The sequence below is a fragment of the Oceanispirochaeta sp. genome, from assembly GCF_027859075.1.
GTDB lineage: Bacteria > Spirochaetota > Spirochaetia > DSM-2461 > DSM-2461 > Oceanispirochaeta.
On record NZ_JAQIBL010000235.1, the window covers coordinates 1 to 42,472 of the forward strand.

Annotated in this window: 40 protein-coding genes; 27 read left to right on the top strand and 13 right to left on the bottom strand. The window is 47.5% G+C overall.

Annotated features, from left to right (window positions below; all coding sequences use genetic code 11):
• On the top strand, positions 1-499 hold a 499-nt coding region (locus PF479_RS12785), incomplete at its 5' end, for a hypothetical protein (protein ID WP_298007214.1).
• 53 nt (positions 500-552) lie between these two features.
• On the opposite strand, the gene PF479_RS12790 is transcribed toward PF479_RS12785, so the two are convergent.
• The 7 genes from PF479_RS12790 to pabB form a co-directional block, all read right to left on the bottom strand.
• A complete protein-coding gene (locus PF479_RS12790) occupies positions 553-1,293 on the bottom strand; it encodes a TrkA family potassium uptake protein (protein ID WP_298007217.1) in 741 nt (246 codons plus the stop codon).
• Entirely contained in the window at positions 1,290-2,606 is a 1,317-nt protein-coding gene (locus PF479_RS12795) for a TrkH family potassium uptake protein (RefSeq protein ID WP_298007219.1), read from the bottom strand. The genes PF479_RS12790 and PF479_RS12795 overlap by 4 nt, the downstream gene beginning before the upstream one ends.
• Positions 2,603-3,181 (bottom strand): hypothetical protein, encoded by a 579-nt coding sequence (locus PF479_RS12800; protein WP_298007221.1) that lies wholly within the window; start codon positions 3,179-3,181, stop codon positions 2,603-2,605. The genes PF479_RS12795 and PF479_RS12800 overlap by 4 nt, the downstream gene beginning before the upstream one ends.
• Before the next feature lie 169 nt (positions 3,182-3,350).
• A complete protein-coding gene (locus PF479_RS12805; protein WP_298007224.1) occupies positions 3,351-5,156 on the bottom strand; it encodes an ATP-binding protein in 1,806 nt (601 codons plus the stop codon).
• A 15-nt stretch (positions 5,157-5,171) separates the two neighbouring features.
• A complete protein-coding gene (locus PF479_RS12810) occupies positions 5,172-6,548 on the bottom strand; it encodes a sigma-54 dependent transcriptional regulator (RefSeq protein ID WP_298007228.1) in 1,377 nt (458 codons plus the stop codon).
• Between the two features lie 252 nt (positions 6,549-6,800).
• On the bottom strand, positions 6,801-7,295 hold the full coding sequence (locus PF479_RS12815) for an AbrB family transcriptional regulator (RefSeq protein WP_298007231.1): 495 nt from the start codon (positions 7,293-7,295) through the stop codon (positions 6,801-6,803).
• Positions 7,292-9,076, bottom strand: a complete 1,785-nt coding sequence (gene pabB / locus PF479_RS12820) for an aminodeoxychorismate synthase component I (protein WP_298007233.1) — start codon at positions 9,074-9,076, stop codon at positions 7,292-7,294. The genes PF479_RS12815 and pabB overlap by 4 nt, the downstream gene beginning before the upstream one ends.
• Positions 9,077-9,116: 40 nt before the next feature.
• On the opposite strand from pabB, the gene PF479_RS12825 reads away from it, so the two are divergent.
• From PF479_RS12825 to PF479_RS12860, 8 genes are all read left to right on the top strand, one after another.
• Positions 9,117-9,470, top strand: a complete 354-nt coding sequence (locus tag PF479_RS12825; RefSeq protein WP_298007236.1) for a hypothetical protein — start codon at positions 9,117-9,119, stop codon at positions 9,468-9,470.
• A 75-nt stretch (positions 9,471-9,545) separates the two neighbouring features.
• On the top strand, positions 9,546-9,710 hold the full coding sequence (locus PF479_RS12830) for a hypothetical protein (RefSeq protein WP_298007238.1): 165 nt from the start codon (positions 9,546-9,548) through the stop codon (positions 9,708-9,710).
• An 80-nt stretch (positions 9,711-9,790) separates the two neighbouring features.
• The gene (locus PF479_RS12835; protein WP_298007241.1) at positions 9,791-10,924 is read left to right on the top strand and encodes an NAD(P) transhydrogenase subunit alpha; all 1,134 of its coding nucleotides are present in this window, start codon (positions 9,791-9,793) and stop codon (positions 10,922-10,924) included.
• Between the two features lies 1 nt (position 10,925).
• Entirely contained in the window at positions 10,926-11,219 is a 294-nt protein-coding gene (locus PF479_RS12840; protein WP_298007244.1) for an NAD(P) transhydrogenase subunit alpha, read from the top strand.
• On the top strand, positions 11,216-12,601 hold the full coding sequence (locus PF479_RS12845; RefSeq protein WP_298007247.1) for an NAD(P)(+) transhydrogenase (Re/Si-specific) subunit beta: 1,386 nt from the start codon (positions 11,216-11,218) through the stop codon (positions 12,599-12,601). The genes PF479_RS12840 and PF479_RS12845 overlap by 4 nt, the downstream gene beginning before the upstream one ends.
• Before the next feature lie 73 nt (positions 12,602-12,674).
• Entirely contained in the window at positions 12,675-13,844 is a 1,170-nt protein-coding gene (locus tag PF479_RS12850) for an iron-containing alcohol dehydrogenase (RefSeq protein WP_298007251.1), read from the top strand.
• A 26-nt stretch (positions 13,845-13,870) separates the two neighbouring features.
• Entirely contained in the window at positions 13,871-14,818 is a 948-nt protein-coding gene (locus PF479_RS12855; RefSeq protein ID WP_298007254.1) for an LEA type 2 family protein, read from the top strand.
• A 189-nt stretch (positions 14,819-15,007) separates the two neighbouring features.
• Positions 15,008-16,885: a long-chain fatty acid--CoA ligase gene (locus PF479_RS12860; RefSeq protein ID WP_298007258.1), complete on the top strand. Its 1,878-nt coding sequence runs from the start codon at positions 15,008-15,010 to the stop codon at positions 16,883-16,885.
• Between the two features lie 53 nt (positions 16,886-16,938).
• Here the strand turns inward: PF479_RS12860 and PF479_RS12865 are convergent, their stop codons facing one another.
• Together PF479_RS12865 and PF479_RS12870 are read right to left on the bottom strand one after the other, a co-directional pair.
• On the bottom strand, positions 16,939-17,805 hold the full coding sequence (locus PF479_RS12865) for a S1-like domain-containing RNA-binding protein (RefSeq protein WP_298007261.1): 867 nt from the start codon (positions 17,803-17,805) through the stop codon (positions 16,939-16,941).
• A 42-nt stretch (positions 17,806-17,847) separates the two neighbouring features.
• Positions 17,848-19,458: a methyl-accepting chemotaxis protein gene (locus PF479_RS12870; protein ID WP_298007264.1), complete on the bottom strand. Its 1,611-nt coding sequence runs from the start codon at positions 19,456-19,458 to the stop codon at positions 17,848-17,850.
• 119 nt (positions 19,459-19,577) lie between these two features.
• Here PF479_RS12870 and PF479_RS12875 point away from each other — a divergent pair, with 119 nt between their 5' ends.
• Positions 19,578-19,994, top strand: coding sequence for a hypothetical protein (locus PF479_RS12875; RefSeq protein WP_298007266.1), 417 nt, complete (start codon positions 19,578-19,580; stop codon positions 19,992-19,994).
• Between the two features lie 10 nt (positions 19,995-20,004).
• Here PF479_RS12875 and PF479_RS12880 read toward each other — a convergent pair whose 3' ends face one another.
• Positions 20,005-21,588, bottom strand: a complete 1,584-nt coding sequence (locus PF479_RS12880; protein ID WP_298007268.1) for a glycoside hydrolase family 3 N-terminal domain-containing protein — start codon at positions 21,586-21,588, stop codon at positions 20,005-20,007.
• Between the two features lie 126 nt (positions 21,589-21,714).
• Here PF479_RS12880 and ptsP point away from each other — a divergent pair, with 126 nt between their 5' ends.
• Together ptsP and PF479_RS12890 are read left to right on the top strand one after the other, a co-directional pair.
• Positions 21,715-23,976: a phosphoenolpyruvate--protein phosphotransferase gene (gene ptsP, locus PF479_RS12885; protein WP_298007270.1), complete on the top strand. Its 2,262-nt coding sequence runs from the start codon at positions 21,715-21,717 to the stop codon at positions 23,974-23,976.
• Between the two features lie 99 nt (positions 23,977-24,075).
• Positions 24,076-25,020 (top strand): lipase family protein, encoded by a 945-nt coding sequence (locus PF479_RS12890; protein WP_298007272.1) that lies wholly within the window; start codon positions 24,076-24,078, stop codon positions 25,018-25,020.
• Positions 25,021-25,098: 78 nt separating this feature from the next.
• Here the strand turns inward: PF479_RS12890 and PF479_RS12895 are convergent, their stop codons facing one another.
• The gene (locus PF479_RS12895) at positions 25,099-26,466 is read right to left on the bottom strand and encodes an alpha-glucosidase (RefSeq protein ID WP_298007274.1); all 1,368 of its coding nucleotides are present in this window, start codon (positions 26,464-26,466) and stop codon (positions 25,099-25,101) included.
• 193 nt (positions 26,467-26,659) lie between these two features.
• Here PF479_RS12895 and PF479_RS12900 point away from each other — a divergent pair, with 193 nt between their 5' ends.
• Together PF479_RS12900 and PF479_RS12905 are read left to right on the top strand one after the other, a co-directional pair.
• Entirely contained in the window at positions 26,660-27,646 is a 987-nt protein-coding gene (locus tag PF479_RS12900; protein ID WP_298007276.1) for a LacI family DNA-binding transcriptional regulator, read from the top strand.
• A gap of 60 nt (positions 27,647-27,706) precedes the next feature.
• The gene (locus tag PF479_RS12905; protein WP_298007278.1) at positions 27,707-28,654 is read left to right on the top strand and encodes a radical SAM protein; all 948 of its coding nucleotides are present in this window, start codon (positions 27,707-27,709) and stop codon (positions 28,652-28,654) included.
• Positions 28,655-28,668: 14 nt separating this feature from the next.
• Here PF479_RS12905 and pyrH read toward each other — a convergent pair whose 3' ends face one another.
• Positions 28,669-29,364: a UMP kinase gene (gene pyrH, locus PF479_RS12910; RefSeq protein ID WP_298007279.1), complete on the bottom strand. Its 696-nt coding sequence runs from the start codon at positions 29,362-29,364 to the stop codon at positions 28,669-28,671.
• A 118-nt stretch (positions 29,365-29,482) separates the two neighbouring features.
• On the opposite strand from pyrH, the gene PF479_RS12915 reads away from it, so the two are divergent.
• The 11 genes from PF479_RS12915 (at position 29,483) to PF479_RS12965 (ending at position 38,119) form a co-directional block, all read left to right on the top strand.
• Complete coding sequence (locus tag PF479_RS12915; RefSeq protein ID WP_298007280.1) at positions 29,483-30,154, top strand: outer-membrane lipoprotein carrier protein LolA; 672 nt, start codon at positions 29,483-29,485, stop codon at positions 30,152-30,154.
• Between the two features lie 6 nt (positions 30,155-30,160).
• A complete protein-coding gene (locus PF479_RS12920) occupies positions 30,161-31,222 on the top strand; it encodes a helix-turn-helix domain-containing protein (RefSeq protein WP_298007281.1) in 1,062 nt (353 codons plus the stop codon).
• Positions 31,179-32,555 (top strand): 30S ribosomal protein S12 methylthiotransferase RimO, encoded by a 1,377-nt coding sequence (gene rimO / locus PF479_RS12925; RefSeq protein ID WP_298007282.1) that lies wholly within the window; start codon positions 31,179-31,181, stop codon positions 32,553-32,555. Before PF479_RS12920 ends, rimO begins: the two co-directional genes overlap by 44 nt.
• Positions 32,552-34,663, top strand: a complete 2,112-nt coding sequence (locus PF479_RS12930) for an ATP-dependent helicase (protein WP_298007283.1) — start codon at positions 32,552-32,554, stop codon at positions 34,661-34,663. Before rimO ends, PF479_RS12930 begins: the two co-directional genes overlap by 4 nt.
• Before the next feature lie 67 nt (positions 34,664-34,730).
• Positions 34,731-35,510: a hypothetical protein gene (locus PF479_RS12935; RefSeq protein ID WP_298007284.1), complete on the top strand. Its 780-nt coding sequence runs from the start codon at positions 34,731-34,733 to the stop codon at positions 35,508-35,510.
• Positions 35,510-35,800 (top strand): hypothetical protein, encoded by a 291-nt coding sequence (locus PF479_RS12940; protein WP_298007285.1) that lies wholly within the window; start codon positions 35,510-35,512, stop codon positions 35,798-35,800. The genes PF479_RS12935 and PF479_RS12940 overlap by 1 nt, the downstream gene beginning before the upstream one ends.
• Positions 35,801-35,999: 199 nt before the next feature.
• Positions 36,000-36,428, top strand: coding sequence for a 50S ribosomal protein L13 (rplM, locus tag PF479_RS12945; RefSeq protein WP_298007286.1), 429 nt, complete (start codon positions 36,000-36,002; stop codon positions 36,426-36,428).
• 12 nt (positions 36,429-36,440) lie between these two features.
• On the top strand, positions 36,441-36,833 hold the full coding sequence (gene rpsI, locus PF479_RS12950; protein ID WP_298007287.1) for a 30S ribosomal protein S9: 393 nt from the start codon (positions 36,441-36,443) through the stop codon (positions 36,831-36,833).
• Complete coding sequence (locus tag PF479_RS12955; protein WP_298007288.1) at positions 36,787-37,443, top strand: RecX family transcriptional regulator; 657 nt, start codon at positions 36,787-36,789, stop codon at positions 37,441-37,443. The genes rpsI and PF479_RS12955 overlap by 47 nt, the downstream gene beginning before the upstream one ends.
• A gap of 50 nt (positions 37,444-37,493) precedes the next feature.
• Positions 37,494-37,847, top strand: a complete 354-nt coding sequence (locus PF479_RS12960) for a response regulator (protein ID WP_298007290.1) — start codon at positions 37,494-37,496, stop codon at positions 37,845-37,847.
• Positions 37,844-38,119 (top strand): acylphosphatase, encoded by a 276-nt coding sequence (locus PF479_RS12965; RefSeq protein ID WP_298007292.1) that lies wholly within the window; start codon positions 37,844-37,846, stop codon positions 38,117-38,119. The genes PF479_RS12960 and PF479_RS12965 overlap by 4 nt, the downstream gene beginning before the upstream one ends.
• 94 nt (positions 38,120-38,213) lie before the next feature.
• Here PF479_RS12965 and eno read toward each other — a convergent pair whose 3' ends face one another.
• Positions 38,214-39,518, bottom strand: a complete 1,305-nt coding sequence (eno, locus tag PF479_RS12970; RefSeq protein ID WP_298007294.1) for a phosphopyruvate hydratase — start codon at positions 39,516-39,518, stop codon at positions 38,214-38,216.
• Between the two features lie 232 nt (positions 39,519-39,750).
• Here eno and proS point away from each other — a divergent pair, with 232 nt between their 5' ends.
• Together proS and PF479_RS12980 are read left to right on the top strand one after the other, a co-directional pair.
• On the top strand, positions 39,751-41,454 hold the full coding sequence (proS, locus tag PF479_RS12975) for a proline--tRNA ligase (RefSeq protein ID WP_298007295.1): 1,704 nt from the start codon (positions 39,751-39,753) through the stop codon (positions 41,452-41,454).
• On the top strand, positions 41,438-42,349 hold the full coding sequence (locus PF479_RS12980; protein WP_298007296.1) for an N-acetyltransferase: 912 nt from the start codon (positions 41,438-41,440) through the stop codon (positions 42,347-42,349). The genes proS and PF479_RS12980 overlap by 17 nt, the downstream gene beginning before the upstream one ends.
• Positions 42,350-42,472 lie beyond the last annotated feature (123 nt).

Consider the following 42,472-nt stretch of genomic DNA (forward strand, 5'->3'; position numbering starts at 1 on the left):
GGGTATGGGGAGGGCTCTGCTGAAATCCGCCGAAGAGGATATCCGGAATCGGGGAGCTGATGGAATCGCCGCCTGGGGGATTACCCTGCCCTTTTGGATGAAGGCCTCCTGGTATAAAAAACAGGGGTATCAGGTGGTACAGAAAGATGGAATGCGCCGTCTCTTATGGAAATCCCTCTCCCCGGATGCTCAGGCTCCCCAATGGTCTGTGCCGAAGAAAATCAGCAATTCTTCCAGAGAAACAGGAATGGTGCATGTGACATCCCTTGTCAACGGAATCTGTCCTGTTATGAACCTGGCGAATGAACGGGCGAAAGCCGTCTCTGAAGAATTCGGAGATGCCGTCGTGTTCCGTGAAATTGTGACAGAGGAACCGGATGTGCTGAAGGAATGGGGGAGCAGTGATGCTCTGTTTATCAACGATCGCGAAATCCCTCTGGGCCCCCCCTTAGCAAAAAAGAAAATCAGAACTCTTATTCAAAAGGAACTGAAGAGATAGAAACTCCTTCAGATGAATTTTCTATCTCTTCACTCTCGATTTAGAGATACATCTTAAAATCGAAATCTACTAAACAGTTTCTTTTTGGGCTGGAAGAATAGGCTCTTCCAAATAGTGTCTTTCTTATCAGGAGATCCTGAAGGAGTAAAACCTGAAAATCGTATGATATCCCGTTGATCTCCCACTGCCAATAGAACTGTATTATTAGTCATTCGAAAGTCTCCATCAACAAAGTGGAAGGGTTTTCCTGGAATGTCCCGGACAGCCATAATGTTCAATTGATAAGTTTTCCGGAAATCGACCTCAATAAGTGTTTTTCCATCCAAATCAGGGGGTATCTGAATTTCTGCTATCACTAATCCATCGCTGATCGGAAGAAAATTATAGAAATCTGGTGAGACCAGAAGGGGAGTAATCCTTTTCGCTGCTTCCCGGGTTGGAAAAACTACCCGAGAGGCCCCAAGAAGTGAAAGAATCTCTCCATGTTCATCACTTTCAGCTCGGGCCACAATATTTTTAACTCCCATTTTATTAAGATAGTTTGTTACTAATGCAGAGACTTCGACCTTCCCTCCTAGATCAATAACCACACCATCGATTCCCTGGGGTACTAATTTTCTGATGACTTCTTCGTGCAAAGCATTTGCAATGAAGGATTTACTTACCCTGTTTGAATACTGTTCAATAAGTGCTTCATCCTGGTCAATGACCATAACTTCCACATTTATTTGACTCAATTCCTCGAGGACCCTTTTTCCGAAGGCCCCCAGTCCAATAATTACAAATTGTTTCATCCTGTTATTACCTCACCAAATGGATATTCCACCATCTGTACTTTGCAATGTTTAATACGATCGGTTGCCATAAAAATCAGCCCGATTCGACCCGATAACATAGTGCCGATAATTATGATTTTACCCAGGAAACTGAGCTTTGCCGTGACACCTAAAGATAGACCTACGGTCCCAAAAGCAGAAATGGCTTCAAAAACAAGTTCGAAAATCCCTATATGCCCATTTTCAAGCAAAGATCTTTCAGTTAAGGACAGTAAGAAAATAACGCAAGAGAGAAGAAATAGAGCTTTGATGAAAAAGAGACCAGCATGACTAATGACTCGGGCAGGGATTCGGTAGTGACCGAAAAAACTGTCTCCATTTTTATCAATCCCTCGAAAAAGAGATAAAAGAACAAGAAAGAGGGTGGTCACCTTAATTCCTCCTGCCATGGAACCTGGCGCTGCACCAATAAACATGAGCACCATGGTGAACATGTTGGACTTTGGAGAAAAAGAGTTCATCGGCAACGCATTGAATCCTGCGGTTCGGGGTGTCACCACATGGAAAAAGGCGTTGAGTATTTTTTGTGGGGGTAGAAGATATTCAAATGCCCTATGCCGCTCACTGATGTAGAAAAAGATGGTGCCACCAAGAACCAGAATCAGGGTAGTGATCAGTACAACAGTTGAGTGAAGTGAAAGTTTGGGTTTCGCTCTTCGAACTCTTGCGGAAATATCATGAAGAACAACAAAGCTGATCCCACCACATATAACCAACAATGATACTGTTATCATAACGAGAGGATCTCTGTTCCATTCTTCCAAACTATTCGGAAAGGTTGAGAATCCGGCATTGCAGAAAGCGGAGATTGCATGAAATACAGCCGTAAATCCTCCTTGTGGGAGATCATGAAAACGCACAAATAAAATCAGAGCCCCTATCATTTCGGTAAAGAATGTTAGAAGAAGAATTGACTTGATAATTTTTTTTGGTTCATATTCGATTCCTTCAACATAGAAATTCTTGATAAGACTTCGATTATTAAAAGAGATTCGTCTGCCGGGAATTAATAAGAGAAGAGTGGCAAAGGTGATAATCCCTAACCCACCAGCCTGGATGAGTATCATTATTACTGATTTTCCTAATAGTGTGTATTGAGACGTATCTACGGTTATTAATCCCGTCACACAGACAGCTGAAGCGGATGTAAAAAGACTATCTATAAAATGGAGTCTATCTGGCCCATTCCAGGCCGCAGGAAGATAAAGAAGTAAGGCTCCAATCAAGGTTGTGGAAAAAAAGTAGCTTAAGAGAATGTAACTGCTTTTCATGGTAGTTCCAACTGAGTAAAGCGTTTTATGGTTTTAGGATTGAGATAGAAGGGACAGGACAGATGATTTCGATTACTGCAGAAATGATTCATTCTCCTCTTATTAATAACCAATCTATTGTAGTCGGCACCGCATAAGCTGATCTCTTCATTAGCATTATAAACTTCATAATTAAGAAAAGGGCAGACACTGGCAGCAGTTGTAAAAGGCTCAAGCTGACTATCACTTGATCTATAATAATGAGTTAATTTCTGTTTGTTTATTATGGGGTCAGTAAGATAGGCAATAAATGTTACGCCCGTTTCTATTAACTTTTCAACCAGAACTCTTTGTGGATAATCCAGCAAAGCAATAACAGGGATGGACGTAATTCGTCTATCCCGTTTCAAACAAGTACACAATTCAATAAGTTTTGAATTCAGTTCTATTGACCCATAAGAAAAACGAATGAAAACAAAATCGGGATTCTGAATTTCGGTCAGGGATAAGCAGCTGATGGGGCTGCTGGTAAATAAAATTTCTCCATCAGATCCATTCCATTCATTTACTGAGATGTCACATAAAATTCCACGCATACTGTCTCCTTAATGTATCCATTAAGGAGACAGTATGCAAAAAGTGTGCCTAAAAAACATTTATATATCTTGAATGAAATTAAGGTCCTGGACATACCTTTCATGTGTTGCAATATGCAATGATTCAACAATGAACTTTGCAATATTCAAGAACTGAAAGAAGAGTTCCTCAATTAGACAGTGGGAGAGTGAAGGTAAAAATACTGCCTTGTCCTTGTTGTGATTCCACCCATATGGTCCCACCGTGGGCTCTAATTATCTCTTTACAGATGGCCAATCCCAATCCGGAGCCACCGGATTTCCGGCCCCGAATCTGAGAGAATTTTTGAAAAATTCGAGATTGGTATTCTGGAGGAATACCTTGTCCATCATCTTCTACAGAAATATGGATGTTAAAACCAATTTTTGCTGCAGAGATTTTAATCATTCCTTTATCGGAAATATAGCGTAAAGCATTGGATACAAGATTAGACAGAACCCAGGTTACTTTATTCATATCTCCGTCGAGGAATTCAGCGCCTTGATGGACTGTCCTGGACAGCTTGATTTGTTTCTCCTCAGCTTGCTTTCGGAATATTGATTCGATATATTCAAACAGAGAGTTGACTTCTACTCTCTCCTGATCTATTTCAATTCTTCCTGATTCAAGACGGGATAACTCCAGTAAGTCCTCTGTAAGAGATTTCATATAAAATATCTCTTCCCTCGCAGTACTAATCAGATCTCTTTCCATCTCATCCTCAGAGTTCATTAATCGCTCGTAAAGCAGGTCTATACTCATTCCAAGGCTTGTCAGAGGTGTTTTGAGTTCATGAGAAGCGGCCATGACGAATTCACTTTTCAGGTCTTCCAGCTCTTTCATTCGGGTAATATTGCGAAGCAGAAGAAGTATCCCCGAAGCGATTTTCCTTTTTCCGCGGATGGGAGATAATGTGTATTGATAATGCCGTGGCTCACCATTCGGATTCTGAATAACGAGAATTCTCTCTTCCTCGGGCAGACCATTTAAGGGGTCCTGATGAACACTCTCTCGAATAATAGAACAGAGGGGAACACTGCCGCAGAGATCTTCACAATCAGAGCCTAATGTATTCAGCGGATCGGCATTAAAAATTTTCAATGCCGCAGGATTGATACTGATAACAACCAGTTCTTTATCAAACACAACCAATCCGTCCTCAATTCCAGAAATAATTGTATCCGCTTTATTCTTTTCTGAGACTATCTGCTCGATATTTAATTCATGGTAATTCCCAAGTTGTAAGGCCATTGCATTGAATTCTTCTGCTAAAGTGCCTAGTTCATCCTTACTGCCAACATCGACTTTTGCGGAATAATCCCCCTGTGAGAGTCGTCGGGAAGCTTCGCTTATCTTATATATGGGCTTAACAATCCGCTCTGCCAGGAGAAGGCTGAAAAAGAAAACAAACAAAAGTGAAATAGCGGTAATGACTAGTGTAGAAATAAAAGCTCTATTCGAGAGGACTCTAGCTTGATTGCTAGCTTCGTACATAATGGACTCGTTAAGTTCTAATAAATCGGTACAAAGGCTCCTTATTTCTCCTTGTCGCGGCAATGGTGATGTGTCCTTGTCCACACTTAACCAAAGAGCAACCTCTTCCCGATAAGCAGAATAGCGGTCACTTATCTTCTCAACAATCTCCGCTTCCCCTGAGATGGTAATATTATCTTTAGCCCGAGCCAGCCACTCAATAAAAAGTGCATCCAACTTTCGTAGGTTTTCATGCAATGGCTGATCGGGTTCTTCATATCTGACTTGTAATAATATGGTCTTTTGTTGATCCATAGACTGCCTCATCCCAATTGCAGCAGATATACTACGATAATTTTCCCTTAATATGGCATCAGAAGCTTGTCCCAGAGAGATTATATTTACCAAGGCCCAAACAATAACCATACCTGATAAAACCAGAACCAGTCCGTTGGATGTCAGTATCTTATTTTTTAACCTCATCTCTCGGCCTCCTTTCTAAAGGTTATATTGTTTACGTTTTCGCCACAGGGTCGCCTGATCGATCCCCAGAATTAATGAGGCTTTTTTCAAAGATGACGTTTGTTTCAGGATGCGGTTGATGTACATCTCTTCAAGTTCGGCTAAAGTGAGGAGCTCTTGATCAATAGAATCAGTTATTCCTGGTTGTTGCATTTTTTGGGGCAGATCATCGGGTTTGATTACACATGGTTTGTTCAAAATGATAGTCCGTTCTACTACGTTTTTCAGTTCTCTGATGTTTCCCGGCCAAGAAAAGCTTTGCATGATATTTAGAGTTTCGGAAGAGAATGTAAAGCCCTGCTTATGATTGACTCTACTGAAGTGGTTTAAAAAGGTTTGAGCCAAAGTGGGTATGTCCTCTCGTCGATCTCTCAGAGGAGGAAGAGTGACACTTATAACCTCTAAACGATAGAACAGATCTTTCCGGAAAAGATTTTGCTCAACAAGAGCAGCCAAGTCTCCATTAGTTGCTGCGATGATACGGACATCTGCTCGACAGGTTCTTGAGTCTCCAATACGTTCATACTCTCGGTCTTGAAGGAACCTGAGGATTTTAGCTTGCAGTGGAAGGGGCATTTCTGCTATTTCATCCAGAAAGAGGGTTCCCCCTTCACAATTTCTTATTCTTCCTGGATTATCCTTAACCGCTCCAGTAAAGGCTCCCCGAACGTGGCCAAAAAGTTCACTTTCCAGCAGTTCTGCAGGAACAGATGGACAAGAAATGGTACCGCATACTCCAGCAGAGCGGCTGCTCCATTTATGAATTTCTCGGGCTATGAGAGATTTACCAGTTCCACTCTCTCCCTGAAGGAGGATTGTCGCCTCTGATTCAGCCGCTGTTTTTAAGAGCTCTAAAGTTTTTTGATATTGAGGATTATTTGATTCCCAATGGGATTCAGGTTGAACCTCACTGATGTCAGCTTTTAAAGTGGCATTTTCCAGCTCCAGAAAGCAAATTTGAGTATATTGCCTGGCCAGGACTTTGATTCGATCAGCTGAAAAAGGTTTAGCTACATAATCAACTGCACCGACTCGCATTGCTTCAACGGCTGTATCGATACTGGCATGAGCAGTGATCACAACTATTTTAATCCCTGGTGACTCCCGAAGAATCTCTGGGATCAACTCCAGTCCATTGGTTTCTTCGAGCCTTAAATCGACAAAGGCAAGATGTATCCTTTGCTTTTTTACGACCTCAAGTGCGTCTTTGCCATTAGAAACAGCAATTACTTCATGCCCCAAGGACGATAAACAATAGGAGACGGTTTTTCGAATGTTCGCTTCATCATCGACGACTAGGATATTGAGAAAAAATAGGTCAGAATTGAGCGAAACCTTTTCAGTTGATTTCATGAGATGATAATAACACAACAAGATTGTGTCTTTACATCTGAATTGAGTATTTTATATGGAAAAGACAGAGAGATTCCCAGTAGTGGAAAATAAGAATTAGAGTTAGTCGCTTCTATGCCATTTATTTAATACCGACATCGGTTCTCTATTTTTACTGTTCATTGAGGTTTTATATTTTTGAGTTCGGGTTGAATACAGCAATCCATAATTAATAGGACGTAATGTGGATGAGTTTTACTACACTATAGTGCTTCAAAGAAATTTTGAAATAAACTTCACAATAATGGGCATAAAAACCACCACAGTCACCAGTCTCAGCGTATGAAGGAGGGCTACAACATGGGCCTGGGCGCCATAGGCATCGGATATCAGGACAATATTCGCCAAGCCTCCGGGAGACGCGCTGAAAAGGGCTGTGATCAGGTCAATACCGGTGACTTTAGAGATGACCAGACCCAGCAGAAGGCTGAATACCATCAGGCCCACCACCATGATGACCGCTGCGCCGAATATGGAACCCAGACCCTTGATGGTCTCCGTATTGAAATTCAATCCTATTGAGGCTCCGATCACAATCTGCAGGACCGTATTGGCCTGTGGTGGAACATATCCTTTATTGGTCAGCAGATTATACACAGCCGTGGCGACCATGGCACCAAAGAGGGCGCCTGCCGGGAGTTTCAGTTTGATCCCGATCATTCCTCCCACAGCGGCCACAAGTAAAGTAGTAATAAATCGTGATATCATACATGGTCTCCCTTGTCCCAACGGGCCTTGATTCTGCCCCGGACCGAATTGATCAGATAAATCTCATCCGCCGTCACCAGCTCGTCCAGGGTGATGACCCTCTCTTTGATTTCTCCAGACTCCAGCATCTCCCGGCGGAGGGTTCCTCCCAGGAGTCCCGAAGTTCGGGGAGGGGTGAAGGAATCCCCTCCCCAGACAGCTATTATATTACAAACAGTTGTTTCGCACACTTCTCTTTTTTCATTCCACAGAAGCACATCATCTGCCTCGGGCCATTGGGCCCTAAACTCCTTATAGAACTCACGTCTTGTGGTTTTGTGATAGACCAGGGGATTTTTATGATCAATGGGAGTCTTTGCGCTTTTGATGGTCCAGGCTTGGGGTCCTGCTTCGGCCGGGGGAAGAGGGGCTGTTTCAATCTGCACCTCTCCCCGGCTGTCCAGCAGGAGGCGGACCCGCCTGTTTCCGGGTTCATAAAATAATGAGCTCTCCCGGATGAGTTTAGTTTTCACCCTCTCCCGGCTAAACGGGCGGTCGAAGTATTCGGCACTCTCTTCCATCCTGTCCAGATGCCTGTCCAGGAGAGAATAACCCTCAGAGGGGGACCACTTCAGTGTCTCCAGGAGTGAGAAATCCGGCATTTTCCGGGTCAAAATCTGTATCTTATTCAAGGATTCCGCGTATTCCCCTTCGGCGGTTGAATCCCAGACAATGCCTCCCCCGGTGCCATAAAAGGCTTTCTTCCTGGAATTGTCTATCAGGGCCGTACGGATGGCTACATTGAACTGGGCCTTCCTGTCAGGACCCCAGTATCCGATGGAGCCGGTATACAGTCCCCGGGGAGTGTTTTCCAATTCTCTGATGATCTCCATGGTCCTATATTTGGGTGCTCCCGTGATGGAGGCACAGGGGAAGAGATTGTTCATAATCTCCGGTATTTCGGCGTCAGTTTCTGCCAGAATCTCACTGGTCATCTGCCAGAGAGTGGGGTACTTTTCAAGATTGAAGAGCCGGGGAACCCGGACACTGCCCGTTCGGGCGATGCGTCCCAGATCGTTGCGGATCATATCTACGATCATCATGTTTTCCGCCCTGTTTTTCTCTGAGTTCAAAAGCTCCCGGGACTTCTTTTTATCTTCGCCCAGGGTCAGCCCCCGGGGAGCGGTTCCTTTCATAGGTTTTGTGCTGATCCTGTCTCCGTCTAAAGAAAAGAAAAGCTCCGGCGATGCGGAGCAGACGGTCCATTTTCCCAGGCTCAGGTAGGCTCCATAGGGTGCCTTCTGGGCGGTTCGTATCCGGCAGAAAAACTCCCAGGGATCTTCGGTGAAATCTGCTTTCAGGCGGTATGTATAATTGACCTGGTAGGTCTGGCCCTGGCGGATGTACTCTTTCACGGCCATGATTCCTCTGTTGTATTCACTCCGGGTCATAGTCGCCTTCCAGTCTGGCCCTTTTCCTTCGCCCTGGGATGGATCTTGAGACGGAATCAGAAAGTTTTTATCCAGAATTGTCGGGGTCGGGTAAAGGGTAAAAGACAGGAGGGGAGTCTCTTTGTCCCTCTGAGAGTGAAGGGCGTCATCCATACCGGGAGCCGCATCATAGGCGATGAATCCGGCGGCATAGAGCCGTTTTTCTTTGACCTCTCTATGAATCCTGAGGATAAGCGGACCGACTTCTTCCTGTCTGTATGCGGAGTATGTTGTCAGGGGATTCTGAAAATGGAGCCAGCTTTTCGACTGTGCATCATGAATGAGAGCCTCTCCCTCACGACAGGGATTCATAATCGTCCTCCTGAATCTTCTCTGAGAGCCTCACTTTAGCATGGAGAAAAGGATACTTCCATTCTTCCGGTCAGATTTTTCGCTGGATTTTATGTTCGGTCAGTTCGATACAGCCGATATGAGGCCCCTCTATTTTGTTCCCGAATTCATCTCCTCTATTCTTTCTGATCATGGTCCTGACGGGGGCATCTTCTTTTCAATAAAAAATTCTAACCCGGAAGATCTGAACATCTGCTTTTATTGCAATATGGCCTGCCGTTATCTATCAGAAGGCGAGTCCTGGGATGATATTCTGATTAAGCTGGGGTTCCCTGGTGAAGACCTTTTACAGACCCATTTTCATGACTTCACAGGCATGAGCCCCGATATGTATGCCAAATGGTGCCTGGAATGAGAAAAAACAAGCAAAACCCGTCGTCACTATATTATACTAAAAACATTAGAAGAGACTAAGTGGAGGAGAAGGAATGTGTCGAAGCTGAAGAAAACTATGTGTAAATTGGCAGATGACGGTTTGAAGAAGAAAGAGGAGGCCATCATTGCCGAGGTGGTCCATCCCAAATATATATGTAAAAAATGTCTGAGAGTCTCTACTGACAAAGATCTGCTCTGCAGTCCCAAAAAGTTGGAATAGAGTTGATTTTGAAATCCAGATCTTCCTGATTCCAATAATAGGTTCGGGATGATTATTTCCAAATAACAGGAGAAAAAACTATGTTGATTGCTGTGCCTGTTGAATCTGCTGATGGTGAAACCAGAGTGGCTCTGGTTCCCGAATCGGTTGGTAAAATCTTAAAATGGGAGGGTGCTTCCATCGTCGTTCAGTCAGGGGCCGGGTTAAAAGCCGGCTATTCGGATGAACAGTATAAAGAAGCGGGATGTGAGATCCTGTTTTCCAGAGAGGATCTTTTCAAAAAGGCGGATATTCTGTTGATGGTGGGAAAACCTGAGGCTTCAGAAGTCTCGAAAATTCCCTCCGGGACAGCCTTGATCTGTCAGCTCGACCCCTTTAATGAAATAGAGCTGATCCGGTCTCTGTCTTCTGCCGGAGTCACCGCGGTGAGTCTGGAAATGATACCCCGGAGTACAATCGCACAAAAAATGGATGTCCTCAGTTCCCAGGCGTCTCTGGCGGGTTATATGGCCGTCATCAAGGCGGCGGAACTTCAGAAAAAAGTATTTCCCATGATGATGACTCCTGCGGGAACCATATCCCCCTCCAAGGTCTTTGTGATTGGAGCCGGTGTGGCCGGACTTCAGGCCATCGCCACAGCCAGGAGGCTGGGAGCCAGCGTTTCCGCCTTTGATACCCGCCCTGTGGTGGAAGAACAGGTTCACTCTCTGGGAGCCCGTTTTGTGAAGATCGATCTGGGTGATACGGGGCAGACCAAGGACGGGTACGCCAGGGAACTGACGGAGGAACAGCTTCAAAAGCAGCGGGAACTCATGACCAAGGTCTGCAGTCAGTCTGATGTGGTGATTACTACGGCCAAGCTCTTCGGAAGGAAGGCTCCTGTCATTATCAACTCAGAAATGGTAAACAAAATGTCAGCCGGGAGCATCCTGGTCGACATGGCCGTTGACAGCGGTGGAAATGTAGAGGGGTCCGTCCCGGATCAGCTGGTGAGCGTCGGGGGAGTCAATATCCTGGGCTATGGTAAGGGTGAAATGGAAGTTCCCTATCATGCCAGCCAGATGTATTCTGGAAATATAACAGCCTTTCTCGAAACCTTCTGGAAGGATGAGAAAAAAGGACCTGTCCTTGAGGGGGAGAGTGAAATCCTCACGGGTTGTGTCATCACACGGGGAGGCGCCATCGTTCATGAGCGCTTCAGGGAGGAGTCCTGATATGGATGTTATCTACCTATTCTTTATCCTGATATTGTCAATTTTTCTGGGGCTGGAGCTGATTCGCAAGGTTCCTTCCACCCTGCATACACCCTTAATGTCCGGTAGCCATGCCATCTCCGGAATCACTCTGGTGGGGGCCTTGACCTCTGCGGGGAGTGCCGATTCCAGGATCACCATTGTTCTGGGAACCATGGCTGTCGCCTTTGCAACCATCAATGTCGTAGGGGGCTATCTGGTTACCGACAGGATGCTGGAGATGTTTAAAAAGAAAAAAAAGGAGAGTGACTCATGATATTTCTGATCAACACTGTCTACATTGTGTGTTCTGTCCTTTTTATCGTCGGTCTCAAGCTGATGAGCTCTCCTGCCACTGCCAGGCGGGGAAATCTTCTTTCCGCCCTGGCTATGTTCCTGGCGGTGGTCATCACCCTGCTGGATCGTAATATCCTGTCCTTCCAATGGATTCTGATCGGAATCGCCGTGGGATCACTCATCGGTATTCTGGCCGCCCGGCTGGTGGCCATGACCGATATGCCCCAGATGGTGGCTGTCTTTAACGGATTCGGTGGTATTGCCAGTCTTCTGGTCGCCTGGGTTCTGTTTTTCAAAAATCCAAATACCGAGGCCTTTACCCTCATCACCCTCTACCTTTCAGTCTTCATCGGAGGCATCACCTTTACAGGCAGTATGGTGGCTTTTGGAAAACTGGATGGAAAAATCACAACCAAACCTGTCCAGTTTAAAGGGCAGCAGATTGTGAATTCCCTGATTCTCCTCTCTTTATTCAGTTTTGCTGTACTCTTTGTCTTTCCCGAATTGGCGGGAATTCCCCGTTCTTCCCTGATCCTCTACGCGGTGATCCTGTCGGGAGTCCTGGGTGTGATGGTGGTCATTCCCATTGGCGGGGCGGATATGCCCGTTGTGATCTCTCTGCTTAACTCCTACTCGGGTCTTGCCGCCTGTGCCGCAGGTTTTGCCATCAGGAATAATCTCCTCATCGTCTCGGGAGCCCTCGTCGGGGCCAGCGGTATCATCCTGACCAATATCATGTGCAAGGCCATGAACCGATCGCTGGCCAATGTCCTGTTCAGCGGCTTCGGTTCTGCCGGCGGCAGTGTTGCCTCCTCCGAGGGGGAAGAAGGGGAAATCAGGCCCATCAGTTCAGAAGATGCCTATCTTATCCTGGAAGCCGCCTCTTCGGTGGTGATTATTCCCGGTTACGGCATGGCTGTTGCCCAGGCGCAGCATGTGGTGAAAGAGCTGGGGAATCTTCTGGAGCAGAATGGAGCGGAAGTGAATTTTGCGATTCATCCCGTTGCCGGCCGGATGCCCGGTCATATGAATGTTCTTTTGGCTGAAGCCAATGTTTCCTACGATAAAATGAGAGAAATGGATGACATCAATCCCATGATGGAAACCGTGGATGTGGCCATTGTTATCGGAGCGAACGATGTTGTGAATCCCGCCGCCAGAGAGGTGGAAAGCAGTCCGATTTACGGGATGCCCATCATCAATGCGGATAAAGCCAAGACCGTATTTGTTCTGAAACGATCTATGAGAACAGGATTCGCCGGTATTGGCAATCCTCTCTTTTTCAGAGAGAATACACGAATGCTTTTCGGGGATGCCAAAGCCTCTATCCAGGCTTTGGTAGCCCAGTTTAAGGAGTCTTAATCTCAGGTTATAAGACAGAAAAATAAATACTCAGAGATCCGCCGGTCGCGGTTTTCTGAGAACAGGAGAACTCATGGACAATTTCATTTTCAGAAATCCCACACAAATCTATTTTGGAAAGGGCATGGAAAACAAAGCCGGTGAAGCGGTCAGTGTTTACAGTAAAAATATACTCCTTCATTACGGTGGAGGTTCTATTAAAAAGTCAGGCCTTTACGACAGGGTTATCGCCTCTCTGAAGTCATCAGGGGTGGAGTGGACTGAACTGGCTGGTGTGAAACCGAATCCACGGCTTTCTCTAGTGAGGGAAGGTATTAAAATCTGCCGTGAAAAAGATATAGATTTTATCCTGGCTGTGGGGGGAGGGTCGGTCATCGATTCCGCCAAAGCTATTGCTGCGGGAGTTCCCTATGAGGGCGATGTCTGGGATTTCTATGAAGGAAAGGCTCAGCCTGAAGAGGTCATCGGTCTGGGAACCGTTCTGACCATCCCTGCCGCTGGAAGTGAATCCAGTAACGGGACGGTCATAACCAAAGAAGAGGGTCAGCTGAAAAGACCCTGCGGTTCGGAACTCCTCTATCCTGATTTTTCCATATTGAATCCCGAGCTGGCTATGACTCTGCCACCCTTTCAGAGGGCCTGTGGAGTGGCTGATATGATGGCTCATCTTTTTGAGCGTTATTTCACCAATTCCTACCCTGTTGAATTGACCGATAGAATGATCGAAGCCGTATTAAAAACCATAATTCATAATGGTCCGAGTGTTATGATGGATGGGGATACCTACGATGCATGGGCAGAAATTATGTGGTCCGGAACAGTCGCTCATAACGGCAGCCTGGATACAGGGCGTCTGGGGGACTGGGGCTCCCATCAGATGGAACATGAACTCAGCGGTATTTATGATGTAGCTCACGGAGCGGGTCTTGCCGCCCTGTTTCCTCATTGGATGCGTTATGTGATGAATCAGGATATCAAACGTTTTGTTCAGCTTGCTGTCCGTGTCTGGAATGTGGATCAAAATTTTAAATCCGATGAAGAAACGGCTCTGGCCGGCATAGAGGCTCTGGAACAGTTCTGGCAGTCACTGGGACTGGCCACCACACTCTCTGGTCTGGATATTCCCGGAGACAGGCTGGAGGAAATGGCGGGTAAATGTGCAGGAGAAACAGATAATCCTCAGGGACAATTTGTAAAGCTTTATAAAAAAGATGTACTGGCTATACTGGAAATGGCCCTGTAATTTTCATTTTGAAGGAGCTCCTTTCGATGATACCTCTCTTCAGGAAACTGGCGTATATTACCCTCATTTTGATTCTTGCAGCCTCTTGTGCCAGCGTAAAACCTGTCATCCTGGACCCGGAGGTCTCTGTAACCGAAGTTAGAGTCACAGAACTGAGTTTTTATGAAATCTCTCTGGAAATGGAGCTCCTGATTACCAATCCAAACCCCCTGGGCATTGACCTGGAGGGCTTTGATTATGATTTTCTTATCAATGACGCCTCTTTTATCAGGGGGAACCAGGAGGACAAAGTCAGCCTGGCAGCTCATGGAAAATCTTCCCTGGTCATCCCCTTCACACTGAATTATCAGAACATGTATCAGACCATGGTTTCTATCCGTGATTCCCGGGAGTCGGACTATAAAATTGTGACGGGACTCCATTTTGTACTGCCCGTCCTGGGAGAACAGAGGCTGGAGCTGGCCCATGAAGGACAGATCCCGCTGATTCGGCTGCCCCGTTTCAGTTTTGAGAGCCTATATGTCAGCTCTCTTGGTCTTATGGGGGCAGATATCATCATTCTGATGAAGGTCCAGAACCCCAACAGCTTCGATATCAATTTGAAGGAGTTTCAAGGGGTCCTGAAGGTTAATAAGCAGAAATGGGCTGAACTGGATGTCCCTGAAACAGTGTTCTTTCCCTCTGAGGAGTGGAGGGATATGGGATTTCAGATCCGGCTGGAATTTTTGTCCATGGGCCGCACTGTGCGTGATCTTTTGTCTGGAGAAGAGGCCCTTTTTTATGACTATCAGGGGCAGACCCTTCTTGAATCTTCTCTTGAAGGTTTGAAGGACGCGTACCTGCCCCTGGATGTCTCTGGAGAAATTGAATTAATCAAACCTGCGAGCACCATAGAAGGTCAGCATAGTTCTCAAAAAATAGAGGACACAATTGAGGGTAATCTGCTCAATATTTTCGGGGCCTACTCCCGCTGAGTATTCTATTCAATAATGACGAATTCAACCCGTCTGTTCTATAAAATATACCACACCCCAATTCATATTCTTCGTTAATCTTTCGTTGAACTCTCCCGGAAAGATTTCTTTATTTATTATGACAATTATGATATTATGTCATAATAAAAATTGAGTCCCTTTCTAATTTTATATTTGCAGGAGTTGATTATGACCATAACATCCCTATTTCAGGAACAAGCTGAAAAATACCCCGAAATTCTCTGTCAGTACAGCCGTGACGAAAAGGGGCAGTTTACTCCCGTCACCTACAAAGAGGTCTACAACAGGGTCTCTTCCATGGCCTGGAGCCTTGATAAACTGGGAGTGAAGAAGGGAGATCTTGTTGGTTTTATCAGCGACAACCGCAGCGAGTGGCTCATCCTGGACCTGGCGATTGTCTCTCTGGGAGCCGCCGATGTTCCCCGTGGATGCGATACGATGGCCCCCGAAATGTCTTATATTCTGGGATTCTCGGGTTGCACAATTGCCATTCTGGAAATTGATAAACAGCTGGAGAAAATCCTCTCCCTCAAGAAAGAACTGCCTTCCCTGAAGAAGGTCATCCTCATCGATAAACCCGAAACGCTCCCGAAAACTCCCTGGAAAATTTCCTTCTATAAAGACCTTCTGGAAGAAGGACGAGAGAAGTCTTCCGATGACTTTCTGGCAGAAAATATTGCCCAGGGCAGGGGAGCTGATCTCTGCACCCTGATTTTTACCTCCGGAACCACAGGGGAGCCAAAAGGGGTCATGCTGACCCATGATAATTTTCTCCATCAGGTCCTGAATATCAAGTCTGTGGCCAATATCGAAGTCGGAGACATCTGGTTGAGTGTTCTGCCGGTGTGGCACTCTTTTGAACGGGTCATTCAGTACATCGCTATTGGAGCCGCCACAACCATTGCCTATTCCAAACCCGTTGGAAAAATTATGCTCATGGACCTGCAGAAGCTGAATCCCCAGTGGATGGCTTCAGTGCCCAGAATCTGGTCTGCCATTGAATCGGGTGTTTCAAGAAATATCAAAGCCAAGGGCGGAGTTTCATGGATACTCTATAACTTCTTCCTCAAGGTAGCCATTCTTCATCAGGGTCTGCAGAACCGGATGACTGGCCGCGTTGCCGATTTCAAGAAAGTTTTCACTCTTCCTTATTACATACTCTACCCCATCCCCTGGCTCCTCCTTTTTCCTCTGCGACTGCTGGGGAATAAGCTGGTCTTCAGTAAGATTCAAGCCAAAGTCGGGACCGGCTTCAAGGCGGGAATCTCCGGGGGAGGCGCTCTTCCTCCCCGGATCTATCAGTTCTTCAAGGCCATAGGCATACAGCTTCTGGAGGGTTATGGTCTGACAGAAACGGCTCCCGTTGTCGCCTTCAGTCCTCAGCAGCACCCTGTCATGAACGTGGTGGGACCAGCCTGGCCGGGTACCGAAATCAAAATACTGAATGAGAAAGGCCAGATTGCCGGGCCTGGAGAGAAGGGGGTCGTTTATCTGAAGGGACCTCAGGTCATGAAGGGTTACTATAAGAAAGAAGAGGCCACGGCGCAGATCATTGATAAAGAGGGTTGGCTGAGCTCAGGAGACCTCGGGATAATGACGGTTCATCAGGAACTGAGGATTATCGGTCGTGAAAAGGACACCATCGTCCTGTTGGGCGGAGAGAACATCGAACCTGTTCCTATGGAACAGAAGCTGACCGAATCTCCCTTTATTGAGCAGGCTGTGATTGTCGGACAGGATCAGAAATATCTGGCAGCACTGATTGTGCCTGATTTTGATGCTCTGGAGAACTATGCCAAAGAGAATAATCTAGCTTATGAAAACAGGATTCACCTGAGGGATGTCCATGCTATCCTGGAACTCCTGACCAGTGAAATCAATAATCTGATCAGCAGTAAGAACGGGTTTAAGAGTTTTGAAAGAATTTATAAGTTTGCCGTTCTCAGAAAATCATTTGAGGTTGGTATGGAGTTGTCGGGGAAGCAGGATTTGAAGCGTCATGCGATAACAGAGCTCTACAAGAAGGAAATTAAGACTCTCTTCTAATTCAATCTGTTTTAATTCAAGAAGGGGGCTGCCTGAGCAGCCCTCATTTCTGTCTATTCCCGGGGAGGCTCTTTGAGGAGTCTGATTCCCCCCTCTTCAATGAGAATCTTCTTCTCTTTGTAGAGAACCCCTATGGTTTTCTTGAATATCTTCTTGCTCATCTGAAGTGTTTGCCTGATATCATCGGGGTCGCTTTTATCATGAAGGGGAAGAAAGCCGCCGCTGCTGCCCAACACGCCCATGATCACAGCCTCTGCGTCTTTGTATGCATTTTTGAATCCCTGGGGCTGGAGAGCCGTATCCACAAGGCCGTCATCTCTTATCTTTTTAATAAACCCGTCACGACTGTCTCCAATCCGCAGCTCTTCATAGACTTCGTTTCTATAGAGGAGGCCTCTGTATCGATTGTTGACGATGACCCGGAATCCCAGATCAGAGACCCCGAAGACCAGGAGCTCCACCTTCTGCTGTTCCTTCAAGTCAGCTGTGTCGTCTTCCAGAAATTCATCAATCTGACAACTGCCGACGACTCCCATCTTATCAAAGTCGGGGATGAGACAGACCAGGGCCGTGTCTCCCTCTTCCAGGTCTTTTCGGAGGAATGCCTTGGGGACAAAGAGATCTTTTTTGATGCCCCAGTCCAGAAAAACACCGAAATCGGTCACTGACTTCACTGTGAGGGCGGCAAAATCACCAAGCTCCGCTTTGGGCCTTACTGTTGTCGCTTTGAGGCCCTGTTTTCCATCCAGATAGACAAATGCTTTCAGGGTATCACCCGGACGGCATGTCTCGGGAACTTCGTAGGCGGGAATCTCAATTTCTTCCTCACCCAGAGTCAGGATCTTGAATCTTCCCCTGGTTCCCCCCAGGATCAAATCATGATATTGCCCGGTTTGTACGGGATCATTTGCATTATTCATATCTACTCAGTATACGTCTGACAGGTCCTTCTGTACAGGAAGTCAGCGGAGCATCTGCAGTTCTGCTTCCAAATTTTTAAGATTTTCGGTGTTCTTTTTGCCGATTTCTGCCAGGGTTCTCGAATCCTGGACCAGGGCGTCTGTGGCCGTATTGATCTTCGACGCCAGCTCCGTAACCTTCTGGGCCATCTCGGAGGTTTGACGAACGCTGCCATGACCCAGCTCTATCCTGGAAGACATTGTATCTACCGATTGATTCACCGTTGAGTTCGCACTCATCATGTCTCCGACGCTTACGGTGATCCCCCGGGCATTCCCGGCCAGTTCATTCAGACTGATAAATACTTCATTCATGGCTTGTGCCTGATCGTCAATCTGCTCCATAATATGTTCAAATTGCACCAGAACTTCCCGGCTCTGCTTGACTGCTGATTGGGAATTTTTATTGCTTTTTTCAAGTAGTTCTCTGATCTGCTTAGACTGGGTATTGGTCGTTTCTGCCAATTTTCTGATCTCGCCGGCAACCACGGCAAAACCTTTTCCGACTTCTCCAGCATGAGCCGCTTCGATGGAGGCATTCATGGCCAGAAGGTTCGTCTGGCTGCCCACATCTTCAATGACCGTTGTAATTTCGTTGATCCGGCTGTTGGATGCCAGCATCTCATCCATAAGGCGCCCGGACTCCTTGATTTGCTTTTCTGACTGCCGGGAGTTTTCCTTCAGTCTGTTCAGAGCTTCCAGCCTGGTCTGCATGGTTTCTGAAATAGTGGTAATGGAACCGGCTATCTCCTCTACAGCCGCAGCGGATTCTTTCATAGCAGTCGTTTGAGTTTCTACCACCTGACCGACTGATGTTCCTGCATCAAAAATATCCTGCTGAACCTCATCGGCAGATTGCATCAGTCCTGACAGTTCCTGAATAATGGATTCCATATTATGCAATCGTCCGGTGATGCTCTCGGCGTTATCCCTTGTGCTCTCTGCCAGATCATGCAAATCATTCCCCAGGCTGAGGTTTTCCTTGAACTTGCCCATCAGAGCATTGAGCTCATTGAACCTTTGGCTGGTGGCTTCCTCCTGATGCATCAGTGAGTCAAAGATGACTGTAGAATTTTTGATGACCATTATAACAAAATAGTTACAGAGCAATAAAAGAAGGACCGGAACAATATAGAATGAAATTAACTCCCCTGTCGTCCCGGAATACTGGGGTAGAACTCTAAAAAAGAAGGAGATCATCAGAAATAGTTCGCCGCAGATGATGAATATGAAAGGTTGAACCTGAGAGTATCCAAAGAGGGCCAGGGCCAACAGGGTGGGCATGGCATAGGTGAAAATCATGTATCCCTCATACTGAATAGCAACAGGATTACTGATTGTGATCAGTATGGCCGCGGAGAAACAAATCGACAGAATCACATTGACCGCCGCTTTGTACATCCCTTTTTTCAGCATGATTATATTGGCGATAAACAGGAGGACAAGGAAGGTCTCAATGACTGCTTTTAAGATCCTGCCTTCCACAATATTGAAGATTGTAAAGCAGGAAAATAAAATAATGGAAGCCAGATCAACCTTTAGAAGGGCTTTGGAACGAAACCGGACAGTTATATCACTGTGCTGATCGTAGATGGTTAGGATTCTTCTGAGCATGGATTCAACCTCTTTCCAGGGGATCATTATCTTTTTAATTAGTTTTTAATTTACCACAGATAGGATGGTTATACCATTGAAATGTGGGAGTGACCTGAAATCTGAATGGTCAGAATAAAATGGACCATCAGGTTCTGGAAATCCTCCCCGTATTGATGCATAATCTGGGTATGAGTAATAATAGTAATCCTGTGGAGCAGATGCTTCTTGAAAAAAAATGGTTTGATCTTAAAACCCTGAAAGACCATGAACGCCAGTCTCTGCTGAACCACATCGAGGTTCACCGCTACCTCTTATGCAAAGAGGCCAATGACGATATCCCCTGGCTGGAGGCCCTTGAATCCTGGTTTTTGGAAGTATGGCAGCCCATCAGCCGTATTGCGGAACAGCCGGAGTATCAAAAGAAGTTTGGTGATAAGACCAGGCTGGAACTCTATCTGTCCATCTCGGAGCACTGGCATTATATGAAGACCGCTATTCCTGACATGACCGCGGCCCAGGCGGTGGATCATTACAGCCGTTTTGTTGGTTCCTGAAATGAATTCATCACTGAAGTGATTCGAGTCCCGGGATCTTGACCGGACAGACCCCTCTAGCCGTGAACTCTCCATTTAAAAATTCTGCCAGGCTCGTATAGGCCGACGGTGTATCCTCATAGGTCAGGATAAGGGCATCCGCCCGGGTAAACTCCCCTCCCTCATAGGGCGTTCTCATGACGGCGACAGCACAGGATGTTTCTGATTTGAGGAGGTTGCGGACAAAGTCCATGGCTTCCGCAAAGCGGAAAAGGTCGGAGCAGACAATCAGAATTTTCTCCCACTCTTCTGCTCTAATCGGGGCCTTGCTGATTTCTTTTTTGATATCTTCTGGTTTCATTGTGCGAAAAACTGCCTTTGGAAAGGCTTTTTTAAGAATCTGTGCCGGATCACCGCCGGCGACTGTATTCTCACCGATAAACTGTTCGGGCCGCCTGAGGTGGAGGATGAGGAAACGGGGATTGTTCCTGAGGGCGGAGGGTTTTAAAAATCCCCGGTCTTTGAGGACGGTCAGACTCCTGCGGCTTGTCTCTCTTAAGCTGTTTTTATCCTCATCAGTCCAGCCGGCAGAGAGGGGGGAGCTTTGCTTTTCTTCCTGGAAGTACTGAGTTTTGTACTTTTCCATCCGGCGGAGGGATTCATTGATCCTGGATTCGGGAATTTTTCCTGATACCAGCTGGTCGTAGAGGGCTTTGACTCCTTTTTCCTGCTCCTCCGCCCTGTGGGATATATACAGAAGATCTGCTCCGGCAGTCACGGCCTTCACTACGGCTTCTCCGGTTGTGCAGCAGGACTGAATCCCTTCCATTTCCAGGCAGTCTGTCAGGACCAGTCCTCTAAAACCCAGGGACTCTCTGAGGAACCCTGAGATGATTTTCTCAGAAAGAGAGGAGGGGGTGCCTGTGTCATCCAGGGAGGGGATGCTCATATGGGCTACCATGATGGCGGGAACATCTTCAGCGATGGCTCTGATGAAGGGAATCAACTCTCTATGTTCCAGTTCTTCACGGGTCAAATGAAGAGTGGGCAGTTCCAGATGGGAATCCACCCCTGTATCCCCATGACCCGGAAAATGCTTGAGCACCGGGATGATTCCCGAATCCATGTGGACCCTGCACAGCTCCAGAATCTGATCTGCCACGGCTTCCGGTATATCCCCGTAGCTGCGGGGACCAACGATGGGATTCAAAGGGTTGCTGTTGATATCCGCCACGGGAGCCAGGTTCATGTTAAAGCCCATCCGGTGCAGATGTTCTGCCATGATGCGGGCTGTCCCGGCGGCATGACCCTCCCCTGCGGCTCCGCAGGCCATGGCTCCGGGATAAATATTCATCTCACCGTGGAGTCTGCTGACAATGCCGCCTTCCTGATCGATGCTGATGAAGGGTTCCATACCGTTGTTGCCCCGGGTGAGGCTCCGCAATTCTTCATTCAACTCTTTTACCTGAGGGGGAGATGAAATATTCCGCATAAAGAGTATCCAGTTTCCAATGAAAAGCTCTTTCCCGCAGAACCGGGCGTGTTCTCCCACAGTGGTCCCGTCAATTCCGGCTACTATCATCCGTCCGGCTTTTTTTAACAGATCTTTATTCATTCTAATCTCCCAGGTTCTCATTATTAATCTCTTTGTCACTGAATGTCCATCCAGGTGAATTGGGGGAGGTATAAAATTTTTAAATGAAAATTTGAACCTAAGCTCTGGGATCGTTATATTAAAAGGGTGCAAAATTTTACTAATTCGCTGAAAAGCATAAGCAATAAAGCCTCCCTCTTCGAATCCGATGGTGAACTGGATGGATTTCTCAAAGAAGCCATCTCTCTTTTGATGTCCCAGGCTGCCGCTGACAGGGGATCCATTTTTGTTTACAACGAGGCTTCGAGTGAGCTGCTTTTCAGGGTCGGATATGATAAAGGGGAGTTCTGGGATACCCGGCGCTGCGGAAGGGATAAGATACCCCGTCGCTTTTCTCTGGATGGATCAGAAATCGGAAGGGCCTTTAGTGAGGATATCATCCGGATACTCCCTTTTTCCGATCCCGATGATAAGGACCGCACAATCTCAAAGATTATGGTTCCCATTATCCGGGGGCCTGATAAAATCGGGGTTCTGATCATGTCAGGTTCCGGGGAAGATGCCTTTGACGGAGTGGACAAGGCTGATCTTCGCCGTGCCGCCTCCCTGTTAGGAGACATGCTTTCCGAAGCCACCGCCTTTATGGCTCATTCAAGTAAGGAACCGGCCTTTGTCAGAGTTCCCGATTCCAGAGTCATTCTGGGCCTGAAAGCCTCTGAAGGACTGGTGGAGGGCAAGGCCCTCCCCATCTGGTCGGATATGGACACCGTCGCGGAGACCATTGTAAACACCGGCAGCATTGAAAAGGAGAAAGAAGCCTTTGAAAAGGCTCTGCTCCACTCTCAGAACCAGCTGAAAATAATACAGAGAAGCATCTCCTTTGGAGACACCGAAATGGTTTCTCTGATCTTTACGGCCCAGATGTATATGCTCAAGGACAGCAGCTTTCTGGATAAAATGAGGCAGGAAATCGCAGAGGGTCTGTCTGCCTCAGATGCTGTTCTCAAGGTCATAGGTTCCTATGCCGACCGGTTTTCATCCATGATTGAAACCCGGCTTGCCGAGAAAGCACAGGATGTGAGGGACCTTGGTTTTCGTATCCTCTCCAACATGGCCCAGCCCGAGAGGGAAGGATTCAATTATCAGGATCAAATTGTTCTGGCCCGGCACATTTTCCCCTCGGATTTGTTCCGCCTGGCCGTAGAGGGTGTTGCCGGAGTTGTGCTCCGGGGAGCCGGTGTCACAGCTCATATTGCTATTCTGGCCCGGTCTCTCTCGGTTCCGTTACTCATCAGTGATGATAAGTCTCTGCTGAATATTCCCGAAGGACTCCCCCTGCTTTTGGATGTGTCAAATGGGAAACTTTATGTCCGTCCTGATGATAAAACCAGAAAAGAGGTCTGGGGAAAGTCCCGGAATAAAAAGCATGTTCCCGAATCCTATATCCTTAAGGGCCATCTCTCCGACGGCCTCTCTGTCTCGGTTCATGCCAATATCAACATTCTCAAGGATGCGGAAGATGCCCTGAGGGAGGGTGCCGAGGGAATAGGACTCTATCGGAGTGAATTCCCCTTTATTCTCAAGAATGATTTTTTGTCGGAAGAGCAGCAGTTCCGCCTGTACAGGTCTATTGTGGATAGTCAGAAAGGCAAGCCCATTATCCTGAGAACCGCTGATATCGGGGGGGATAAATTGCTGCAGGGCCGGAGTGAAGCCGAAAGCAATCCCTTTTTAGGTGTCCGGGGTATCCGTTTTTCTCTGGCCAACCTGGAAATGTTCCGGGATCAGATCCGGGCTATGCTCCGAGCCGGAACCAAGGCCGACCTGGGCATCATGCTGCCCATGGTTTCCGGTGTGGAAGAGGTCCTGCAGGCCCGGGATGAACTGGAACTCTGTATCCGCCAATTGAGGGAACGGGGGGAGCCATTTAATGAGAAACCGAAACTAGGGGCAATGATAGAGCTGCCATCGGCAGCCATGTCGGTGAGGGAGCTGGCAGAAGTGACGGATTTTCTCTCTATCGGTTCCAATGACCTGATCATGTACCTTCTGGCAGTGGACAGAACCAATGAAAACCTGAGTCATCTCTACAGAAGCCATCATCCCACTGTGTTAAGAGTTCTGGCTACCATCATCGAAGAGGCCTCGGAAGGAGGAGGGGATATCTCTGTCTGTGGAGATATCGCCTCAGATCCTCATCTTATCCCTGTTCTGGTGGGGATGGGCATCCGTAAGCTAAGTGTGTCTCCCGCCTTGATTGAACCAGTCAAGAAAAGGCTTCTTCAGTTTTCTCATGAAGAGACTCTTCAGATCCGCAATGAGATCCTGGGAATCCGCAGACTGGCCGAGATGGATGAGTTTATGAAATCACTGGAACTCAGATACCCTCACAGGAACGATGGTTTTTAAGATTCTATGAATATCAAAAATATTCCCGACCCCAAAACTTATCCGATTCTGCCACCTGATATGAATTATCTTTATTTTGAGGATGGTGATTCTTTTCCTATGGAACCAGAAAACCTGGAATACTCTCCGGTGAATGCCTGGTGGCTGGCTGAGTCGGCATTTCTGGTTTATTGCCATCCCGGATTTGCCCGGATGGCTTATCGCCTGGCTGGTTTTGAGGGATTCAGGTTTTTTCAGGGAAAAGGCACAGAAGTCATGATTGCCTGGAGCAGTCGGGCCGCAATAGTATCTTTCCGGGGAACAGAACTGAAAAGCAGATCCGCTTTGCATGAAATACTGACGAATCTGAATGCCCTCCCTGTGGCTTTTGAGGGAGGAGGCATGGTTCATAAAGGATTCCTTCAGGGATTGGAGGAGGTCTGGGGCGGAGATGAGGGACTTCACCTTTTTCTGGAATCCATGCTGGATGACCATCCGGAACGGCCTCTGTGGATCTGCGGTCACAGCCTTGGAGGCGCTTTAGCTTCTTTGTGTTTTGCAAGACTGCCCCGTGCCAAAGGATTGTATCTCTATGGATCCCCACGGGTGGGGGACCAGGACTTTGTGGAGTTATTCAAAAACCGTTGTGTCTGGAGGCATGAACATGCCCGAGACCCTGTTCCCCTGGTTCCCCTGGATCTTCCGGCTCTGAATTTCAACTACAAAGATACAGGCTGTTTGAAATACATTAATGGGTCTGGAGATCTGCTGACGGAGAGGCCCCAATTTAAAGTTGAGGATTATATATCACAAATTGCTCAGCCCAAAGAGCTCCAGGAGAGCCCCCGGAACGAGATCAAACAGTCTCAGATGAATGTTCCCATCAGCGAGGGAGGGCCCCGGGATTTATTGAATAAAATCAGTGATCACCTTCAGCAAACCCACAAAGAGGTTCGGGGTTATCTGGAAGAACTGGATGCTGATTTTGGTGTGAATGCGGATGATCATCATCCCATATATTATGCTGTTCAACTGTGGAATGCCCTGATTTCCAAGCGATCATAGACCCCTTATTGCCTTCCGGAAGTGATTCCTGGTAACCCCCGGTAAAAACCGGGGGATTCTTATTTCAATGAAAAAATCCTATTTCAGATATCCCAGCCACTGGTGCTGCTGTGATATCATTCGGCCCACCAGATCTTTCAAAGGCAGGGCTTTGTTGACGACAGGATTCGCCAGCAGGGCCTGAACAACATAATCTTTTTTACCCGTCAGGACCGCTTCCGCAGTCAGGTCATAGGTCCCGGTATAGTTTCTCAGCAGAGCGGCGAAGCCCTTGGGCAGTTCGCCCAGAGCTTTTCCCTTCACACCGGAGGCGTTGATGGTTCCGGGAACCTCGACAGCAATCCAGTCAGGAAGGTCCTTGATCAAGCCCCTGTTCGGCACATTCACCGCCGCTTCAAGATACCCGCTGTCTGTGGATATGCCCTCCATGATAGGAACAATCCGTTCTCTCGTTTCGAGTTTAATTTCCGGTTCTGCTTCCTCACTCAGTGCCTTCTTATAGAAATCAAAAAAGTCGATGATGCCCCTGTGGTCTGCCACTTCCCAGGCCCAGCTCATGTATTCTCCAAAGTGGCTGTCTACTGTGATGGGCAGGAGTCCATAAGTCTCCATGATGAATTTGAAGAGTTTTCGATCGGCCCAGGAGTAGGCACTTTTATCGAGTCCCAGGTCGGCCCGCTCTTTGGCTCCTTCTGTCTGGATAAGTTTCCCTGTCTTGTTGTAATAATCCCAAAAGTCGCTGTATCCGGGTTCTACTGCAAAAAACCGGGGAGCCTTCTCCATGATTTCAGGATACAGGTCCCGACCGGTTTTTTTGTCCCTGGCAGTCAGTAAACAGCTGAAGTGGTTTAGACCGCCCGAACTCAGGTCCATCTGATCAAAGGGCATCTTCAGAATGGAGGGAAGGTATCGCTCTAAAGACGCAATCTCATGACAGAGTCCTGTAAATTTAATGCCTGGGAAGGCCCTGTGCACCGTGGTGGTTATGGCCGTCATGGGATTGGAGTAGCAGAAGATATGAGCCTCGGGACAAATATTGACAGCATCCCGGCAGATCTCCAGAATGGGTGGAATGATTCTCAGGGCGTGGAAGACTCCCCCGGCTCCTCCGTTTTCTCCATACACCTGATTGACACCATACTGTAGGGGGACCTTCCAGTCTTCTTCCCAGAGGCGGAAACGGTCGCCGACTTCAATGGAAATTATTATAAAGTCGGCATCCTGGAATGCCTTTGTTCTGTCCATGCTGGAGCTGACTCTGTAATCCAGTTTATGTCTGGTCAGAAAGGCTTGAGCCCTGTCTTCCACAGACTTCAGTGCTTTTTCGTTGATGTCCAGCAGGGTTATTTCTGAACCCCTCATTACAGGACTGTTGAATATGTCACCCAATGTCCCTAATCCGAACTGGGCGCTTCCGGCACCGACAAGTACGATTTTCTTTGTCATAAAAAAGATCCTTATTCTATTGTGATATTGAGGCAGAGATCTGACCCTCAAAAACCATATTAAATCTGTTTAATCAAGATATCAATGATAATTTCTGAAAATTACTCATATATTATGAAATAATATGAAAAATAGTATGAAAATAGTGAAAATAAAATTGACAGCTCCAAGCGCTCAGGATAGGATTCTTTCTATGGGAAAAGTACGCTTGAAAGAAATAGCCCGACTGTCGGGAGTCAGCATCAGTACGGTCAGCCGTGTGGTGAACGAACCGGATCATGTCAATTCTGAAACAAGAGAGGCTGTCTATGGGGTCATGCGGGAGCTGGGATACAAGCCGGGTTACAAGGCTTCCGTATCCGATAAAAAGGGGGTTCTAGGGGTGGTGACCCCTCAGATGTACAGTGAGTTCGCCATGGATTTGATCCTGGCCCTGGAGGAGGAAATTTCTCCCCATGGAATATATCCTCTTTTGATAAACAGCGGGGAAGAGCGCTCTCTCTCGGTCCTGCTGAACAGAGACAGCCGCTGGGCCGGTCTGGTGGATATGGCTGTTCTAGTCAATATGGATGTGGATGAACGGGCCTTTCACTATTTGCAGGAGCGGAACATTCACTGTGCCGTGGTTCATTCCCGCTGTCCCTACTGTTTTTCTGTTCTCAATAATAATTATCTGGGCGGTTTTGATGCGGCCGAATACCTATGGAAAAAGGGATACCGCCGACCGGGAATTATCATGTGGAATAATGAGAACAACAACATTCAGGAAGACCGGCGGACAGGGTTTTTGAAGGCTCTGGAGGGACGGGGAGTGAGGGCAGATCAAATCCCTCAGGAATACAGCCGCATTTCTCCTGCAGGCGGATCAGCCTGTACCGAAAGGATTTTAAGGGACCATGATCTGGATGCTCTATTTTTCACCAGCGACACCATGGCTATCGGAGGTCTGGAGTACTGCCGCAAACAGAAAATTCGCATACCCGAAGACATCGCTGTCATGGGTTTTGATGATATTCGAATGGCCTCTACAATGAATCTGACAACGATGAAACAATTTATTCCGGCAAAAGCCAAAACCGTGGTGGATCACCTGATTCAATGCCGGGATGCTGTCCTGCCGCCGGAATATCCGGGGGAAGTCACAATGACCCCGGTCCTGGTGGAACGGCAGACCACATGATCATCCATTCCAAGACTGCACAGTTGACTAAGCTGTCTGTTGTCCTGTCAAATAGAGCTTATGGATAGGAAAAAAGAGGGATATCGTTTCTGTACCCTCTGCGGCAGGGACTGCTGCGTTGATCGGTACAGGACGCTTGGATACTGCAAATCATCGGATAAGTTAAAACTGGCCTGGGCTGGACTCCATTTTGGAGAGGAACCCCCCATTACAGGAAAAGGAGGCAGCGGGACTGTTTTCTTCACAGGATGTACCCTGGGCTGTCCCTTCTGCCAGAATTTTCAGATCAGCCGGCAGGGTATGGGACGAGAGCTTGAAGATGCTGACTTTCTGAAGATTGTTCGGGCCCTGAGAGAGAGAGGTGCAGAAAATTTGAACCTGGTGACACCTTCCCCATATATCCCGACTCTGGTGGAGATTCTGCCCCTTGTCAGGGATGAGGGATTTCCTCTGGTCTGGAACTCTTCCGGTCAGGAGATGAAAGAAGCCATGAAGGGCATCTTCCCCCTTATCGATATCTTCCTCCCCGATTTAAAGACTCTGGATAAAAGGGTTGCAAAGGAGTATTACCACTATAAAAATTATCCTTCTGTGGCTGAGCCGCTGCTCCTTGAAATGGCAGACCGCAAGCCCCTCGTCCTTGATGAGCGAGGTGTGATGAAGCAGGGACTTCTACTGCGCCATCTGGTTTTGCCGGGAGAGCTTGAATCAACGGCGGAAGTCTTGAAATGGTTTGCAAAGAATCTGAAAGGACGGGCCATGTTGTCCATCATGAGCCAGTACACTCCAGTCGTCACTCCCGACTATCCGGAGGCGCATCCTGACAGGTTTCTCAGTGGTGATGAGTATGATCAGGTGGTTGAAATGCTGTATGAGAATGATCTGGATGACGGATTTATCCAGGATTGGGTTACAGGCAGTGACTGGTTGCCCGATTTTAACAGGATAAATCCATTTTCATCTGATCTTTCCAGCCCCCTCTGGCACTGGAAAGATGGATTTGTGTAGGACTGATTCCAGGACTATTCCGGACCGATGACGGTGCCGGTAAAGTTCAGGCCGTAAAAAATATTTTTAAGATTATCCAGGTCTCTGCCGTCGGCGGCAATCACCTTCAGCTTGAGGTCCCGTGCTTTTCGGGTAGCCACAGGATCAAAAGGAGTGTTTTTGCCGGGAGTCCAGGTATGGCCGCACATCTGCTGGTATTCCTCCCAGCTCAGGCTGTCCAGAGGAATCGCATCGGGGTCAAGGTTGGGATCTGCCGAATAGACCTTCTTTATGTTGGATAGGTTCAAGATGGTACGGGCCTTGAAGTTTTCTGCTAAAAGTACGGCATCATAGTCAGTGGAGAAACCCGGTTTCCAGCCTGCTGCTACAAGGACACGCCCCTTCATGGATTTGATATGTGTAGGATCGGTGACAACCGGGTCCTGGCAGGCTGACCCCATGACGGCTTTCATCAGCTGTGCATTCAGCCTCGTGGCCATGATCCCTATCCAGTCGAGTTCCGCTTCAGCCGAGTTTGAATCAGTCTCTCTGAAGGCTGTCTGATATTTTCGAGCCGGTGCTCCCCCTCCAATGATCAATATAAGCCTGCGTTCTTCGTCTTCATCCAGCCAGGATAGAAGGAAATTTCTCATTTTTTGAAGGAACTTTGTGTCTATGACTTCCGGTGCTACAATTGAGCCGCCCAAATCAAGTATTTGTATTTTATCCACTGTTTCATACTCCCTGATAATATGGATCTATCATATTACAAAGATTCGGATGGAGCTATACCCGGAAGTTCTTCCTTACCTTGACAGTTCCCCGTGAAATCAGGGTATATTAAACTATATGAATAGATTACTGGCAGCGCTGTTCCTGCTTCTGGCAGGGATTACCTCCGCTTCTGCTCAGGAAACGGCTGAAAAATACTTTGATAGAATATCTGAAACTTATGGAAGCATTCGTGATTACGAAGGCGACCTCGTTATCAGCCGTGGAGATTTGAAACAGATAGCGCGGATTTCCTATAAGAGCCCTAATAAGATGAGACTCGATTTTTCGGTCCCCGAAGGGCAGGTTCTGAATGTAAACGATGAAAAACTGGAGCTCTATCTTCCTGAATACAGGGTGGCTTTTGTACAGCCTCTCAAGGCTCACTCGGAATCAACCCTGGCAGGAATGGCAAATTCCCAGGGGCTGGAACTGATGAAGAAGAATTACAGCATCGGGTATGATTCCGGACCCGAAGCTGTTCCTCTGGACAATGGTTCTGAAGAAATGGTGATTAAATTGAAACTCAACTGGCGGAACAGCAGTGAGGGATTCAGGGAACTCCACATTTCCATCGGTCAGAACAATCTGATCCGCAGGATTGAAGGGGTGACAACGACCCTGGATCGGATCATCTTCGACTTTACTAATTTGGAAACAAACATAGGCATTCCGGATGCCCGATTTGATTACAAGAGTCCACCAGAAGGGAACTCCATTGAGAACTTTCTTTTTGAACCGGAAAATTGAGGTTATATGAAATCCATTGGTGATACACTAAGAGAAGCTAGGGAAACAAAGGGAGTGACAGTTAAGCAGGTCTCCCAGGATACGAATATTTCCCGTGAATACCTCTCCGCTTTAGAAGATGAACAATTTGATGCTTTTCCGGCGGAGACCTACCTTCTGGGATTTTTGCGCAATTATTCAGAATACCTCGGACTGGATACTGATAAAACAGTTGCCCAGTATAAGAACTATAAAATCAGTGAGGAGCCCGCACCTCTGGAAGAACTTGTGGGGCAGCCAAGGGGGCGTCGCGTTCCTGTCAGGCTTATTGTTCTCATCTTTGTTCTGGCCGTTTTGGGCCTTGGGGGATGGTTCTCTCTACAGGCTACTCTGAAGGACCGACCCGTAGAGACCGTCAAAAATCCGGTTCGGGAAGCTCTGAAATACCGCCTGGATGAGAATGTGGCTCAGTGGAACCTTCACAGCAATGATGAAATCCTGATCTCCTATGAAAAGGGAGAACTTCATATGGTCGTCTCTGTTGAAAATAAACATTTGTCCATTCAGCCTGTGGATGGAGGAAGCGAACTGATTCTTTCTGTGGGAGATGAGAAGATTCTACCCGGGGGGGATGGTATCCCCGTCATAGGATTCAGATTGAGCTCCCTCGATGAGAACGGTGCCATGCTGATTGTTGAACGTACAGACGTGACTGTTGTTCACGATGAACCGATCGTTGATGCTCCGGTGGTTTTACCCGTCCTGGAAGGGAGGGAAACGATCCTTCTGGCAGGCCGATCGGCTCCCGAGGATTTTACTCTGAATACCCTCTTCAACGGGTACTGCCTCTTCCGTTATCAGGCCGACGATGGAGAGGTTGTCGAAAAGTTTTACAGGGATGGAGACCGTATCCGTCTGGATGTCAGCAACTCCCTGTTGCTCAGTTTATCCTCCGGAGGGGATGTGTCTATCAAGATCTCCGGTGTCGGCTTGGTTCCCGGTAAAATCGGCGAAGTAGCAGTAAAATTTATAAAGTGGGTGAAGAATGATGAAGGAAAATACGACCTCGTCCTCTTCCCTGTCCAGTAAAACCTTTTATGTAGAGAATCTCGGTTGTTCTAAAAATCAGGTTGATGCGGAAACCATCATTGCGGCTCTTAAAAATGCCGGGTGGGAGTACTGCGACAGTCCGGACAGGGCTGAGCTTTTAATTGTCAATACATGCGGATTTATTCAGTCCGCCAAAGAAGAATCCATACAGACTATCTTTGATTACAGGCAGGCTTATCCCGATCGAAAGGTCCTGGCCGCCGGCTGTTTTGCCCAGAGGTACAATGAAGAACTTCTCAAAATGATACCCGAGTTGGACGGTGTCTTTGGAAACAGAGCGCCTGCCAAAATTTCGGGAATCCTGCCGGGGATACTGGCTGGAGAGAAACCGGTGTATATGCCCGAGGCGGATTTATCCGCACCCATGAGGAGTGATTTTTTCAACTTCAAGGGCTCGGCTTTTGTTAAAATCTCGGAAGGGTGCAACAATCGTTGTAAATTCTGTGCCATCCCCCTGATCAAGGGGGATCTGCAGAGCCGGAACATGGAAGACATCCTTGAGGAAATCAGGGATCTGTTGAATAAGGGGATCTTTGAGATCAATCTTGTGGCTCAGGATCTGGCCAATTTTGGTCTGGACAGGGGAAAACGGCAGCTGAAAGAGCTCCTGGAAGCTATTTCTTCTATGAAAGGGGAGTTCTGGCTGCGTCTGCTCTATATCCACCCCGATCATTTTCCCATGGAGATACTGCCCCTCATGAAGGCAGACCCCCGGATTCTTCCCTATTTCGATATTCCCTTTCAGCATGGGGATCGGAATATCCTGGCCAAAATGGGCCGTAAGGGTGACAGAGAAACCTATCTTAATCTGGTAAAGACCCTGAGGGACGAATTTCCCGAGGGTGTGATCCGTTCCTCCATCATGGCCGGATTTCCCGGTGAGACAAACAAGTCTTTTGCCGAGTTGAAACGGTTTATGAAAGAAGCCCGGCTGGACTGGGCTGGATTTTTTCTCTATTCCCGGGAAGAAGGGACGGAAGCCTACAATTATAGAGGCTCTCTGGGAACAAAATTGTCCCTTCGCAAATCCAAAGGCCGCAAGAGTGAGCTGGAAGAACTGCAGCAGGTCATCTCGGAAGAACAGATGGACCGCTTTGTCGGGAAAGAACTGACTCTGATTGTCGAAGAAAAAGTGGGGGAGGAATCCCTTTATCTGAGCCGTTCCAGTTTTCAGGCTCCCGAAGTCGACGGTCTGGTTGTACTCCGCGCCGAGGGCCTTGAACCGGGTCATGTGGTGAGAGCCCGGATCATCAAACGCAATGGGGTGGATCTCGAAGCAGTCCTCCTGGAAAGTCAGGTGAATCAGGTATGAAGGAACCCGAGTGGCTTTCTTCTCTCAATGATGAACAGAAAAAAGCCGTCCTTCATGAAAAGGAACCCCTCCTGATTCTGGCCGGGGCGGGCTCGGGGAAAACAAGGGTCGTGACCACCCGGATAGCCTACCTGGTGGAAAAACTGGGTTTTGCCCCCTGGTCCATCCTGGCGGTTACCTTTACCAATAAGGCCGCCTCTGAAATGAGAGAGCGTGTGATGTCTCTGGTTCCAGGATCTGAGAGTACCATGATCAGGACATTTCACTCCTTCGGTGCCTGGCTCCTCCGCCGGAACGGGGCTCCCCTGGGCTTGAAGAGCAGCTTTACCATCTATGATGACGACGACTCGGTGGGGCTCCTGAAAACCCTGTTTGAAGAGCTCCCCCGGAATGAACTCCGTCTCATTGCCCGAAATATCTCCCGTGCCAAGGATGAATGCCTGTCTCCCGATGATGACCTGGGTCATATCTCGGCGGATCTTGACTTTCCCAGGTACTACAAAGAGTACGAAGATCGTCTGCGGAGCATCGGCAATGCCGACTTTGGAGACCTTATATACCTGTCCCGCCGTCTGCTGGCGGAGAATCCGGAGATACGGCAACGGCTGCAGCAGCGCTTCCAGGTCATACTGGTGGATGAATATCAAGACTCCAACAAGGCTCAGTTTCAGCTGCTTCAGCAGCTGGTGTCTCCCCAGACCTGGCTCTGCGTCGTGGGAGATGACGATCAGTCTATCTACCGCTTCAGAGGGGCGGAAGTTGAGAATATTCTGGGATTTCAGGATCAGTTTCCCGCTACGAAGGTCATTAAACTGGAAGAAAATTATCGATCTACAGGGCATATCCTGGCAGTAGCCTCCCATGTGGTGGCCTATAACAAAGGACGCCTGGGGAAAAACCTCTGGACCCGCCAGGAGGAAGGATTGAAACCCCGGCTTGTCTACCTGGATAATCAGAATGAAGAGGCCGAGTTCTGTGCCCGTCAGCTGGCCGATGGGCAGTGGTTCCAATCGGCCATCCTTTACAGAACCAACGCACAGTCCCGTGTTTTTGAACAGATTCTGCGCAAACACTCTATCAATTACCGCCTTGTAGGCACTCTCAGCTTTTACAGCCGGGAAGAGGTCAAAGATTCACTGGCTTACCTCAGCTTTTTAAGCAACCCCGCTGATGAGGTGGCTTTCCGGCGCATTATCAATAAGCCTTCCCGGGGAATCGGGGCCGTATCCCTGCGGAAGATACTCAAAGGGGATGGCGATTTCCTTCTCTCTCAGAATCTGGAAGAGGCCCTTCGGGAATCCCGGACAAAGGTGAAGGGGAAAGCCGGAAAAGGGGTTGTTTCCCTGGTCGGTCTTCTGGATAAGATGAAAGAACTCCTGCCTCTTCAGGAAAATCTGGGACAGTTCTTGAAGGAACTGATACAGGAATCGGGCCTTCTGGAGCATTACAAACAGCAGGATAAGGTGGAGAATACCCAGCGGGTCAAGAACCTGGAAGAGCTTGTCACCGCAGCAACAGACTATCCTGCGAACGCAGAAGGTCTGGCTGAATTCCTTGAATTGATAGAATTGGACCAGGCCTCTCTGGAAGAAGAAGAGACAGATACCAACAGGGTGACTCTGATCACCATGCACAATACTAAAGGCCTGGAGTTTGATCGGGTTTTTATCACTGGTATGGAAGAAGGTCTCTTCCCCAGAGGCGGGGACAGCGACGATGAAGATGAAATTGAAGAAGAGCGGCGCCTCTTCTATGTCAGTATAACCCGAGCCCGGAAAGAACTCTTTCTGACCTCCTGCCGGAGGCGTATGCTCTACGGGAAGACCGATCAGGCCTCTCCCAGCCGGTTTTTAGAGGAACTTCCCGAAGATCATATTGAGTCACAGGGAAATGCTCCCTCGGCTTCATTCGGTTTGGGAAACTTAGGGTTTGAGTCCGATTATCCTCCGGGTACAAGGATCTATCATGAGGATTATGGTACCGGAGAAGTGATCCGGAACGTCCAGAATGGAGGACATCTTGTGATTCAGGTGGCTTTTGAAACAGGCCACTCTATGACATTTTTGCCCGAATTCTCCGGGTTTCAACTGGAAAAGCTGGGCCCTTAGCCCCAAGGCTTATAGCGATTAAAAGTACAGAGACTGCATATCAGTTTCTGTAATACAAGGAGACTTGGTGATTCAATTAAAAGATCAGGAATTGCTGCGCCGGCTGCCGGCGATCAGGCGGGCCCGGGAGTTTCATCTTTACGATGCATCGGGAAAACGCTTCCTTGACATGTACCTGGAGGGTGGTCTTGCCTGGCTTGGACACCGTCCGGAAGGCTTGTCTCTGGAGATTAAAAATATTGTGAGCCGAGGTGTATACGCCGCTTATCCGGGATCAGAGGAGGGGAAGCTGCTCAAGGCCCTCACGGCCCTCAAGGCCATCCTCCCGGGCAGTCATGGTCATACCAGTATAAGATACTACCGTTCGGCCCACAGTGAGGTTCTCCCTGCGGCCATTGACCCCCTCTATCAGAAAGAGGGCTCTTGCATGCTCTGGCGTCCGGGACTGGCATGGCCCCTGGATGCCGAGAGTGTCGAAATGCTTATCCCCCTGCCGGGGCTGGAGTATGGAAGACTCATTGCATCGCGGGACGAGACTCTTCCTCCGGGGGATCTTCCCTCGGCCCTTATCGCCGGTGCCCTGACCCGCTGTGTCTGGGTATTAAAAAAAAACCTGGAGGGATCGGTCCCGTTTCCTCCTTTCATCATCCCTGAAGGAAGCCCCTGGACGCAGCAAGGTCCCTATTGTCTCTGGTCAGGAAATGCCGAGAATTATAGTACATTGTTTACAGAAGCCCTGGAGCTTGGAATCCTCCTCTCTCCCAGTCCTGATCTTCCCTGTATCCTGCCGGGAATTCAGACCAGCGGAGATCTGAAACTTCTGAAACAGTTTTTTGGAGGTCTATAATGACAGATACGGTTTTACTCATAGGGCGCGCAGCAGTTAGTTTTTTTGCTTCCTTTCTGGCTATCTGGGTCTGGTCCCGGACCAGAGAAGAGTCGTGGCTCTTTATCATTACAGGGATTCTGGTCTCTTTTTGCACTCTGCTGATTGAAATCCTCTCCAAGGTAGGCATCCTGTCCCTGAATTCAGGCAGCATGGATATTCCCCTCTGGTTTGGTTTGCTTCAGCTTCTTCCCTATGTCCTGTATGCCATCGGTTTCGGATTCTACATATACAGAAACAGACAGTATTAGAGTTGGTGCAGGGGATTCAGATGAGCGGCTCAAATCCCTGGATTTGACCTTCTCACACCACAGAAATGGGTCTAGAGGAAAAATCTTTAAACTCTTTTATTGTATCAAATTCTGTATTGACAAGTTTATAAGATTGTGTGAAACTGACGAACCCGTTACGACTATATAAAAGACCCTTTAAAGTAAGGCAGAGAAAGAAATGAAAACAATATTTGTTAAACCACTAGAAATTGAGCGCAAATGGTTCATCATTGATGCAGCTGGTCAGCCTCTTGGTCGTGTTGCTGTAAAAGCCGCTGACATTTTGAGAGGAAAGAACAAGGCATTCTACACTCCTCATCAGGAAGTAGGTGACTATGTAATCGTTGTGAATGCAACTGAAGTTACGCTCTCAGGAAAGAAAAGATCAGACAAGATGTATTATCGTCATTCAGGATTCCTTGGTGGACTGAAGTCTGAAAATTACGAAAAGCTGGTTGCCAGGAAACCCACTGCACCCATGGAAAAAGCAATCAAGGGGATGCTTCCGAAAGGAACCCTTGGAAATAAACTTTTTACCAATGTGAAAGTGTATGCCGGTGCGGTTCATCCCCATGCCGCTCAGCAGCCTATTAAGATTGAGATGTAAGGGAGAGGAACAGTGATTAAAAATCTTGCACATGGTACAGGAAGAAGAAAGACAGCCACCGCCCGCGTCTATCTTAGACAGGGAAAGGGTGAAATTGTTGTCAATGGAAAAGCCATAGCTGACTTTTTCCCCATTGAACAACAGGTAACAATGATCAGGGAACCCCTTGTGGTTACCGATGCAATCGAAAAGTACGATATTCTGATTACCGTAAGAGGTGGTGGAATTACCGGTCAGGCTGGTGCCTGTCGTCATGGTATTTCCAGAGCTCTTCTTGAACTGGATGAAACCAACAGACTCACTCTGAAGGCTAATGGATTCCTGACAAGAGACTCTAGAATGGTCGAGAGAAAGAAATATGGACAGAAAGGGGCTCGTAGTAAGTTCCAGTTCTCTAAACGTTAATATTTCTATAGCATCTCTACAGAAGAGGGGAGCCGGAAAGGAGACCATTACGGTTTCTTTAACCGATGGCTCCTCTTTTTTTATGCCCTTACCTCTTGATGCATCCTGGGTTGCCGGTAAAATTCTCAGTGATGAAGACTTGGAGCGTCTCATTGAAGAGGATTCCTACGTCCGGGGGAAAGAGTGGGCAGCCTCCCGGCTGGCCCTCCGAGAGGATTCCTCGGGCAGGATGATGCAGAAGCTTCAGAAGCGGGGCTATTCTTCACTGGTGAGCCGGAGAATCCTGTCGGATATGATCGCTCTCGGATTTCTGGATGATTACCGTTTTTCTGAATTGTGGCTTCATGAACGCCTTAAGATCCACCCTGAGGGACGGGATGCCCTTGTTGCGGGGTTGCAGCATCGAGGTGTTTCAGGAGATATCGCCCGGACCCAGGTTGTTCGATTGATCACAGACGAGGATGAACAAAAGGCCCTTCAACAGTGTTATAATAAGCTTAAACGACAAAGCCTCAGCGATGAAAAGATCATTAAAAATCTTCTCAGACGCGGATTTCCCTATTCATCCATTAAAAATAAAGTTAGACGTGACTATTTTGACCCTTCATGACTATACTGTTGTCAAACCAGGATGAAAAATCCTATTAGAGGGAGATAGAAATGACAGATGAAAAAGCAATCCTTGTTGTAGAAGATGAGGATGCCATACGACTCACTCTGAGAGACTATCTAATCCGCAAGGGTTATCAGGTGTTTGTGGCCTCCGATGGTGTAGGTGCGATCAAACAGCTTTTGGACAATTCTGAAATCAAGGTCATTGTTACGGATTATAGAATGGATATCCTGGGGGGTGATTACTGGATTAAATTTTTGGATCATTACTGCAGTGATAAAGAAATATTTATCACCAGCGGATTTTTAAGACCAGAGTTTCCCATTCCTTTCAAGGTTTTTTACAAACCCTATGATTATTCAGACCTGGAAGGGGCCCTGGCTGAAGTCCTCCAAAAATGAATGAAGCGGTACGGGTCCGTGTCACCGGACGTGTACAGGGTGTGGGATTCAGATATTCCACCTGTCGTCAGGCCAGAAGGCTGGGACTTGCAGGTTGGGTCAGGAACGAATACGACAAATCTGTTCTGGTCCATATGCAGGGGACAAACGACAGAGTACAGGACATGCTGACCTGGCTTAAAAAGGGGTCTCCCGGTGCACGTGTGGATGAGGCTCAGATTCTTCAAGCCAGCTTAGACAACAGTCTTATCGATTTTAATATCAGTTATTAAAAAGAGCTCATCCCTCTGAGGAATAAAAAAAGCCCGGACCATTTCTGTTCCGGGCTTTTCTCAGCTCCGGCCAAAAAGCCGGAGTATTCATTTATTATCTCTTGATACTGTAAAATGCATCCCATCCGGCATAGGTTGATCTGCCTTCCAGGTCATCCTCAATGCGCATCAGCTGATTATACTTGGCGACTCTGTCACTCCGGCTCATTGAACCGGTCTTGATCTGTCCTGTTTCCAGGGCGACAACGAGGTCGGCAATGGTCGTGTCTGAAGTTTCACCGGAACGGTGGGAAATGACAGCTGTGTAACCGGCCCGTTTGGCCATTTCTACGGCTTCATAGGTTTCCGTCAGGGTTCCGATTTGATTCACCTTGATCAGGATAGAGTTTGCGATGCCCTGGTCAATTCCCATTTTCAGACGTTTTGTATTCGTGACAAAAAGGTCATCGCCTACGAGCTGAATCCTGTCTCCCAGTCTGTCTGTCATTATCTTCCAGCCAGCCCAGTCGTCTTCGTTCATACCATCTTCAAGGGAAATAATGGGGTAGCGGTCACACCAGTCGGCCCAGAAGTCTACCATCTGCTCTGCCGTCAGGGTTTCTCCCGTAGACCAGCGAAGGGTATAGGTATATTTTCCGTCTTTTCCTTTTTCGGAAAACTCGGAAGCAGCAGGGTCCAGGGCAATCATCACATCTTTACCAGGTTTCAGTCCGGCAGCCTTGATGGCATTAATGATGAATTCAAGGGCTTCTTCATTAGACTTGAAGTCAGGAGCAAATCCACCTTCATCTCCAACGGCTGTGGAGTAGTTTGCTTTTTTCAGCAGACTCTTCAGGTTGTGGAATATTTCGGCAATCCAGCGGACAGCTTCCCGAATGGAGTCGGCTCCCACAGGCATGACCATGAATTCCTGAAAGTCGACGGAGTTATCTGCATGGCTTCCGCCATTGATGATGTTTGCCATGGGAACTGGTAGTACATTGGCATGAAAGGTTCCCAGATACTTGAAAAGGTCTATTTCCAGATGTTGGGCTGCCGCACGGGCTGTTGCCATGGATACACCTAAAATGGCATTGGCTCCCAGTTTCGCCTTGTTTTCAGTACCATCCAGTTCGATCATGGTTTTATCCACATCTACCTGATTCAGAGCACTTAATCCGATGACAGCATCGGCAATGACTGTGTTTACATTTTCAACTGCTTTGAGTACACCCTTACCCATATAACGGTTTTTATCACCGTCTCTCAATTCAACAGCTTCATGAACTCCAGTGGAGGCTCCTGAAGGGACTGCCGCTCTACCGAAAGAGCCGTCTGCCAGCATGACATCCACTTCAAGTGTGGGGTTACCTCTCGAGTCCAGAATTTCTCGGGCCTCTACATATTCAATTGTGTCCATTGATCTCTCCTTATTTGGAAAATGGTTTAAAATTATTGAAAACTTGTTTTCAATATTATTGAAAACACTTAGTTTCAAATATGGCAATTTAAGGCTTAAAAGTCAAACCTGCAATACTTGTTTCCATATATAAAGTGTGAACTAATTCTACGGATGATAGTCAAGTCTAATTTAAATACAGGGAAAAAGTCTTTTCTTGACCTTAATGAATCTTGCACACTAGAATGTGTTTATGAAATACTCCAGGCTCATCGGAAAAACCATCAGACAACAATCGGGTAATCAGACTCTCGAGGGCTATTCACTCCTCCTCCGGGGCGGCTTTGTTCATGTGCTCGGACAGGGTTTGATCAGCTATCTTCCTATGGGGAAGAAGGTGCTGGATAATCTGAAAGTTCTCATTGCCAGGGAAATGCATGATCTGGGGGGCGAGGAGTTTCTGGTTCCTCTGGTCAATCCGATCTCCATCTGGGACAAATCAGGCAGGAGCCGGTTAAAGGATAATCCTCTGGTTACCTTTAAGGATGTTCAGGGCAGAACACTGGTTCTGGCTTCTACACATGAGGAAGCGGCAGTTGAGCTGGCCAGATCTACTGTATTGTCCTACCGGGATCTCCCCCTGTTTATTTATCAGTTTCAGACAAAATTCCGGGATGAAACGAAAACACGCCTCGGTCTGGTCCATGCCAAGGAATTTATAATGAAAGATGCTTACTCCTTTCATCGTTCCTATGCCGATTTGAATAATTTTTTCCCGAAGGTATTCAACTCCTATGTCAGAATATTCCAGAAATGCAATATCCCGATTCTCCCGGCAGAATCAGGAGTCGGTATCATGGGAGGTTCAAAGGCCTACGAGTTCCATTTTCCTCATGAACAGGGCCGGGATGTGGTCATGGTTTGCCCCTCCTGCGGCTATAAAGCCAACCGGTCTGTTGCCGTGGGAGTCAAACTGAGCAAACCCGAAGCCCTCAAGGGCCTGAAGCGCATCAAGATTAATGGCAGCCCTGACTCGAATAGTTTGTCAGAGAATCTGAATCTGCCTCTGTCCAAGATGATTAAACCCAGGGTGTATGAAAGTGAAGAGGGGCCGATCATGGCTGTTGTCCGGGGTGACTACGATGTCTCCCTGGACAAGCTGAGTGCTGTGCTGGGGTTTTTGGCAACGACACCCGCCAGTTATGAAACCCTGAAGACTTATCATCTTTTACCAGGTCATATTTCACCTGTGTATCCCCCTGAAGGTGTCAGGGTGATTGTCGATGATGTTGTTATCAACACACCCAATCTGGTGCTGGGAAACAACAAGGGAGGTATGCACTATGTCAATGCCAATTTTGGTCGTGACTTTGATCTGCCTCCCAGTGCTGATATCGCCCAGCTGAACAAGGGAGACCTCTGTTTTGACTGCGGTCAGGAACTGGGAGCCCATAGTGCCATTGAAATGGGAAATATCTTTAAATTGGATGATTATTACACAAAAAGAATGCGTTTTTCCTTTGAAAATGATAAGGGAAAAAAAGTATTTCCCTATATGGGAGCCTATGGTATGGGTTTGGGGCGATTGATGACATGCATTGCCGAAGCCAATCGGGACGAGCAGGGATTGATATGGCCCCTTGGACTGGCTCCTTATGCCTATTATCTGATGGGCATAGGACACTCTCCCAGAATTTCACAGGCCGTGGATGAGCTGGCCGAGGAACTGGGGACTGACACGGTAATTGTCGATGACAGAGTCGAATCCATCGGTGTTAAATTCCGTGATGCCGCTCTGATAGGCATCCCCCTGAGGATTGTAGTGGGACGTAGTTTTCTGGAGAATGATGAATTGGAATTAAAAGACAGAAAAACCGGAGTCAAATGGTTTATCCCCCGGGAAAGGCTGAAACAGGAACTCAAAATTTGGAGAGAACAGCATGTCTCAGCAATTTAAACTGACGACGGAACTCATGGATCAGATCATTTTTGCCATGGAGAATCAGAATGAGTCCTTCCTGCTGGACTCGCTGAGTCTGATGATTATCCCTGATACAGGGGAAGAGTCGGACCCCAACGCGATACCTCTGCCAGCCTGGAATCCGAGTGATGGTTATCAGCTTATGGACAGCTATACGGGTATCCTGAAAAATCCTATATACAGAGAAAGATTAAGAACCATCCTGAACACGGGCCGGGGGGTCTTCAGAGGGTTTAAAAATGTTCTTAAAGAACGTCCTGATCTGGAGAAAGCCTGGTTCGCTCATAAAGACCGTGAAATGAAGAGACGGGTCCATCTCTGGTATTCCGAGCTTTGTGATTATTGGGGAGTTGAATCTGAGGGAGAAGAACCCGAAGATATCTCGGATCTTTTTCATGATGATTTTTCCATGGAGATGACGAATCCAGAATCGGAAGAATTCCAGGCTGCCCAGGATTCCCTTATAGATGAAATATTTTCTGAGAGTTCTCTCTCTCTTAAAGAATTGCTGATTGCCTATAGTCCATTGAATTGTAAACCTTCTGAATACGCGGTTCGTGCTCAAAGTCCCGACGGCAGCGGCTGCGGATTTATAGGGCTGAATCTTGAATCCAGGGGAAATGACCTTTATGCTATTCTGAATTGTCTCTATATCCTTCCCGAATACCGTGGAGCTGGAATTGCCTCAGGGCTTCTGGATTATGTCTCTGAATATTGTTTTCATTCCAAAGTAAACTCATTGCTTGTACAACTCCCACCGGAGGGAGAGGTTTTAAGGGAAAATTTGGAAAGACGGGGTTTTAAACAGATCGGGCCTTATCTGCTGCTCGAAGTTGAACACTGGTACTATGAGCAGCAGGGAAACAGCTAGCAGCCTGTCGGACTTAGTGCTTTTGAAACTATTTTTAGAGATTTTTCTTCTATTTTAGGAACGAATGAGGAGAATATCGAGCATATTTGACAATTGAGTGACGAAGAAGAGATGAAAAAGATC

Coding starts and splice junctions, on each gene's coding strand:
- PF479_RS12790 (WP_298007217.1), bottom strand. CDS start 1,293: ATGAAACAATTTGTAATTATTGGACTGGGGGCCTTCGGAAAAAGGGTC.
- PF479_RS12795 (WP_298007219.1), bottom strand. CDS start 2,606: ATGAAAAGCAGTTACATTCTCTTAAGCTACTTTTTTTCCACAACCTTG.
- PF479_RS12800 (WP_298007221.1), bottom strand. CDS start 3,181: ATGCGTGGAATTTTATGTGACATCTCAGTAAATGAATGGAATGGATCT.
- PF479_RS12805 (WP_298007224.1), bottom strand. CDS start 5,156: ATGAGGTTAAAAAATAAGATACTGACATCCAACGGACTGGTTCTGGTT.
- PF479_RS12810 (WP_298007228.1), bottom strand. CDS start 6,548: ATGAAATCAACTGAAAAGGTTTCGCTCAATTCTGACCTATTTTTTCTC.
- PF479_RS12815 (WP_298007231.1), bottom strand. CDS start 7,295: ATGATATCACGATTTATTACTACTTTACTTGTGGCCGCTGTGGGAGGA.
- pabB (WP_298007233.1), bottom strand. CDS start 9,076: ATGAATCCCTGTCGTGAGGGAGAGGCTCTCATTCATGATGCACAGTCG.
- PF479_RS12825 (WP_298007236.1), top strand. CDS start 9,117: ATGGAGAAAAGGATACTTCCATTCTTCCGGTCAGATTTTTCGCTGGAT.
- PF479_RS12835 (WP_298007241.1), top strand. CDS start 9,791: ATGTTGATTGCTGTGCCTGTTGAATCTGCTGATGGTGAAACCAGAGTG.
- PF479_RS12840 (WP_298007244.1), top strand. CDS start 10,926: ATGGATGTTATCTACCTATTCTTTATCCTGATATTGTCAATTTTTCTG.
- PF479_RS12845 (WP_298007247.1), top strand. CDS start 11,216: ATGATATTTCTGATCAACACTGTCTACATTGTGTGTTCTGTCCTTTTT.
- PF479_RS12850 (WP_298007251.1), top strand. CDS start 12,675: ATGGACAATTTCATTTTCAGAAATCCCACACAAATCTATTTTGGAAAG.
- PF479_RS12855 (WP_298007254.1), top strand. CDS start 13,871: ATGATACCTCTCTTCAGGAAACTGGCGTATATTACCCTCATTTTGATT.
- PF479_RS12860 (WP_298007258.1), top strand. CDS start 15,008: ATGACCATAACATCCCTATTTCAGGAACAAGCTGAAAAATACCCCGAA.
- PF479_RS12865 (WP_298007261.1), bottom strand. CDS start 17,805: ATGAATAATGCAAATGATCCCGTACAAACCGGGCAATATCATGATTTG.
- PF479_RS12870 (WP_298007264.1), bottom strand. CDS start 19,458: ATGCTCAGAAGAATCCTAACCATCTACGATCAGCACAGTGATATAACT.
- PF479_RS12875 (WP_298007266.1), top strand. CDS start 19,578: ATGGACCATCAGGTTCTGGAAATCCTCCCCGTATTGATGCATAATCTG.
- PF479_RS12880 (WP_298007268.1), bottom strand. CDS start 21,588: ATGAATAAAGATCTGTTAAAAAAAGCCGGACGGATGATAGTAGCCGGA.
- PF479_RS12890 (WP_298007272.1), top strand. CDS start 24,076: ATGGAACCAGAAAACCTGGAATACTCTCCGGTGAATGCCTGGTGGCTG.
- PF479_RS12895 (WP_298007274.1), bottom strand. CDS start 26,466: ATGACAAAGAAAATCGTACTTGTCGGTGCCGGAAGCGCCCAGTTCGGA.
- PF479_RS12900 (WP_298007276.1), top strand. CDS start 26,660: ATGGGAAAAGTACGCTTGAAAGAAATAGCCCGACTGTCGGGAGTCAGC.
- PF479_RS12905 (WP_298007278.1), top strand. CDS start 27,707: ATGGATAGGAAAAAAGAGGGATATCGTTTCTGTACCCTCTGCGGCAGG.
- PF479_RS12915 (WP_298007280.1), top strand. CDS start 29,483: ATGAATAGATTACTGGCAGCGCTGTTCCTGCTTCTGGCAGGGATTACC.
- PF479_RS12920 (WP_298007281.1), top strand. CDS start 30,161: ATGAAATCCATTGGTGATACACTAAGAGAAGCTAGGGAAACAAAGGGA.
- rimO (WP_298007282.1), top strand. CDS start 31,179: ATGATGAAGGAAAATACGACCTCGTCCTCTTCCCTGTCCAGTAAAACC.
- PF479_RS12930 (WP_298007283.1), top strand. CDS start 32,552: ATGAAGGAACCCGAGTGGCTTTCTTCTCTCAATGATGAACAGAAAAAA.
- PF479_RS12940 (WP_298007285.1), top strand. CDS start 35,510: ATGACAGATACGGTTTTACTCATAGGGCGCGCAGCAGTTAGTTTTTTT.
- rplM (WP_298007286.1), top strand. CDS start 36,000: ATGAAAACAATATTTGTTAAACCACTAGAAATTGAGCGCAAATGGTTC.
- PF479_RS12955 (WP_298007288.1), top strand. CDS start 36,787: ATGGACAGAAAGGGGCTCGTAGTAAGTTCCAGTTCTCTAAACGTTAAT.
- PF479_RS12960 (WP_298007290.1), top strand. CDS start 37,494: ATGACAGATGAAAAAGCAATCCTTGTTGTAGAAGATGAGGATGCCATA.
- PF479_RS12965 (WP_298007292.1), top strand. CDS start 37,844: ATGAATGAAGCGGTACGGGTCCGTGTCACCGGACGTGTACAGGGTGTG.
- eno (WP_298007294.1), bottom strand. CDS start 39,518: ATGGACACAATTGAATATGTAGAGGCCCGAGAAATTCTGGACTCGAGA.
- proS (WP_298007295.1), top strand. CDS start 39,751: ATGAAATACTCCAGGCTCATCGGAAAAACCATCAGACAACAATCGGGT.
- PF479_RS12980 (WP_298007296.1), top strand. CDS start 41,438: ATGTCTCAGCAATTTAAACTGACGACGGAACTCATGGATCAGATCATT.